This window comes from Bacteroides sp. 1001302B_160321_D4 (assembly GCF_015667765.1).
GTDB lineage: Bacteria > Bacteroidota > Bacteroidia > Bacteroidales > Bacteroidaceae > Bacteroides > Bacteroides xylanisolvens.
Genome location: NZ_JADPLO010000027.1, coordinates 1 through 57,671, shown reverse-complemented (window position 1 = coordinate 57,671; position 57,671 = coordinate 1). Strand labels below are relative to the sequence as shown.

42 protein-coding genes and 1 pseudogene (1 of these 43 running past the window's edge) are annotated in these 57,671 nt (G+C 40.6%); 33 read left to right on the top strand and 10 right to left on the bottom strand.

Annotated features, from left to right (window positions below; translation table 11 throughout):
- The 7 genes in view from KFO40_RS12195 to KFO40_RS12165 are tightly spaced (at most 27 nt apart) and all read left to right on the top strand, a layout consistent with a single transcriptional unit that may run on beyond the window.
- On the top strand, positions 1–2,657 hold the 3' portion of the coding sequence (locus KFO40_RS12195) for a TonB-dependent receptor (RefSeq protein ID WP_008021739.1). 787 nt of this gene lie to the left of the window's left edge; only the last 2,657 of its 3,444 coding nucleotides appear in the window; its start codon lies beyond the left edge, outside the window; it ends in the stop codon at positions 2,655–2,657.
- A gap of 23 nt (positions 2,658–2,680) precedes the next feature.
- Positions 2,681–4,072 carry a RagB/SusD family nutrient uptake outer membrane protein gene (locus KFO40_RS12190; RefSeq protein WP_008021741.1) on the top strand — a complete coding sequence of 464 codons (1,392 nt, stop codon included), beginning with the start codon at positions 2,681–2,683 and terminating at the stop codon, positions 4,070–4,072.
- Between the two features lie 27 nt (positions 4,073–4,099).
- Positions 4,100–6,064 (top strand): PQQ-binding-like beta-propeller repeat protein, encoded by a 1,965-nt coding sequence (locus KFO40_RS12185; protein ID WP_008021742.1) that lies wholly within the window; start codon positions 4,100–4,102, stop codon positions 6,062–6,064.
- A 6-nt stretch (positions 6,065–6,070) separates the two neighbouring features.
- Positions 6,071–6,952, top strand: coding sequence for a sugar phosphate isomerase/epimerase family protein (locus KFO40_RS12180; RefSeq protein ID WP_087321410.1), 882 nt, complete (start codon positions 6,071–6,073; stop codon positions 6,950–6,952).
- Between the two features lies 1 nt (position 6,953).
- Positions 6,954–8,012: an MBL fold metallo-hydrolase gene (locus KFO40_RS12175; protein ID WP_211146408.1), complete on the top strand. Its 1,059-nt coding sequence runs from the start codon at positions 6,954–6,956 to the stop codon at positions 8,010–8,012.
- A gap of 20 nt (positions 8,013–8,032) precedes the next feature.
- The gene (locus KFO40_RS12170; RefSeq protein ID WP_211146407.1) at positions 8,033–8,932 is read left to right on the top strand and encodes a glycerophosphodiester phosphodiesterase family protein; all 900 of its coding nucleotides are present in this window, start codon (positions 8,033–8,035) and stop codon (positions 8,930–8,932) included.
- Positions 8,933–8,944: 12 nt separating this feature from the next.
- On the top strand, positions 8,945–10,300 hold the full coding sequence (locus KFO40_RS12165; protein WP_151934914.1) for an MFS transporter: 1,356 nt from the start codon (positions 8,945–8,947) through the stop codon (positions 10,298–10,300).
- A 135-nt stretch (positions 10,301–10,435) separates the two neighbouring features.
- Here KFO40_RS12165 and KFO40_RS12160 read toward each other — a convergent pair whose 3' ends face one another.
- Positions 10,436–12,001, bottom strand: a complete 1,566-nt coding sequence (locus KFO40_RS12160; RefSeq protein WP_008021750.1) for an ATP-binding protein — start codon at positions 11,999–12,001, stop codon at positions 10,436–10,438.
- Positions 12,002–12,155: 154 nt separating this feature from the next.
- Here KFO40_RS12160 and KFO40_RS12155 point away from each other — a divergent pair, with 154 nt between their 5' ends.
- From KFO40_RS12155 to KFO40_RS12120, 8 genes are all read left to right on the top strand, one after another.
- Positions 12,156–12,809, top strand: a complete 654-nt coding sequence (locus tag KFO40_RS12155; protein WP_192920677.1) for a DUF2490 domain-containing protein — start codon at positions 12,156–12,158, stop codon at positions 12,807–12,809.
- Between the two features lie 324 nt (positions 12,810–13,133).
- The gene (locus KFO40_RS12150) at positions 13,134–15,038 is read left to right on the top strand and encodes a fimbrillin family protein (protein ID WP_128859297.1); all 1,905 of its coding nucleotides are present in this window, start codon (positions 13,134–13,136) and stop codon (positions 15,036–15,038) included.
- Between the two features lie 73 nt (positions 15,039–15,111).
- Positions 15,112–15,603, top strand: a complete 492-nt coding sequence (locus tag KFO40_RS12145; RefSeq protein WP_004310812.1) for a PaaI family thioesterase — start codon at positions 15,112–15,114, stop codon at positions 15,601–15,603.
- A gap of 245 nt (positions 15,604–15,848) precedes the next feature.
- Positions 15,849–16,700, top strand: coding sequence for an ATP phosphoribosyltransferase (gene hisG / locus KFO40_RS12140; RefSeq protein WP_004310813.1), 852 nt, complete (start codon positions 15,849–15,851; stop codon positions 16,698–16,700).
- Positions 16,701–16,729: 29 nt separating this feature from the next.
- On the top strand, positions 16,730–18,019 hold the full coding sequence (gene hisD / locus KFO40_RS12135) for a histidinol dehydrogenase (RefSeq protein WP_211146406.1): 1,290 nt from the start codon (positions 16,730–16,732) through the stop codon (positions 18,017–18,019).
- Complete coding sequence (gene hisC, locus KFO40_RS12130; RefSeq protein WP_004310815.1) at positions 17,979–19,076, top strand: histidinol-phosphate transaminase; 1,098 nt, start codon at positions 17,979–17,981, stop codon at positions 19,074–19,076. The genes hisD and hisC overlap by 41 nt, the downstream gene beginning before the upstream one ends.
- Before the next feature lie 3 nt (positions 19,077–19,079).
- The gene (hisB, locus tag KFO40_RS12125) at positions 19,080–20,204 is read left to right on the top strand and encodes a bifunctional histidinol-phosphatase/imidazoleglycerol-phosphate dehydratase HisB (protein WP_117684620.1); all 1,125 of its coding nucleotides are present in this window, start codon (positions 19,080–19,082) and stop codon (positions 20,202–20,204) included.
- Between the two features lie 26 nt (positions 20,205–20,230).
- Positions 20,231–20,794, top strand: coding sequence for a dual specificity protein phosphatase family protein (locus tag KFO40_RS12120; protein ID WP_154030144.1), 564 nt, complete (start codon positions 20,231–20,233; stop codon positions 20,792–20,794).
- 183 nt (positions 20,795–20,977) lie between these two features.
- Here KFO40_RS12120 and KFO40_RS12115 read toward each other — a convergent pair whose 3' ends face one another.
- A complete protein-coding gene (locus KFO40_RS12115; protein WP_211146405.1) occupies positions 20,978–22,903 on the bottom strand; it encodes an NAD(+) synthase in 1,926 nt (641 codons plus the stop codon).
- Between the two features lie 645 nt (positions 22,904–23,548).
- On the opposite strand from KFO40_RS12115, the gene KFO40_RS12110 reads away from it, so the two are divergent.
- The 12 genes from KFO40_RS12110 (at position 23,549) to KFO40_RS12055 (ending at position 40,222) form a co-directional block, all read left to right on the top strand.
- Positions 23,549–26,482, top strand: coding sequence for a SusC/RagA family TonB-linked outer membrane protein (locus KFO40_RS12110; protein WP_211146404.1), 2,934 nt, complete (start codon positions 23,549–23,551; stop codon positions 26,480–26,482).
- Positions 26,483–26,494: 12 nt separating this feature from the next.
- The gene (locus tag KFO40_RS12105) at positions 26,495–28,012 is read left to right on the top strand and encodes a RagB/SusD family nutrient uptake outer membrane protein (protein WP_049703094.1); all 1,518 of its coding nucleotides are present in this window, start codon (positions 26,495–26,497) and stop codon (positions 28,010–28,012) included.
- A 25-nt stretch (positions 28,013–28,037) separates the two neighbouring features.
- Positions 28,038–28,928 (top strand): DUF4984 domain-containing protein, encoded by an 891-nt coding sequence (locus KFO40_RS12100; RefSeq protein WP_015532815.1) that lies wholly within the window; start codon positions 28,038–28,040, stop codon positions 28,926–28,928.
- Positions 28,929–28,947: 19 nt separating this feature from the next.
- Positions 28,948–30,489 carry a DUF5003 domain-containing protein gene (locus tag KFO40_RS12095; protein WP_211146403.1) on the top strand — a complete coding sequence of 514 codons (1,542 nt, stop codon included), beginning with the start codon at positions 28,948–28,950 and terminating at the stop codon, positions 30,487–30,489.
- A 22-nt stretch (positions 30,490–30,511) separates the two neighbouring features.
- Positions 30,512–33,154, top strand: a complete 2,643-nt coding sequence (locus KFO40_RS12090) for a DUF4458 domain-containing protein (RefSeq protein ID WP_211146402.1) — start codon at positions 30,512–30,514, stop codon at positions 33,152–33,154.
- A 27-nt stretch (positions 33,155–33,181) separates the two neighbouring features.
- Positions 33,182–34,882: a BACON domain-containing protein gene (locus KFO40_RS12085; protein ID WP_211146401.1), complete on the top strand. Its 1,701-nt coding sequence runs from the start codon at positions 33,182–33,184 to the stop codon at positions 34,880–34,882.
- Positions 34,883–34,889: 7 nt separating this feature from the next.
- The gene (locus KFO40_RS12080) at positions 34,890–36,953 is read left to right on the top strand and encodes a S8 family peptidase (RefSeq protein ID WP_211146400.1); all 2,064 of its coding nucleotides are present in this window, start codon (positions 34,890–34,892) and stop codon (positions 36,951–36,953) included.
- Between the two features lie 5 nt (positions 36,954–36,958).
- Positions 36,959–37,723 carry a DUF1573 domain-containing protein gene (locus KFO40_RS12075; protein ID WP_248005581.1) on the top strand — a complete coding sequence of 255 codons (765 nt, stop codon included), beginning with the start codon at positions 36,959–36,961 and terminating at the stop codon, positions 37,721–37,723.
- A 21-nt stretch (positions 37,724–37,744) separates the two neighbouring features.
- Positions 37,745–38,239: a lipocalin family protein gene (locus KFO40_RS12070; RefSeq protein ID WP_248005580.1), complete on the top strand. Its 495-nt coding sequence runs from the start codon at positions 37,745–37,747 to the stop codon at positions 38,237–38,239.
- A 241-nt stretch (positions 38,240–38,480) separates the two neighbouring features.
- The gene (locus KFO40_RS12065; RefSeq protein ID WP_004315958.1) at positions 38,481–38,909 is read left to right on the top strand and encodes a Fur family transcriptional regulator; all 429 of its coding nucleotides are present in this window, start codon (positions 38,481–38,483) and stop codon (positions 38,907–38,909) included.
- Between the two features lie 22 nt (positions 38,910–38,931).
- Entirely contained in the window at positions 38,932–39,492 is a 561-nt protein-coding gene (locus tag KFO40_RS12060) for an NADH peroxidase (RefSeq protein ID WP_004297333.1), read from the top strand.
- Positions 39,493–39,586: 94 nt separating this feature from the next.
- Positions 39,587–40,222, top strand: coding sequence for a SagB/ThcOx family dehydrogenase (locus tag KFO40_RS12055; RefSeq protein ID WP_009040907.1), 636 nt, complete (start codon positions 39,587–39,589; stop codon positions 40,220–40,222).
- Positions 40,223–40,366: 144 nt separating this feature from the next.
- Here the strand turns inward: KFO40_RS12055 and KFO40_RS12050 are convergent, their stop codons facing one another.
- The 5 genes from KFO40_RS12050 to KFO40_RS12030 all read right to left on the bottom strand — a co-directional run bounded on the left by KFO40_RS12050 (position 40,367) and on the right by KFO40_RS12030 (position 46,989).
- Positions 40,367–40,831, bottom strand: coding sequence for a thioredoxin family protein (locus KFO40_RS12050; RefSeq protein ID WP_049703088.1), 465 nt, complete (start codon positions 40,829–40,831; stop codon positions 40,367–40,369).
- A gap of 17 nt (positions 40,832–40,848) precedes the next feature.
- The gene (trxA, locus tag KFO40_RS12045) at positions 40,849–41,148 is read right to left on the bottom strand and encodes a thioredoxin (RefSeq protein WP_049703087.1); all 300 of its coding nucleotides are present in this window, start codon (positions 41,146–41,148) and stop codon (positions 40,849–40,851) included.
- A gap of 243 nt (positions 41,149–41,391) precedes the next feature.
- Positions 41,392–43,551 (bottom strand): S46 family peptidase, encoded by a 2,160-nt coding sequence (locus tag KFO40_RS12040; RefSeq protein WP_049703086.1) that lies wholly within the window; start codon positions 43,549–43,551, stop codon positions 41,392–41,394.
- Positions 43,552–45,711 carry a S46 family peptidase gene (locus KFO40_RS12035; RefSeq protein WP_162487382.1) on the bottom strand — a complete coding sequence of 720 codons (2,160 nt, stop codon included), beginning with the start codon at positions 45,709–45,711 and terminating at the stop codon, positions 43,552–43,554. It lies immediately after the preceding gene.
- A gap of 33 nt (positions 45,712–45,744) precedes the next feature.
- Entirely contained in the window at positions 45,745–46,989 is a 1,245-nt protein-coding gene (locus KFO40_RS12030) for an anaerobic sulfatase-maturation protein (protein ID WP_211146399.1), read from the bottom strand.
- A 157-nt stretch (positions 46,990–47,146) separates the two neighbouring features.
- Here KFO40_RS12030 and KFO40_RS12025 point away from each other — a divergent pair, with 157 nt between their 5' ends.
- The 3 genes from KFO40_RS12025 to KFO40_RS12015 all read left to right on the top strand — a co-directional run bounded on the left by KFO40_RS12025 (position 47,147) and on the right by KFO40_RS12015 (position 50,320).
- On the top strand, positions 47,147–47,881 hold the full coding sequence (locus tag KFO40_RS12025; protein ID WP_004297344.1) for a DUF4369 domain-containing protein: 735 nt from the start codon (positions 47,147–47,149) through the stop codon (positions 47,879–47,881).
- Positions 47,882–47,923: 42 nt separating this feature from the next.
- A complete protein-coding gene (locus KFO40_RS12020) occupies positions 47,924–49,678 on the top strand; it encodes a tetratricopeptide repeat protein (protein ID WP_015532825.1) in 1,755 nt (584 codons plus the stop codon).
- 165 nt (positions 49,679–49,843) lie between these two features.
- The gene (locus tag KFO40_RS12015; RefSeq protein WP_015532826.1) at positions 49,844–50,320 is read left to right on the top strand and encodes a hypothetical protein; all 477 of its coding nucleotides are present in this window, start codon (positions 49,844–49,846) and stop codon (positions 50,318–50,320) included.
- 109 nt (positions 50,321–50,429) lie between these two features.
- On the opposite strand, the gene KFO40_RS12010 is transcribed toward KFO40_RS12015, so the two are convergent.
- Positions 50,430–51,188 (bottom strand): lysophospholipid acyltransferase family protein, encoded by a 759-nt coding sequence (locus tag KFO40_RS12010; protein WP_004315944.1) that lies wholly within the window; start codon positions 51,186–51,188, stop codon positions 50,430–50,432.
- A gap of 120 nt (positions 51,189–51,308) precedes the next feature.
- Here KFO40_RS12010 and KFO40_RS12005 point away from each other — a divergent pair, with 120 nt between their 5' ends.
- The 3 genes and pseudogenes from KFO40_RS12005 to KFO40_RS25940 form a co-directional block, all read left to right on the top strand.
- The gene (locus KFO40_RS12005) at positions 51,309–52,562 is read left to right on the top strand and encodes an exonuclease SbcCD subunit D C-terminal domain-containing protein (RefSeq protein ID WP_055235995.1); all 1,254 of its coding nucleotides are present in this window, start codon (positions 51,309–51,311) and stop codon (positions 52,560–52,562) included.
- A complete protein-coding gene (locus KFO40_RS12000) occupies positions 52,559–55,426 on the top strand; it encodes an AAA family ATPase (protein ID WP_211146398.1) in 2,868 nt (955 codons plus the stop codon). Before KFO40_RS12005 ends, KFO40_RS12000 begins: the two co-directional genes overlap by 4 nt.
- A 483-nt stretch (positions 55,427–55,909) precedes the next feature.
- A pseudogene (locus KFO40_RS25940) lies at positions 55,910–55,954 on the top strand (hypothetical protein); the annotation flags it as partial.
- A 72-nt stretch (positions 55,955–56,026) separates the two neighbouring features.
- Here KFO40_RS25940 and KFO40_RS11990 read toward each other — a convergent pair.
- The gene (locus KFO40_RS11990) at positions 56,027–56,539 is read right to left on the bottom strand and encodes an RNA polymerase sigma factor (RefSeq protein WP_211146397.1); all 513 of its coding nucleotides are present in this window, start codon (positions 56,537–56,539) and stop codon (positions 56,027–56,029) included.
- Between the two features lie 68 nt (positions 56,540–56,607).
- Positions 56,608–57,510 carry a vitamin B12 dependent-methionine synthase activation domain-containing protein gene (locus tag KFO40_RS11985; RefSeq protein ID WP_008015952.1) on the bottom strand — a complete coding sequence of 301 codons (903 nt, stop codon included), beginning with the start codon at positions 57,508–57,510 and terminating at the stop codon, positions 56,608–56,610.
- Positions 57,511–57,671 lie beyond the last annotated feature (161 nt).

Below are 57,671 nucleotides of genomic sequence, written 5' to 3'. Positions count from 1 at the left end.
GCGTAAGTATCCGTGTTCGTGGTATCAGCACAGTGAATGCAGGTAGTGATCCTCTCTATATTATCGACGGTGTACCGGTGGAACGTGGATTTGCCAATCTGAATAATAATGATGTTGAATCTGTAGAAGTTTTGAAAGATGCTTCTTCGGCAGCTATTTATGGTAGTCGTGGATCGAATGGTGTAATTATTATCACAACCAAACAGGGGCAGTCGGAGAAAATGAAAGTGCAGTATGATGGATATTATGGTATCCAGAGTGTTTCGAAGAAACTTTCAATGATGAATGCATATCAGTTTGCCGAATTTGCAAAAGATGGGCATGACAACGCCTATCTGGATGCCAATCCCGGTGGATCGCCGGACGATCCGAATGGAATGCGTCCCAACTCATGGGAACGTATCCCCACTGAACTCTTTCCTTATCTGAATGGTGACAAAGGACTGACCGATACGGACTGGCAAGACGCTATATTCCGTACTGCTGCTACTACCAGCCACAATGTATCTATTTCCGGCAGAGGAAAAACAGTCGGTTATTTTATTTCAGCCAACTATTATGATAAAGAAGGTATTATCATTAATTCCGATTTTAAGAAATATAGTATGCGTATGAATTTGGACGGGAAATATAAAAGACTGAAATTCGGTCTGAATTTTTCTCCTTCTTATTCTACTTCCAACCGGGTAGATGCTTCCGGGTCTAACGGTATTGTGCAATCAGCCTTGATGATGCCTCCGGTATGGCCGGTGTATAATGCGGATGGAAGTTATAACTATCAGGGAAACGGATATTGGAGAATTGGGAATGACTATCAGCACAATGCCGTATTAAATCCGGTAGCCATGGCAAACCTCCAATCGGATGTTGTAGACCGTATGGCTATTGTAGGAAAAGTCTTTGCGGAATTGGAGTTATATAAAGGGCTTACCTATAACATTTCTTTTGGTGGTGATTATTACGGTTCACATAACGATCAATACCGTTCATCGGAGCTTCCGTTATTAGGACAGAAATATTATGATGTGAAGTCGAATCCTACTGCATACAGTTCATCCGGTTTTTATTTCAACTGGTTGGTTGAGAATAAAATCAATTATAATACGACCATCAAGGATGCTCATTCTATCAATGTCGTTTTAGTGCAATCGGCTCAAAAAGAAACATATAAAGGTGATAATGTGACGGCTACCGATTTCCCGAATGACTACATACAAACGATTTCCGGAGGTACGGTGACGAAAGGTGCATCTGATAAAACACAGTGGACAATTGCTTCTTATCTGGCACGTGTACAGTATAGCTATAAAGGTAAGTATATGGCTTCAGCAGCCATTCGTGCAGACGGTTCTTCCCGTTTTGGAAAAAACAACCGTTGGGGATATTTCCCTTCTGCTTCTTTTGCATGGAGAATAAGTGGAGAAGACTTTTTCACGAAAGCAAAATTCCTGTCATTTGTTGATGACTTGAAACTTAGAGCCAGTTATGGAGTTACCGGTAATTTCCAGATTGGTAATTATGACCACCTGTCTCTGATGGCTTCCGATAATTATATACTCGGTACAGGCAATGGGCAGTTGGTGAATGGATATAAGCCAAGTACCATAAAAAACGAGGATTTGAGTTGGGAAAAGAATGCGATGGTGAATGTAGGTATTGATTTACAAATGTTCAAAGGATTGTTGGGGTTGACTGTGGATTATTATAATACCAACACTTCTAATATGTTGTTGAACGTACCTGTTCCTCATCTGACCGGATATAGCACTGCATTGATGAATATCGGTAAAGTGAACAACAGGGGATGGGAAATAGCATTGACCTCGCAGAAGAATATAACGAAAGATTTCGGTTATTCATTCAATGCCAATTATGCTACGAATACAAACGAAGTAAAGGCGCTCGGTCCGGGTAATGCTCCTATCATATCTACCGGTAGCGTAGATCATGCGTATTACATAACGAAAGTTGGTGAACCTATCGGCTGTTATTATCTGTTGGTGCAGGATGGTATTTTCTCCAATGAAGAAGAATTGAAGAAATATCCTCATTTCAGCAATACCAAGCCCGGAGATTTCCGGTTTGTGGATGTAGATGGAGACGGTGTGATGGACTTGGATAAAGACCGTACGATAGTAGGTAACTATATGCCTGATTTTACCTATGGATTCGGGGGAAAAGTGTGGTTTAAGGGATTTGATCTAGATTTCAATTTCCAGGGAGTGTATGGTAATGAGATTCTGAACTTGAATCGCCGTTACATTGATAATCTGGAAGGCAATACCAATGGCACTACCATCGCCTTGAATCGTTGGAAGAGTCCGGAAGATCCGGGAAACGGTCAGGTGAATCGTGCCAATCGTAAATCAAAAGGTTATAATGGACGTACGTCAACCTGGCATTTGGAAGATGGTTCTTATCTGCGGTTGCAGAATGTGACACTGGGATATACTCTGCCGAAGAATCTGACCCAGCGCTTTTTTGTAGAAAAGTTGAGAGTATACGTTTCCGGACAAAATCTCTGGACTTCAACTAATTATAGCGGATACAATCCGGAAGTGAATGCCCGGCCGTCTAATTCTCTTTCACCGGGTGAGGATTATGGTACTTATCCATTGGCTAAAACATTCTTATTCGGATTGAATATAACTCTTTAATCATCCTTTAAAATACACGTTGTATGAAAAAATATAAACTAATACTATTCTTGTCAACTGCTTTTCTATCAGTTGCCTGTACAGATAGTTTCTTCGATTTGGAACCAAGTAGCAGTGTGCCTACCGATAAGGTATATAAGACAGCAGACGATTTTAATGTAGCTGTGATGGGATGTTACTCTAAATTGCAGACACAGGTTTCCTATTTTACGGAGTGTTGCGAATATCGGAGTGATAATTTGACATTGAGTGCACCTACTGCCGGAACGCAGGACCGTTATGATATCGACCAGTTTGCAGATAAAGCTTCTAATGGAATCCTGGAAAATGCTTGGGCGAATTTTAATAATGGAGTTTATCGTTGTAATCTTATATTAGATAGGATTGATGAAGCCAACTTTGACGCTACTCTGAAAAAACAATATAAAGGAGAAGCCCTTTTTATTCGTGCACTTACCTATTTTAATATGTACCGTCTGTGGGGAGGAATACCGATGACTAATAAGGTGGTAACTGTGGCCGAAGCTCTGAAAATCGGACGTAGTTCAGACCAGCAGGTTTATGATTTCCTTGTCGGTGATTTGAATCAGGTTATTAATGAAAGTATGTTGCCGTCTTCTTATGCAAGTGCCGATATGGGACGAGTGACTTCCGGTGCTGCAATGGCACTGCTCGGCAAGATTTACCTCACTTTCCATAAATGGACGGAAGCTCGAAATGTGTTATCTCAATTGATAGGTAAGTATTCTCTGATGACTACTCCGGACCGGGTTTTTGATGTAAATAATAAAATGAATGATGAGATCATTTTTGCTGTTCGCTTTAATAAGGATGTGGAAGGAGAAGGGCATGGATACTGGTTCTCTATTATTAACCTGACCGACGATACCAATCAGACAAAGGCGCTGAAAGAATGTTATAAAGACGGGGATAAGCGGAAAGATTTGATTACTTATGTAAAGGTGGAAGATAAGGTTTGTGTCATGAATAAATTTAAAGATATCAAGAGTGCGACCTATAACACTGTTGGTAATGACCAGATTATTCTCCGTTATGCCGATGTATTGTTGATGTATGCGGAAGCTTTGAATGAAATTAGTTACAGCAATTTGCAGAATTCAGAAGCCTTGGTTGCTTTGAATGCTGTACATACCCGTGCCGGATTGTCTCCGATTTTGATTACAGAGTTACCCGACCAGGATAGTTTCCGTAGTGCGATCATGCTGGAACGTCAACAGGAATTTCCTTATGAGGGACAGCGTTGGTTCGATTTGGTACGTATGGGAGGTGCTAAGGAAGCCATGAAAGCGGAAGGACATATTATTCAGGATTACCAATTCCTGTATCCTATTCCCAAAACAGAATTGGAAAGAATAAACAACACAGAATTGTTGTGGCAGAATACGGGATATTAATAGGGTTAAACTAAAAGAATTCAGACAATGAAAAAAATAATATATAGCTTGTTGTTTATTCTCACAGTAGTTTTTACTGCTTGTGAAGAAGAGCTGCCAAAAGCGAATTTCGATTTATATGAACTGAAGTCACTTACGGCAACAGCCGGAGATATGAATGTGACTCTTGCTTGGGAGGCATACGAAAATGCCCGGCCTAATGAATATTTGATTCTTTGGACTTCCGGATCGTCAGACGCGGAAGGAGGTGAGATGACTGTGGATGCAAAAACAATGACTGCCACAATCAATAATCTGGTGAATGACGTTGCTTACACTTTTTCTGTACAGCCTCGTTATACAGGAGGATTGGCTAGTAAAACTACCGCTGCCTGTACGCCGAAGAATGCGAGATACCCGATTTCTGATCTGACGGCAGCAGCCGGCAATGAAAGAGTGCGTTTAAGATGGACAAAACCTGCCAGTGAACGTTTTACCCGTTATCAGGTTACTGTTAATCCGGGCAATCAGATTATCAATCTGGATGATACTTCATTGGAAGAATACATTGTTGACGGGTTGACTAACGATCAGGAATATACGTTCAACGTAGTTTGTGTTTACCCTACGGGCAATTCTATTCCAGTGGAAACTTCAGCTACTCCGGGATTGATCTATCCTATTCTTGCCAATACGGAACTGGTCGTGTGGGAACCTTGCGCCTTTGCTTATAACGATATGTATTTTATGGCAGGTGAAGTGAAATCGGTAAGCTGGGATTTTGGTGATGGTACGACATCAGGAGAAAACAATCCTGTACATGCATTTGCTACTACCGGAACTTATACAGTAGCTGTTACGGTGACTTATGTAAATAACACAACCGAGTCGGGTAGTCTGGCTGTTACAGTCGGCAATTATAAATGGAATTCTGTCGATTTGAACTTTGGCGGACTTACCGGATATGTAAAGACTTCCAATCCGGTGTTCTCTCCGGATGGAAAAACAATGTACATTCCCACATCTACTCCTGCAGGGCATTTATTTGCTATTGATGTAGTGAGCGGTGAATTCAAATGGGTGTTTGCTATCAGTCAGATAACGTATGGTGGAGGTGCGTTAGTGGCTCCTGATGGTACTATATATCAGTGTGTAAGAAATGCTACTATTAATAATGTATATGCTATAAATCCGAATGGAACCCAAAAGTGGGCGGTTAAATTGGATGCTGCGATAGGTGCTTTTCCTGCATTGTCTGCCGATGGTGTTCTTTACTGTCTTACTAATAAGAGTACGTTGTATGCCCTCGATGCATCCAGTGGCGTTATAAAATGGCAACAATCCCTTGACGGAGCAACAGGTAGTGCGGTAGCTATTGATAAAGCTGGAAATGTTTATGCGGGTACAAGTGCTGCTATTTATGCTTTTAAACCGAATAAGGATCAGATATGGAAATTGGAAGAAGTAAATGTGACAGAACAGGCTACGTTTGCTTTGAAAGATCAGATGCTTTATGCGACGTTGAAAGGGGGCGGACTTGTTGCTGTCGATATGACAAACGGGACAAAGAAATGGACGTATCCGACTACGAAAGGAGATGCCTATTTCCCGATTGTAGATAAAAATGGTAATATCTACTTTACAGAGAAAGGATCGCAGACAGTTCATGCAGTAAATGCCAACGGGGCTAAAATCTGGGAGAAAAAAGTAGGCAACAATTTGAATTACAGTGGAGGTGCCTTGAGCACGGATGGTATTCTTTATATAGGTACTCAATCGAATAACAAAGTGTTGGGACTTGATATCACTAATGGAAACAGCGTTTTTGAAGAAACTGTAGGACAACAAGTCATGGCAGCTGTTACTATTGGTCCGGACAAACGGCTTTATTGCGGAACGATCGGATCTGGTAATATCGGTGCTGTCAAAGCATTTGATATTAATAAGACTTTGGAGACAGACTCCTGGAGTATTCGTGGTGGTGATATTCAAGGTACAAACCGTCAAAAGTAAGTGATAATGAGAATCTCGGTTTTTATTGTATTTATGACGATGACAATGGGAGTATATGCACAGAAATATAAAGTAGGTACGACTACAGCTTTGTGGAAAGTACCTGCTTCCACAGACTTTTCTCAAGCTCGGTCTGTGGGGCTAGAGTATGTGGAAGTTGCATTTAACCAGTGTTATAGAGGCGTTCCGGCAAATGAGGTCATTCCTCGTGTTCGGGATATGAAAGCAAAAATTGATAGTGCCGGTATCAAAGTCTGGTCTATACATCTTCCTTTTTCCCGCACGCTGGATATATCGGTTCTCGATGAAAAGAAAAGGAAAGAAAATGTAGATTTTATGGTGGAGATGATTGAACAGTGTGCTCAATTTCAACCGAAATGTTTAGTTCTGCATCCAAGTTCCGAACCGATTGACGACAGTATTCGGGCACAAAGAATAGCCAATGCTTCCAGGTCTATTGCTTATCTGAAGAAGTATGCGGATCAGATAGGAGCACAGTTATGTATAGAGAATCTGCCGCGGACTTGTCTGGGAAATACTCCTGAAGAACTTTGGGAGATTATCAAAGATATTCCCGGTGTGAAGGTTTGTTTTGATACCAATCATTATACAAAAGGAACGACGGAACATTTTGTAGAAACCATTGGTGAACGTATTGGCACCATACATGCTTCGGATTTTGATTTTGTCAACGAGTGCCACTGGCTTCCTACGCAAGGCGATATTAAGTGGGGAAAGTTAATGCACGCACTCGAAGGAGTCGGTTATGAAGGAGTTTTCATGTATGAAGCGACTAAAGATCATGAAAGCCATGATACACGTCCAACACCGGAACGGGTCGTTGAAACTTTCAATAAAATAATTAATGATTATAAAACACTGAAATAAGATGGATATAATAAGAAAAATTCAATATTTACTGTTTTGCCTTTTGGCAATAGGTTTTGTTGCTTGCGATGATGATGACAACAACAGTACCGAAACAGGTTATGAAGGAATCCTTGCTCAATTGGCAGAGGAAGTGGATGCCACAGCACAACAGTTGTGGAGTTCTTCTCCTTTGATTGTCAATGCCGGACGTACTGCTACTTTGACCAAAATTCAGGGGTATGCGGATAAATGTAAAAATGATTATTTTGTCAGCTATCTGAATGGCTTCGACCAAGCAAGTACAAGTATGGAAAAGTGCGATCCTATTATCTATTTTTATCGGAGTGCATTTGACCGCGTGATGGATGGAATTAAAAACTCAAAAGTGGAAAATGGTACGGCAGAGATTTGGGCACTCTATAATATGGGGTATGTGGTTAAGACTCCGTCAGGGTGTTTTGCTATTGACATATCTCATCGTTGGGCAAAAGAACTGGCACCTTATATTGATTTTCTCTGCGTCACTCATAAGCATTCCGATCATTATAACAATGATCTTATTCAGGCTATGTTTGATTTAGGCAAACCGGTATTGTCTAACTACTTGAAGGATACGACATATCCTTATACCGCAAAAGGAGATAAAGATTATGAAATAGGAAAATTCAAAATTAAAACCTGTATCACCGATCACAACAATTCCGGGTTATCTAATTTTGTGACTGTATTTTCGATTGATTGTGGTGAAGATACCGGTAACTTCGTCTTTATGCATGTAGGAGACTCCAACTATAAACCGGAACAATATACGAATCTGGCTTCTCATGTGAATGTATTGATACCACGTTACGCTCCCAATGCACTGACTGAAAATAATATTCTGGGTTCAGGTACAGGGCAGGTAGAACCGGATTATGTCTTGTTATCGCATATTCTGGAACTTGCTCATGCCGGTGCTGACGAATCGAGATGGTCATTGGAACTGGCACTCGAACGGGCTTCGAAGATTAACTGTGAACAGACCTATGTACCAATGTGGGGAGAAAAAATGGTCTGGAAAAACAATAAACTGAATTAAAATTCTTAATGTTTGCATTTATGAAACGGATATGTAACTTCATACTTCTTCTATGTTTGGTACAACTGGCTGTTGCCCAAAATAGAATAACTGAAATCAGAGAAAACTTGTTAGGAAATCATCCTGATAAAATACTGGTTGTATCACATCGGGCCGACTGGCGTAATGCTCCGGAAAACTCATTGCAAGGTATACAGAATTGCATTGATATGGGAGTCGATATGGTAGAGATCGATTTGAAAAGAACCAAAGACGGACATTTGGTAGTGATGCATGATAAAACAATCAATCGCACCATGAACGGAAAAGGACTGGTGGAAGATTATACACTGGCAGAATTGAAAGCGATGCGCCTTAAAAATGGGGTAGCTTGTAAAACAAGACATCAAATTCCTACATTGGAGGAAGTCATGTTGCTCTGCAAAGGTAAGATAATGGTAAATATTGATAAGGGCTATGATTATTTTCAGGAGGCTTATGCCGTACTTGAGAAGACTGGAACAGTCGACCAGTGTGTTATCAAAGCCGGGCTTCCTTATGAACAAGTGAAAGCTGAAAACGGTGCTGTGTTGGATAAAGTAATTTTTATGCCTATTGTACAGTTGCACAAAGAAGGAGCCGAAGCTATTATTGATAGTTACCAGACCCACATGAAGCCTGCTGCTTATGAATTAGTATTCGACAATGATAGCCCGGAGGTTCTTAACCTGATAAAGAAAGTGCGTGATACAGGTTCTAACTTGTTTATCAATTCTCTTTGGCCCGAACTATGTGGCGGTCATGATGATGACCGTGCGGTGGAACTCCATCAACCGGAAGAAAGCTGGGGATGGATCATTAATCAGGGAGCGAAATTAATTCAAACCGATCGTCCTGCTCTGTTATTGGAGTATCTGCGCAAAAAGCAACTTCACGACTAACCGTATTTCTTCATGTTAAAACAGCTTATAAACTTTTACAAGGTCTCTTCACCGGGACCTTGTAACGGGGAGGCTTTGTCCTCTTCCGATGAACGTCGTCTGAAGTATCTGAAATGGTCTACCTTCCTTTCGGCAACTTTTGGCTACGGTATGTATTACGTTTGCCGCCTTAGCCTGAATGTCGTAAAGAAGCCCATCGTAGAGGAAGGAATCTTCTCTGAAACGGAACTGGGAATAATCGGCTCCGTATTATTCTTCACTTACGCCCTCGGAAAGTTCACGAATGGTTTCCTTGCCGACCGTAGCAATATCAATCGCTTTATGACTACTGGTTTACTGGTTACGGCATTAGTGAACTTATGTCTCGGCTTTACCAATTCTTTTATTCTGTTTGCTGTCCTTTGGGGAATTAGCGGCTGGTTTCAGTCTATGGGTGCCGCCTCTTGCGTGGTTGGCCTTTCCCGTTGGTTCACGGACAAAGAACGGGGTTCCTATTACGGATTTTGGTCTGCCAGCCATAACATCGGTGAGGCGTTAACCTTTTTGATTATTGCGTCTATTGTCAGTGTCTTGGGTTGGCGATACGGCTTCTTCGGAGCCGGTATTGTCGGTTTGCTTGGAGCTTTAATCGTGTGGAAGTTCTTTCATGACACTCCCGAGAGTCAGGGTTTCCCTCCAGTGAATGTTCCCAAACAGAAAAAAGAGATGAGTGCAACAGAAACGGCGGATTTCAATAAAGCACAGCGCCAGGTGTTGATGATGCCTGCCATTTGGATTCTTGCCCTTTCGAGTGCTTTTATGTATATCAGTCGTTATGCGATAAACAGCTGGGGCGTCTTTTACTTGGAAGCTCAAAAAGGGTATTCTACCCTGGATGCCAGTTTTATCATTTCTATCTGTCCGGTTTGTGGTATCATCGGTACGATGTTTTCTGGAGTGATTTCGGATAAATTGTTTGGTGGTCGTCGCAATGTTCCGGCCTTAATCTTCGGATTGATGAATGTGCTTGCGCTCTGTCTGTTCTTACTGGTTCCGGGGGTGCATTTTTGGATAGATGTATTGGCTATGATTCTTTTCGGTTTAGGAATCGGAGTACTAATTTGCTTTCTAGGTGGTTTGATGGCAGTGGATATTGCTCCCCGTAATGCGTCGGGTGCTGCATTGGGAGTAGTAGGTATTGCTAGTTATATCGGAGCCGGATTGCAGGATGTGATGAGTGGTGTTTTGATAGAAGGTCAAAAAACTGTTCAGAATGGAGTTGATGTTTATGATTTCACTTATATCAATTGGTTTTGGATAGGGGCGGCTCTGCTGTCGGTACTTTTTGCGTTATTGGTTTGGAATGCAAAATCAAAAGTAGTGGGTTAATTCTAAAGATGTATTAGGTTAGATTGAGAAAGCTTGTTTGTAAAAGAAGATAACAAGTGTTTATATTCAAAAGTCTTGGATTTATTTTCGGGAAGTTCGTTTTTACGATTCTTCCCGAAAATCTTTTTATCATATTTACTTTGTCTCTGCCAGCCAACGATTGATATTGCGAGTTTCCGCACTGAATTCCACACCAATCTTTACTACTTCCCGATGATCTTTTTGATAAGGAATCAAATATCCTTTTTCATCAATCTGCTTCATCGCTTCTTCTGCGGTTCCATTTAATTTGAACTCAAATACATAGACGTATTTGGGTGTTTTGACTACAGCGTCGGCACGTCCGCGGGCACTGCGTACTTCCGCTTCCGTGAATTGGCCCATCAGTTTGAATACAAGATAGAAGATAATCTGATAGTGACGTTCGGTCTGGTTATTCAATTCATAGGGAATATCGGCAAAGAAAGCCTCCAGGCGGGTGAGAAAAGATTCATAATCACCTGTGCGTAATTCCTGAACGAATTTTCCGATATAAAATCCTTGATCGTTGTTCTTCATCGGAGAGTAAAACGGAACAAGAAAGTTAATGAATCCGTAGCGCACTTCATCATTCGGAAAATCGAGCAGATAATTCTGAAACTCTCTGTCGTAATCTTTAATAGTTAGATATCCACTTTGATAAATCAGCGGTACAGGATTATTAGCATCCATTCTGTATTCAGCAAAAGAAGAAGCAGGCGCTTCTATACCATTTAATAAAGTACGGAGATCATATTCACTTTTTTGTAGTAGTTCAACCAAGAATGTCGGTGTACCGGTTTGGAACCAATAGCTGCCCAACTCCAATTTGCTGAAAGCATTCAATACACTAAATGGGTTGAATACTCCTGCGCCATCCGGATGAAAATGATAGCCGTCATAATTGCGTTCCATTGCAGTGACCACTTCTTCTGGCGTCTGATTATTTTTGTGACCGAAAGTTTCAATTTCGGGTTCGAAAGTACTCTTTAGCTCTTCACGAGTGATGCCACAAAGTGTGGCGTAAGAGTAGTCAAGACTAATGTCATTCAACTGATTCAAGTCGCTGAATACGCTGATTTGAGAGAACTTCGTAACTCCGGTCAGGAAAACAAAACGGAGATATGCGTCAGCACTTTTCAATACTCCATAAAAGGCTTTCAATATCTGACGATACTCTTCGAACAATTTCGGACGGGTAATGGCTTGCAAAAGAGGTTTGTCATATTCGTCTACTAATACAACGACGTTTTTTCCAGTTTTCAGAAAAGCTTGCTCGATCACATAGCTAAAGCGTTCTTCGGGGCTACGATCTTTTTTCTCATCACCATAAATAGCTTCCCATTTCTCTAAATATTGGTTTAGCATTGCGATTAAATCCGCTGCCGTCTCATATTTTTTTGCATTCAGATCAAGGTGTAAAACAGGAAACTGCTCCCATTTCGTCTCTAGTTGTTCAATGGCCAAACCATTAAATAGCTCTTTTTTTCCTTGGAAATAAGCATCGAATGTCGAAATTAATAGACTTTTACCAAAGCGGCGTGGTCTGCTTAGAAAATATGGCTTTCCCAAATTGGCCATACGCCATACAAGCGCAGTTTTATCCACATAAAGATAATTCTCCTTCCGTATTCCTTCAAATGTCTGTATTCCAATAGGAAGTTTACGCATTAAGTTGTCCATATCCGATGGTTTTAGAGTTTCTTACGCAAAGATACAATATGCAAATGAGAATTTAAGTAGAATACAAACATTATCTTTTCAGAATAAATTCAGTATTATGCTTTTCCTTTGCCGGAGATAATTTATTATCTTTGTAACTTTAACCCGATAATCAATGAGTAGAATAATATTAAATACTAAGATTTGGCTGTTTGTGTTGTTGCTTGGAATGCCGTTTCCCGCATGGGCACAAAGTGATGATTTCAATACATGGACTAAATTTAAGGTAAATCATAAGATAGATTCTCGTTTCTCGGTTTCAGGCGATTTGGAATTACGTATGAAGGATGATGTAAGTCGATTAGATCGTTGGGGACTGACAGTTGGTGGAAGTTATCGCCCTTGTTCTTTTTTGAATCTGGGAGTGGGATATGAGACCCATCTTCGGAATTTGGGTGATTCAGACTGGAAGTTGAGACATCGCTATCATATATCTGCCACTGCCAACTTTCGTTATCAATGGTTGAAAGTGTCTTTGCGGGAGAGGTTTCAGCAGACTTTTGACCGTGGTGATTCTGAAACTCGTCTACGTTCTCGTTTGAAGTTATCCTATGCTCCTACAAAAGGAATCGTTTCTCCTTATTTTTCTGTTGAAATTTATCAAAGTCTGGATGATACCTCTTTTTGGAGAGCAGACCGTATGCGCTATCGTCCCGGAGTGGAGATTGCTTTAGCCAAACGTTGGTCATTGGATGCATTTTATTGTTATCAATATGCATCTTCGCAAGGCAGACACATTGCCGGAATAGAAGTGGGGTATTCTTTTTGAAATAAATGACGGATAGTAAATAATAACCAATGCTAATATAATAATGTGGAGTTCAGAATGTATTGTTTTTGCATGTGTTATGTAAATGGCTGATTACGTGCTTTTTATATAAAAGATTAATCTTTTTAAAGGAAAATATTTCTTTTCTTAACTATAATCTGTACTTTCGCTTCCACATTTCAAACTGTAATGTGGGAATTTAAGATTCTACAGTTGCAACAGACGTGTTGTATGGTTTTTCATAACCGAAAGTGAATACTTCCTCTTATGGCATTCTTTCTGCTTAATCAAGAATTTCTTTTTTTGAACTAATAGAAAAACAAAATGAAAACATGCCATAACCTATTTGTGGGAGTAGGTTTTTTTATCCTTTGTTGTACTATGTTTACTGCTTGTGTAAACCATATTTCGGAGGAAGAAGGGGAAATCATTAATAATGGAGATATTCCGTTGAAGTTTGTAGCTGATATTCATGAGATTATGAATACTCGTGTAGTAAACAATAGTTTTGGAGAAAAAGATGAAGTGGGATTATTTGCACTTGCAGGAACTACTACAATGCAAGAAGAACGTTATGCAGATAATCTTCATTTTGTGCGTTCATCTACTGGTGAGTTTGTATCTGATGAGTCGGTTTACTATCCGGATGATGGAGTAACATTGAATTTAATCAGTTATTATCCATATCAGAAGGGCGGGGTAGCAATGGGTGAAAGTTCCATGCAAGTGACCGTTGCAACAACTCAAGATAAACTGGATGATTATTCTCATTCTGATTTTCTAGTTGCTTCCAAAAAGGAAGTATTAGCTAGTAAAGATGCAGTTGCTTTGACTTACAACCACCAGTTCTTTCGCATGAAAATAGTCCTTGTCCCCGGAGAGGAAGAGAATATAGAAGAAATACTATCTGTGAAACCTACACTTTCGGTGAGTGGCTTTTATACTAAGACCATTTATGATTTTCAGAAGAAAACATTCTCTGCCTATTCTGAAGAGAAAGATATTACTCCTGCAGGAGAATGGGAAATAAAAGACGGTCGACTAGTAGGAAAAGAGCTTATTTTGATTCCCCAAGAGGCGACTGTTGGGTATCAATACATAACATTGGAAGCTGCCGGCAAACTATATACCAGTTTATTACCATCCACTTTACAATTGGAAAGTGGAAAACAGAGAGAGTTGGAAATAACGTTTGTATCGGCCGAAGATATATTAATGAGTAAAGTGAACGGAGAAATCGGGGATTGGGATGGAACAGAAGTGGATCATACCGAATCGGGTATTTTGCATAAATACATAGATGTATCGAAGCTGACTTTTGAAAAATCGAATGTGTACAAAGTGATACATTCGGGAAAACAAGTAGCCGAAATATGTAAAGAGTATCTTGTTACTCCGGATTTTTCTTCTCAAGCGATTGTTGCCTATCCGATGAAAGAAGACGGTAGCGTTAATTTATCTCAAGGGATTGTAGCACAGTTATTAGGAAAATCAGGAAAAGTGAATGGTGGAAGTGTATCATGGAATATGGAAGATCATTCATTAACCTATGTGGATGGCACTTTATTGGCTCGTAATAATGTTTATGTGCTGGCAGACGGAACAATCTCCTTATCAGTAACACTGGCAGATGATGTGTTACCTGTTTTGGCACAGGAAGATATTGTTCGTGATGTTCGTGGAGGAGTCATCCATAATTATCCGCTAGTGAAGATCGGAACTCAATACTGGATGAGGAGTAATTTGGAGACATCTTTATATGTAAACGGTGATGCGCTCCCTAAATTGAATCAGGTAACAGCAAATATAGCCGGATATTTGCAATCTACTACAGAGCATTATTTTTATACCGCTAATGTTGCGCTTTCCGGTAGGATCTTGCCAACTCACTGGAGTATACCGAATTGGGAAGACTGGAATATTTTAAAAGACTACTTGAAGGGGGAAGCTTCTTTGTTGAAGTCAGGGACCTGGTTGTCCCTGAAGACGGAAGAACAAGTGCAACCTGCAACTAATTTATCCGGTTTTAATGGTATTCCTGTAGGAATGTATGTAGGGGCTTTTCAAGCAGATTATGAGAACAAACATTTGGCATATTGGACATTGGACAATACAAATGCCACCATCGATACTAAGGTTTTCTACATGAAAAGTGATACGAATATCATAGAAGAATCTAATGCGGGTATTGATACGAAAGCTTTCGCTATTCGTTGTATTAGAAAGTAAATCAGTGAAAATTGCATCTCCTTTTCATAAATTGCTTATATTTGGGAAGTAAAACTAACTAAAAGAGAGAACTATGAAGAAGATAATAAATCCCTGGAAGGGTTTGGAAGGGTACAATTGTTTCGGTTGTGCTCCTAATAATGAAGCTGGAGTAAAAATGGAATTTTATGAGGATGGTGACGAAGTAGTGAGCATTTGGAAGCCACGTCCCGAGTATCAAGGCTGGATTGACACTTTGCATGGCGGTATTCAAGCAGTTTTGATGGATGAAATCTGTGCGTGGGTGGTGCTTCGTAAACTACAAACGACTGGAGTGACTTCGAAGATGGAAACCCGTTACCGAAAATCTGTTGATACCAAAGATTCTCATATTGTATTGCGCGCCTCTATTAAAGAAGTGAAGCGGAACATTGTCATTGTTGAAGCAAAATTATATAATGAGGATGGAGAAGTATGCACAGAATCGGTTTGTACCTACTTTACTTTCTCGAAAGAAAAGTCGAAAGACGAAATGCATTTTACGAAATGTGATGTAGAGCCGGAAGAGATATTGCCTTTAATTTGAAATAAAAACTCAAGTTTTTGTGATAAATGTTTGGTGGTTTCAAACAAATGCTTTACTTTTGTCGCAGTTAATAAAAGAAATATGAAATATACAACTACACATCATCATCATCATTTTCCTAACGAATAATCGGTGGGCGTGGATGATATTGTGTATAACTATATAAACGATAACTAAGGCTTGCCGAATACGGTAAGCCTTTTTTATTTCTCAACGCATATTATAATTAAAAATTAAATAAAGTCATGTTAAGAATCGCAGTACAAGCCAAAGGACGTCTCTTCGAAGAGACAATGGCACTTTTAGGAGAGTCGGATATTAAGTTGAGCACTACAAAACGTACCTTATTGGTGCAGTCTTCCAATTTCCCTATTGAAGTTCTATTCCTTCGTGATGATGATATCCCGCAGACAGTGGCTACCGGTGTGGCAGACTTGGGAATTGTTGGCGAAAATGAATTTATGGAAAAGGAAGAAGATGCGGAAATCATCAAACGTTTGGGATTCAGTAAGTGTCGCCTTTCATTGGCTATGCCGAAAGATATTGAATATCCCGGTTTGTCATGGTTTAACGGTAAGAAGATCGCTACTTCTTATCCGGTTATTCTTCGCAACTTCCTGAAGAAAAATGGTGTAAATGCTGAAATTCATGTAATTACCGGTTCCGTAGAAGTGTCTCCGGGAATTGGATTGGCTGATGCTATTTTCGATATTGTAAGCTCCGGTTCTACGTTAGTAAGTAACCGTTTGAAAGAAGTGGAAGTCGTAATGAAGTCGGAAGCATTGCTGATTGGCAACAAGAATATGAGCGACGAGAAAAAAGAAGTGCTCGAAGAACTGCTGTTCCGCATGAATGCAGTAAAAACAGCCGAAGATAAAAAATATGTATTGATGAATGCTCCGAAAGATAAACTGGAAGAAATCATTGCTGTATTGCCGGGTATGAAGAGCCCTACGGTGATGCCGTTAGCACAGGAAGGCTGGTGCTCTGTCCATACAGTACTTGATGAAAAACGTTTTTGGGAAATCATTGGAAAACTGAAAGGACTGGGAGCGGAAGGTATTTTAGTACTGCCGATTGAAAAGATGATTGTATAAATATATAGGCATCTAATAAAATAGTAACCATGAGATTGATTAAATATCCCTCAAAAGAACAGTGGACGGAACTTTTGAAACGTCCGGCACTGAATACGGAAAATTTGTTCGACACTGTTCGCTCTATTATAAATAAGGTAAGGGCAGAAGGTGACAAAGCCGTCTTGGAATATGAAGCTACTTTTGATAAAGTCGCCTTGTCTGCGCTTGCTGTGACTCCTGAAGAGATACAGGTTGCCGGAACATTGGTAAGCGATGAACTGAAAGCAGCCATCTCCCTGGCAAAACAAAATATTGAAACCTTTCATGCTTCCCAACGTTTTATCGGAAAGAAGGTAGAAACAATGAACGGTGTGACTTGCTGGCAAAAATCGGTAGGAATCGAAAAAGTGGGATTGTATATTCCGGGTGGAACAGCACCACTTTTCTCAACTGTATTGATGTTGGCTGTTCCGGCTAAAATTGCAGGATGCAAGGAAATCGTACTTTGCACGCCTCCCGATAAGAATGGAAATATTCATCCGGCTATTCTTTTTGCTGCGCAACTGGCAGGTGTCAGTAAAATATTCAAGGCTGGTGGTGTGCAGGCTATTGCCGCTATGGCCTATGGAACGGAGAGTGTACCTAAAGTATATAAGATATTTGGTCCAGGTAATCAATATGTGACAGCTGCCAAACAGTTGGTAAGCCTGCGTGATGTAGCTATTGATATGCCTGCCGGCCCTTCTGAAGTCGAAGTTCTGGCTGATGCATCTGCCAACCCGGTTTTTGTAGCAGCAGATCTTTTGTCACAGGCAGAACACGGAATAGATAGCCAGGCTATATTGATTACCACTTCCGAGAAGCTTCAAACAGAAGTAATGGCGGAAGTAGAACGTCAATTAGCCGAATTGCCCCGTCGTGAAATTGCTGCAAAATCATTAGAGAATAGTAAACTGATTTTAGTAAAGGATTTGGATGAAGCATTGGAACTGACTAACGCATACGCGCCGGAACACTTAATAATAGAAACGGAAAACTACATGGAAGTAGCAGAGCGTGTAACAAATGCCGGTTCTGTTTTCCTTGGATCGTTAACTCCCGAAAGTGCCGGTGACTATGCTTCCGGAACAAATCATACCTTGCCTACCAACGGTTATGCCAAAGCATATAGTGGCGTCAGTCTGGATAGTTTTATCCGCAAGATTACGTTCCAGGAAATTCTCCCGGAAGGAATAAAGGCTATTGGTCCTGCTATTGAGGAGATGGCGGCTAACGAACATTTGGACGCGCATAAGAATGCGGTCACAGTTCGTCTCAAAGCAATTCAAAATTCATAACTTAAAATTTAAAGAAGTGAAAACATTACAAGAATTAACCCGGCCGAATATCTGGAAATTAAAGCCTTACTCTTCGGCACGTGATGAATATAAAGGAGTCACCGCTTCTGTTTTCCTGGATGCAAACGAAAATCCGTACAATACGCCTCACAACCGTTATCCGGACCCTATGCAGTGTGAACTGAAAACATTGTTGTCGAAAATTAAGAAAGTATCTCCCGAACATATTTTTCTCGGAAACGGCAGTGATGAAGCCATCGACTTGGTCTTTCGTGCTTTCTGCGAACCGGGTAAAGATAATGTAGTAGCTATCGATCCTACCTATGGAATGTATCAGGTCTGTGCCGATGTAAACGATGTGGAATATCGGAAAGTATTGTTGGATGATGACTTCCAGTTCTCTGCTGACAAATTGCTGGCAGCTACCGACGAGCATACCAAACTGATTTTCCTTTGCTCTCCTAATAATCCGACAGGAAATGATTTGCTTCGTTCCGAAATAGAAAAGATTCTTTGTCAGTTTGAAGGATTGGTAATGTTGGATGAGGCTTACAATGATTTTTCTAAAGCTCCGTCTTTCCTCGAAGAGTTGGATAAATATCCCAATCTCGTCGTATTCCAGACATTCTCCAAAGCCTGGGGATGTGCTGCTATCCGTTTGGGAATGGCTTTTGCTTCCAAAGAGATTATTGATATTCTTAGTAAAATCAAATATCCCTATAATGTCAACCAGTTGACTCAACAGCAAGCCATCGCCATGTTGCATAAACATTATGAGATAGAACGTTGGGTGAAAACTCTGAAGGAAGAACGTGACTATTTGGAAGCGGAATTTGAAAAGCTTCCATGTACCATTAAACTGTTTCCGTCTGATGCGAATTTCTTTTTGGCAAAAGTGACGGATGCCGTGAAAATCTACAATTATTTGGTAGGTGAAGGAATTATTGTGCGTAATCGCCATAACATTTCGCTTTGCTGCAACTGTTTGCGTGTGACTGTCGGTACCCGTGTAGAGAATAATACACTATTAGCCACCCTTAAAAAATACCCGGGATAATTTATGAAGAAGAAAGTATTATTTATAGATAGAGATGGTACGTTGGTGATCGAACCTCCCGTAGATTACCAACTCGACTCATTGGAGAAGCTGGAATTCTATCCGAAAGTATTCTGTAATTTAGGTTTTATTCGCAGTAAACTCGATTTTGAATTTGTGATGGTCACCAATCAGGATGGATTGGGTACATCTTCTTTCCCGGAAGAAACGTTTTGGCCTGCCCATAATCTGATGCTTAAAACATTAGAAGGAGAGGGGATTACTTTTGATGAGATTCTGATAGACCGTAGTTTCCCAGAAGATAATGCGCCCACCCGTAAACCACGTACCGGAATGTTGACGAAGTACCTAAATAATCCGGAATACGATCTTGCCGGAAGTTTTGTTATAGGCGACCGTCCTACGGATGTGGAACTTGCCAAAAATATGGGTTGCCGGGCAATTTATCTGCAAAATTCACCTGAAACCCTGAAAGAAAAAGGATTGGAAGAAGTCTGCGCTCTTGCAACAACTGACTGGGATCAGATAGCCGAGTTCCTTTTTGCCGGAGAACGGAAAGCGGAAGTACGTCGTACAACAAAAGAAACAGATATTGATGTGGCTTTGAACTTGGATGGAAACGGCACTTGTGACATCTCTACCGGTCTTGGCTTTTTCGACCACATGCTCGAGCAGATTGGAAAACACTCCGGTATGGACTTGACAATCCGTGTGAAAGGAGATCTGGAGGTAGACGAGCATCATACGATCGAAGATACTGCTATTGCATTAGGAGAATGTATTTACCAGGCTTTAGGTAGTAAGCGTGGAATTGAACGTTATGGCTATGCTTTACCGATGGATGATTGTCTTTGTCAGGTTTGTCTGGACTTTGGTGGTCGTCCCTGGCTGGTTTGGGATGCCGAATTCAAGCGTGAGAAGATAGGGGAGATGCCGACGGAAATGTTCCTTCATTTCTTTAAGTCACTAAGTGATGCGGCAAAAATGAATCTGAACATCAAGGCGGAAGGACAAAATGAACATCATAAGATAGAAGGTATTTTTAAAGCCCTTGCCCGTGCCTTGAAAATGGCAATCAAAAGAGATATCTATCATTTTGAACTTCCATCCAGCAAGGGAGTACTTTGATCTTTTTATAATAACAATATAGACTTATGCAGAAAAGAATCCTGTTAAGCCTACTTTTGGGAGTAATCTTCTCTATATCTATTTTTAGTCAGAATTTGAAAGTAGAGAAGATTACTCTTCCTGATAGTGAATTAACCAATCTGTACAAGATCGATTCGGGTGTATATCGTTCAGAGCAACCTTCGCATGAAGACTTTAAAGCTTTAGAAAAGTATGGTATTGGCGAAGCTCTCAATCTCCGTAATAGACATAGCGATGATGATGAAGCCGCAGGAACGAACGTAAAGCTTCATCGGGTAAAGACCAAAGCTCATTCCATCAATGAAGAACAGTTGATTGAAGCATTGCGTATTATAAAGAATCGTAAAGCGCCGATTGTTATCCATTGCCATCACGGATCAGATCGCACAGGAGCTGTTTGCGCACTTTATCGAGTGGTATTTCAGAATGTTTCAAAAGAAGACGCGATTCATGAAATGACTGAAGGCGGTTTTGGCTTTCATCGTATTTATAAAAATATCATTCGGAGGATTAAAGAAGCGGATATAGAGCAAATAAGAAGAAAAGTTATGTGTACAGAGGGACTTTAGTATGTAATTTTGTGCAGATACATGTCTTGCTAAAATGTTGTATCGAAGCTATGATGAGGCGTTATATTTTCTCAACTATTCTCACTGCTATGAGAAAAAATACTCATTACTATGAGAAGATTTTCTCATTATAGTGAGAATTTTTTCTCATAGCAGTGAGAATAGTTTGATGTTTGTGCTTCCCTATAAATTCTCTATTTCTTTAAGCCACATAGCTGAATTGGCATCACTAGGCATCCTCCAATCCCCCCGTGGACTAATAGAAATACTTCCGACTTTAGGGCCGTCCGGTAAGCAAGAACGTTTGAACTGCTGATTGAAGAAACGACGGAAGAAAGTGGAAAGCCATTTCTTGATGGTTTCTTCATCATACATATCTTTGAATGTCGTTTTTGCCAAATAGAATATCTTGGAAGGCCGGAAGCCGAAACGTAAGAAATAATATAGGAAGAAGTCGTGCAGTTCATAAGGACCTACCAAATCTTCTGTTTTCTGTTTAATTTCTCCGTTCTCATCCGCCGGAATCAATTCCGGGCTAATAGGAGTATCTACAATATCAAGTAAAGTAGCTTTCGAGTTTTCGTCCATACCGTTTTCTGCCACCCATTGTACTAAATATTTCACAAGTGTTTTGGGAACACTCGCATTTACCCCGTACATGGACATGTGATCGCCGTTGTAAGTAGCCCATCCCAATGCAAGTTCGGATAAATCCCCTGTGCCAATAACCATTCCCCAAGTCTGATTGGCCACATCCATTAGTATTTGTGTACGTTCGCGTGCTTGCGAATTCTCGTATGTAACGTCATGTACATTCATGTCATGTTCGATGTCCTTAAAATGTTGGATGCAGGCATCTTTAATACTAATTTCACGGATGGATATACCTAATGATTTCATTAGATCAATGGCGTTATGGTAGGTGCGGTCGGTCGTACCAAAGCCCGGCATTGTGATTCCGAGAATACCTTTCCGGGACAATCCCAGTTTATCAAAAGTCTTCACGCAGACGAGCAGTGCCAGTGTTGAGTCTAGTCCGCCTGAAATACCCACTACAGCTGTTTTGGCTCCGGTGTGAACTAATCTTTGTGCTAGTCCGGCCACTTGGATAGAGAATACTTCTTCGCAATGTTCATTTAGCTCAATTCCTTGTGGTACGAAAGGATGGGCATTGAACTTCCGGGTTAAGGTCAGTTCTTTGCTGTTGACAAATTCTGTCGCGATAGAAACCGCCTTCTTGTCTCCTAAATTTGCCTGATTAGCGGCGAAGGTAGTATTTATCCTGCGTTCTGCCCGGATGCGTTCCACATCAATTTCACTGATGATCAGTTGCTCTTTCATACTGAAACGTTCGCTGCGTGCAAGCAGTGAACCGTTTTCATAAATCAGCCCATTACCGGCAAAAACCACATCGGTAGTAGATTCTCCAAAGCCACAAGACGAGAATACATATCCGGCAATACAACGTGCAGATTGTTGGCTGATGAGAGAACAAAGATAATTGTTCTTTCCAATGCCTTCATTATCAGCAGACATATTGAACAGAATTTCTGCCCCTTGCAGTGCCAGTGAGGAACTTGGAGGTATAGTAGACCAAAGGTCTTCGCATATCTCAATGCCAAAAGTCGTATCTGAAGTCTCAAAAAGCAGATTTGCACCTATGGGAACGATTTGTCCACACAGGCGTACGTTGTTTGTAGTCAACTGAAGCGCTGATGTGAACCAACGTTGTTCGTAGAATTCTTTATAATTCGGCAGATAGGTCTTGGCTGCAACTCCCAACACTTTCCCTTTCTGAATCACTACGGCTGCATTGATTACTGTCGAATTGACAACGACAGGCATGCCAACAATAGAAATGATATCTAATTGACGGGTGTTATTCAGAATTTGCATCAGCCCCATTTCTGCTTCTTCTAGCAAAAGTTGTTGTCCAAATAGGTCACCACAAGTATATCCGGTGATACTCATTTCCGGGAAAATGATGATCTGCACTCCTTTTCCTTCAGCCACTGCAATCAGACTTTCTATCTTCTCTACATTGAATTTACAGTCAGCCACTTTTACGTGTGGCACGGCTGCAGCTACTTTTACAAATCCGTAGTTCATCTTATACCTTATTTATATATAATGACTGCAAAAATAGGAAATAGTTTTGAATAATTATCTTTTCTATATTGAATCCTCTTAATAAGCTATTTTGTATGAGTTGTGATGTTGTTATTTGAGCAATTAAAGTAACTATCAAAATGAACATTTATATTCAACTATCATTGAAATATGTTGTGGATTTATTTTCATTTATGGGTTTGTGTACTTAAATATGTATCAAAAAGATATAAGTGGAAATTTGGTATAAAATATGCGACATATTGTTTCTTTTATTTAAATATAATATATATATTTGTAGCCAAAATAGAACAATATTAGAAGTGTATAACACCTAAACAGAACAAGTGATATTAGTGTTTAATTTATAACTTAAGAGAGCAGATGGTCATACATTTAATTCACACAGCAGTAACACGAAAAATCTATTTGGATATTTGGCGCAATATTAAGAATTTGCCAAGTTAGTCTATTCCTATTCTATATTTATAGATAATAATAGCCTGTCCCAAGTCGGTGCAGAAAATGCATAAACCGATTTTGGGAAAGGAGTGTATTATTCTACGCAAAGACTGCGTATTCCTTATTGTAGATAAATCTATAAAAATAAATCAATTTCATTAATTTAAAATCAAAGTATCAAAGATGAGAAAATCAATTCTCTTGTTTGTACTCTTTACTCTGACAAGTATCCCCCTGTTGCTTTTTGCACAGGGTGGATATCAGGTAACGGGACACATTATTTCGGCGGAAGACAATCAGCCGATGATTGGTGTGTCTGTTTTGGAGAAGGGTACGACGAACGGAGTAATTACCGACATGAATGGTAATTACAGTATCACAGTGACGAAATCTCCCGCCATTTTGCAGTTTTCTTACATTGGAATGAAAACGATGGAAAAGCAGGTGTCTGCTGCCACTCGCATGAATCTGAAGATGGAGAGTGATGCACAAATGGTAGAAGAAGTAGTGGTTGTTGCCTACGGTGTACGTAAGAAAGGTACGATTGCAGGTTCTGTATCTACGGTAAAAGCTGAAAAGATGGAAGATGTTCCTGCTCCGAGTTTCGATCAGGCACTGCAAGGGCAGGCACCGGGATTAATGGTGCTTTCTGAATCAGGTGAACCCAGTAAGGCAGCAACTTTTCGTATTCGCGGAACAAATTCAATTAATTCGGGGAAAGATCCTCTTTTTATATTGGATGGAGTGGCTATTTCAAGTTCAGATTTCAACACGATTAGTCCTAATGATATTGAGAGCATTTCAGTGTTGAAAGATGCTTCTTCTACTTCTATCTATGGCGCACGTGCTTCTAATGGCGTGGTAGTAATCACTTCCAAGCGTGGACGTATGGGGGAAGCTGCCAAGATTACTTTCCGTACACAACTAGGTTTTTCCCAATTAGCTTCAAAGGACTGGGATCAGATGGATACGAACGAACGTATTCAGTTTGAAAAAGAAGTGGGATTGGATAAAGGACAGGATTACGAGAAATTAAGTAAGATAAATATCAATTGGCTGGATAAGGTATACAATGACAAAGCACCCTTGCAGAATTACGAGTTATCAGTAAATGGTGGTACGGAAAAGTTAAATTATTATGTTTCGGGAAGCTATTATGATCAGGATGGTATTGCAGTAGGTTCTACATTTGAGCGTGTTAACTTCCGTGCCAATGTGGAGGCGAAAGCTAATAAATGGTTGAAAATAGGAACGAATACAATGTTTACTTATCAGGAGGTAGAACAGAGTGATGATGGTGAATATGCATTGTGGGCTCCTATTTCCGCATCTTTTTTCATGTTGCCTTACTGGAATCCTTATAAGGAGGATGGAAGTCTGGCTCTTCAGGATGACGGCAGTTGGAAAGGAACGACGGAGAATCCGTTAGCATGGATGGAAAACAATCCGTTATCAAATAAGAAGTATAAACTTTTATCTACTTTCTATGCTGAAGCTACACCTATAAAGAATCTCACAATTCGTTCACAACTAAGTACAGATTATGGTCATACTACTTCTTTTTATCGAAGTTTTCCGAGTTATAAGCCAAATAATAATTATGGAGGTGCCCAGCGTAGTTCGTATGATATGCTTAATCTGATGATTACAAATACGGCAAACTACCGTTTTATGTTGAATGATGTTCATTCATTCAACTTTATGGTTGGGCAGGAAGGAGTCGATTATCATTATGAAGGTTTTCAGGTTACGACTCGTGGACAGACAAATGATATTTTGACAAACTTGTCTTCCGGTTCTACCGCTTCATCATGGGGAGATCCCGTTACGGAATATTCTTTTCTCTCTTTTTTTGGTCGTGGTGAATATAATTATGATGATCGTTACTATGCTGACTTTTCGGTTCGTGGGGATGGATCTTCCCGTTTCGGAACAGATAAACATTGGGGAGCTTTTTGGTCAGTCGGGTTTATGTGGAATCTCCGTAAGGAGAAGTTCATGCAAAAATATAAATGGCTTACTAATGCGCAAATAGCGATTAATACCGGTACATCGGGCAACTCTTCTATTAATAACTATGAACATCTGGCTTTAGTTTCCGGTGGATATAAGTATAACAATGAATCAGGTATTGCTATTTCCCAGTTGGGAAATGAAGAATTAAGTTGGGAGTCTACATGGGCTACTAATGTGGCACTGCATTTAGGTTTTATTGATCGTATAAATTTGGATGTGGAATTTTATAATAAGAAAACTACTAATATGTTGATGGCAGTTCCCATTTCTTACACAACTAGCGGTTTTGGAACTCGTTGGGATAATGTGGGAGCTATGCGAAACCGTGGTGTAGAAATTAATGTCAGTGCAGACGTACTTCGCATCAAAGACTTTACATGGAATGTGAACGCCAATGTTTCATATAATAAAAATGAGATAACCGAGCTTTATAATGGGATAACAGAATATGTAGCCTCTGATACTGGTAGAATGGTTGCGGTAGGTCATCCGTTAGGTGAATTTTATCTGAACCGTTATGCAGGAGTCAATCCTACTAATGGAGATGCTTTATGGTATACCAAAGACGGTGAAATTACTACAGAATATAATGAAAGTGACAAAGTGATGCTGGGTAAGACACATGAAGCTCCTTGGCAAGGTGGTTTTGGTACTACACTTTCTTGGCAAGGATTTTCACTTTCCGCACAGTTCACGTGGGTGGCCGATCGCTGGATGCTAAACAATGACAGAGTTTTTCAAGAGAGCAACGGACTGTTCAGTGCCTACAATCAGTCAAAACGTATGCTTTATGATCGATGGAAAAAGCCGGGAGATGTGACTGATATCCCTCGTTATGGAGTTACTCCTCAACTAGATTCACGATTCTTGGAAGATGCTTCTTTCCTGCGTCTGAAAAATTTAATGCTTAGCTATACATTCCCACAGAAATGGTTGCAGCGGACTAATTTTTTAAGTAGTGCCCGTATTTATGCGCAGGGACAGAATTTGTTGACATTTACAAGTTTTACAGGGATGGATCCGGAGTCTACCTCCAATGTGTATAAGGCTCAATACCCTATGTCCCGTCAGTTTACATTCGGACTGGAAGTTTCATTCTAAAATTAATCAGTGATGATAAGAAAAATAAAATTATATATAGTTTTAGTTGCGGTATTGCTTTCGGCATCTTCCTGTCTTGATAAATATCCGCAAGATGCAATTCCGCAAGAAGAGGCTATTAAGACAGTGAGCGATGTACGCCAAGCTTTGGTCGGTATTTATGCACAGTTTAAAAATGCCAGCCTATATAGCGGATACTTGACTTTATTGCCTGATATTCAGACGGATCTGGTATACGCTGTTAAAGGATATACAAATATCTATGGTGATGTATGGCGTAATGAAATATTGGCTATCAATAAACAGGTGGAATATGTGTATGGTGGCTTGTATACTGTCATCGGACGTTGCAATTTTGTTCTTGATAACATTGCTGCTGTAGAGGCCAACACTTCAGATGATGAACAACTGGACAAGTTGGATACCTATAAAGGTCATATCTATTTTGCCCGTGCGCTGGCTTATTCAGAACTGTTGAAGTGTTTCTGTAAAGCTTATGAAAGTGACGAAGAAGCTGCCAATGAACTGGGAGTTGTACTGCAGTCCAGCTACGTTAATCCGGGACCTGTAAAACGTGCTTCTTTAAAAGATTCGTATCAGTTTGTATTGGATGATTTGGCTAGATCGGCCGAATATCTGGCTACGGATGATGACACTGAGGTTATTTATAATTCTGCATATTTCACGATTGGTACAGTCAATGCTTTATATGCTCGTATGTACCTGTATATGCGGAAGTGGGAGAAAGCTGTTGAATATGCTACTAAAGTAATAGATAGTAAGAAATATATATTAGCTGATGCAACCAAGCATAGTTATTCGGTTACTTATAATGATTTTGCATACATGTGGCAGTATGATAATTCTACTGAAATCATTTGGAAAGTAATGTTTGAGGTAAATTCCTATGGAGGGGCATTAGGCACTGTATTCCTCAATTATGATTATACATCTTATAAACCGGATTATGTACCAGCTAAATGGGCATTGGATGCCTATGCCAATGCTGATTTACGCTATAATGCTTATTTCGCTACGGCAACGACCGGATTCTCTCATGGGTTGACTTGGCCTCTTTTGGTTAAATACATGGGAAATCAGGATTTTATAAGCCAAAGATTGCTGTGTGTATCCATGCCGAAACCGTTCCGGTTAGCGGAACAATATCTGATTCGTGCAGAGGCTTATTGCCGGATGGGAGCATCTTATTATGGAAAAGCAGGAATTGATATTTCTACTTTACGTATGGCTCGTTATTCTTCTTATGGTGGCTCTACTACGCTTACAGAAGAAAATTGGTTTAAAACTGTCAGTGAAGAACGTATGAAAGAACTCTTTATGGAAGGTTTCCGTCTTAACGACTTGAAACGTTGGCATGAGGGATTTGAACGTAAAGAGCAAACTTCGACTATCTCTCCGGGTAATACGTTGAAGTTAGAGAAAGACGATCCTCGTTTTGTATGGCCTATTCCACAACATGAGTTGGATGCTCCTGGCGTAGATCTAGCACCTAATGAAAGCAATAAATAATGTATAAAGATAATATAGAGAAACAATGAAACGATTAATAACAGGAATAGTAACACTTACGACGTTGGCTGTCGGATTCTGGGGATGTAATGATCTTTCCCGGACGACTTACAGCGGTTCCGACTACGTGATGTTCTCCGATACATTATCTATGTATCCGGTGCAGGACAGCGAGAAATGGTTTGAGATTCCGGTAGTAGCTACGAATATATGCGATTATGACCGTTCTTTTGGTGTGGAAGTAGACGATAAGGCTAGTAATGCAATTGAAAAAAAGCAATATGTAGTTGAATCAAATACGGTAACCATTAAAGCAGGGGAGCGAGTTGCAAAGTTCCGGATGAAGGGTGTTTATGAAAATATAGGTAAAACTGACTCTTTGTCGGTTACGTTCAATTTGCTTCCGAAAGATGAAAATATATGGGATTTGTACGGTACACGTACTCGTGTTCAAATGCAAAAAGCATGTCCTTTCGAACTAAGTACTTTTGAAGGCTATTGTCTATTGACTTCTTCTTTCTTTAATGCATATATGACGGATACGGAACATCGGTTATTGCAGGCAGAAAGAGACAAGACGGAAGATAATACTATCATATTACATGATTTTTTCTACAAGAATTATGATCTTAAAATTAAGTATGATCCTTCCGATCCGTTGAAACCATTTGTAGAGTTTGATGATCAAATTATAGGTAGTACGGCAGAAGCCTTCGGAACCATTTACGGTAATGGAAAGCTGATGTGTACTCAGCCTGTTGCGTACGATTCTTATTATAATGTATGCCAGAAATTCGTATTCTTATATAGCACTATTTATGTGGTGGGTAAAGGTACAGTAGGTACTTATGTGAATATCTTGGAGTGGATTAGTGATGAAGAAGCGGAACAGTATAAGAAAGAGGAAGGACTCTAAACTATAATCGGAAATAAATATGAAAGATATAATGAAATATTATTTGCAATTGATTACGTTAGTGTTTTGTCTCTTCGTATCTGCTTGCAGTGATGATGACGAGACTACAACGCCTGTATTCCCGGATTTGCAGAAAATAGAATGTGAAATCGGAGATACCAAGACACTGACTTTTGAGGCTGCCGATAACTGGATATTGACTTCCTCATCGTTATGGTGCTATTTTGAACAGGATGGTGAGAGGACGTTCGTTTGTTCAGGCAATGCCGGAAAGCAGACAGTCACTATCCATATTAGTGATGATGCTACCGAACTGTTAAAATCTTATAAGGCAGAGCTGACTATGAAGCTGGCAGGAAGCCAGCAGGTGATAGCGGAGGTGACGCGTCCGTCTACTGGTTATGAAGTTCGGGCTTTCAATGCGGACAAGTCTGTAATGTACACAGAAGAAAATCCTTTTGTCATCAATTTTGATGGAACTGACATATTGGTGTTAGAAGCTAATGAGGATTGGGCTTTGAAAAGTAACCCCGAATGGATGGAATTCAATCGTAGAGCATCAGACAGCGAAGTTGTATCTGGCAATGCTGGAGATAATGTCAGCGTCACTCCACAGATGATAATGCAATATAAAAAGAATGAAATTACCGGCTTTCTGACAATTGAAAGTAGAAGCGGAGCTGTTGCAAAAGTCCCTGTGAAGTATGAAGGTATTCCTGCTGATAGAATTATTGGTACTCTGAAAGACAACATAGAAGTCTCGGTTGATGGAGAAAGTTATACTGCAGGCGATAATAGTTATGATAGCGAGGGAGTTCCTGTAACGGTAATGGCTAAGAATGATGAATATACCTTGGTATGTGTGGAATATGTGGCAGAACGGAATCAGATGACATGGGAGCTTGAATATTCTTATACAATAATGGATTCCTTTAATCGTTGGCTTTGGATAGATGATGATAAAGAAGGGAATATTAATATAGCAGCAAGCGCAAATAATTCGAAAGCAAGAACTGCGTATGTATTAGCATTTCCTAACGTTATATATGCTGAAATTAAGGATCATCTATCCGATCTTGTTTTACTTGAAAAGGGGATTCCAAAGGAATATGATGAAAATATAATTGCTGATATAAAACAGGAAGGAGTGGCAGGAGATCTGATATCTTTGGTTAAAGAAAGTGGTGAACCTATTTTGGATGGTACAGGCAATCCTGTGAAAGCTGTACCTTCGGATATGCCAGATGAACAATTAGAAAGTGAATATGGTACTACAAATGTATTTTTGGTTTCATCGTTGACTTTAGGTGTTAATTATGATCCATTCCATATTATTGTAAATGGCTACTCCGGTTGGAATTTGCAAGCTGAAACTAAGCATAATGGTCAGGATACCGTATGGGAAGGAATTGAAGTTGAGGGAAGGTATATGACAAGTGCATTTGTCAATGTTTCAGGTATGGACGAAAGCAAGAATGGAACAAAGCCTATGGTTATTAAATTAATGGATAATGAAACTATTTTAGGAGTATTGCTGATTCAACCCCGATATGAGGATTGATAACATGTAAAATTTAGCTTATATGAAAACTAAGATATTATTTATAAAAATGTTTGTCCTTTCTTGCATGTTGTTTACTTTAGGGTTTACAGCTGGAAGTTGCTCTGACGATGATGACGTACTTCAGGCAGGATATGGATATGCTCAGTTCAAACTTTATAAAGGTGTTTCGACAGGTACACGTGCCAGTACGAATGAGCTGGATTATTTGCGTGATGCGCAAAAAATGAAAATCGTGCTTATCAATCAGGAAGACGGTACTGAAATTGTACAGACTGTCGGTCTGGAAGCGATGGGTGACGATAGTGAATTTGGCTTGAGAAGTGACAAACTTCAATTGATGGCCGGAACTTATCAGATTATCGGTTTCTATCTGTATAAAGCAGATGGAACTACGCAGGATTTGAAACAGATTCTTTCCGGCGAACCGGATAAAAAGACAATTTTGACTGTAGTAAATGGTGGGTTAGCTGTACAAGACATACAGGTGAAAGTAGTGAATCGAGGGATAGTGAAATTTACTATAACTAAAAAATTTCTACCATCCACTCGGGCAATAGGCGAAGATTATGTTTTCTCCGATATCAAATACATCAATGTAACGGTACAGGAACAGTTTACGAAAAAAGAGACGACTCTTGAGAATATTGCCGTAAAGTATACAGAGAAGCTGGATGATAGTGGAAAGAAGATATCCGTGGCTGTCAGTGATTCATTATTCCGTCTTTCTGCCGGTAAATATAAGATTAAAAGTTATACGACTAAAAAGAAAAATAAGGGGTCTTTGGAATATGGAGAAGTAAACGGTGCTGACTTTGAAGTGCTGGATAATGTGACTACTGAAGTTAACGTTCCGATTAACTTCAGTAAAACTACCGGCAGTATTAAGGACTATCTTGTTCTGAAAGAAATGTGGGAAGCCTTGAAAGGCCCGTCTATTCCAGAAAAGAATCAGAAGGGATGGAGTTATTCGGGTACTACATATCCTTTAGGTACTAACTGGGATTTCAATAAAGATATTGATTTGTGGGGAGATCAACCTGGTGTCGATTTGGATGCCAAAGGACGTGTCACAGGTCTTTCTATCGGTGCGTTCGGTCCTGAAGGTGATATTCCTGAATCTTTAGGAGACTTAACGGAGCTTAGAACTTTATCTTTAGGTAATCATTCCGACCAAGTAGGTGATAACATCATTGAGAAGACGATGGGAACTGAATTGACTGAAGTACAGAAGAACTCTATAAGGAGTGATTATTATAATAAGTTTGTAAAGGTGGATATTGAATCGTATTTCTCCGAACCGATACAAGCTGCTTTGAAGTGGCAGAAAGAGGGGATACCCAGTCGTTTTTCTCAGCCTACTGTAAATAGCAAAGCCAATCGTCCTTCTTTGAAAGATGTCCCGGTCAATCGGTTGACAAATGGAATTCATAGAATACCCGCTTCTATTGGAAACCTGAAGAAATTGCAATATTTGTATATTGCCAACGGTAAATTCGAAGGATTTGAACCGGGGACTGACCTAAGTGGGCTGGAGAATCTGACAGACCTTGAAATTTACAATTGTCCGTCTATGACAAAACTTCCGGAAGAACTGAATAAACTGCCGAACCTTCAATCATTCAACTTGGCGAGTAATCCGAGTTTGGGAGATTTTCATGAGGATTTAGGTAAGTTTGTAGCCAGCGAAAGTATAAGTAAAACATTGCAGATCTTTTATTTGACTTATAATAAACTGACTGTTTTGCCGGATATGTCAATGGTGAAAAAACTTGGTAAACTGGATTGTGCATACAATCAGATTAAAAAGATTGAGAAAGCATTCGGTAGTGATGTTATTTTGGTACAATTGTCAATGGATCACAATCAGATAGAGGAATTGCCACGTGATGAAAGTGGACATTTCTGCGGATATGCTGATGTGGAGTCTTTCTCTTTTGCTTATAATAAATTGAAGAAATTCCCTAATATATTCAGTTCGCAATCTGTATATGTAATGTCTTCTGTTAATTTTTCATTCAATGAAATTGATGGATTTGAGGGTGAAGAGAATGGAACTTTTAATGGCGTAAATGCCAGTACGATTGCATTGGGGGGGAATAAATTGAAAAAATTCCCGAAGATACTGTTTGATACAAATTCTCAGGTGTCAGCTTTAGGACTGAACGGTAATGGAATAGAAGAGATACCGAAAGGTACATTCAATGCATCAAAATATTCGTATATGATGAAAACATTCGACTTGACTTATAATCACTTATCAAAGCTTCCGGATGATTTTAATGGGAAAAATATGCCTTTCCTTTATGGTGTGGATCTAAGTAACAACCGCTTTACGGAAGTTCCTACCGGACCGATGGACGCTGCCACATTAACTGTTTATGCTGTACGTAACCAGCGCGATGAGAATGGTAACCGCTTGTTGAGAAAATGGCCGGGCAATTTAGGCTTATGTCCGAGTTTGAGACAATTCTGTATTGGTGGAAATGATTTGCGAAAGATTTCTGATACGATATCATCGGCTATTATCGTTTTTGAGATAAAGGATAATCCAAATATCTCTCTCAATCTTTCCAATGTTTGCGATCTGATTAAAGAGGGAAGATATCTCCTCATCTACGATCCGGAACAGGATATTCGTGGATGTGATTATTTGAAAGAATAAATAGATAAATAACAAAAAAGAATCTATATGAAACCATTGTTTAAAATATATTTATGCCTCTTTGCAAGCTTGTGTTTTATTGCTGCTTGTGATGATTCGGATGAGGAAGGCATTTCTGGCTTCACCATCGATGCCCAGGAGTTCACCTTGGGTGCTACAGGTGGAATGGAGTCGGTGAAAGTGGCTTCGGGTACTAAATGGGTGGCAAAGGTCAACCAGCCTTGGGTGAAGGTGATGCCTGCTAATGGTGTCGGAAGCACTAATTGTGAGATTGTAGTGGATTCTACACTTTCTAATGATGTGAGACATGCTGTCGTGACGTTTGTACCGGAAGGACAGTCTAAGCAAGAACTGAAAATACATCAGACCGGATATGGAAAGATGATAGGTCTGGATAAATATGAAGTGGAAGTTGCCAGTATGGCTAACGAGGATAAAAGATATTTTGATATATCGGTGACTACGAATGTCAAGTTCAAGGTCGATTATCCTTTGATGGGCTCTTGGGTGACTACTTCCAAAAGACAACCTGATATATCTTTGGATTATGGAGCTCGTCCCCGTACCATTAAGATGCGATTTAAGTGGGATATGAATACAGATCCGAAAGAAAGGATCGCTTCGATTAAGTTCCTTCCAGTGAACGAGGAAGATGAACTGGAGAAAGAAGTAGCTTTGACCGTAAAACAGGAAGCTTCACCTGAAATAACAGATGATAGGCGAGGAGACTCTATTGCTATTGTCATTGCAAGTACAAAATTGCGCTCAATGATAAGTTGGGATACCAGCGAACGTCTTGATTATTGGACAGGTATAACCGTATGGGAGAGAACAGATAAAGGTGTGACACCGGAACAAATCGGTCGTGTACGTTCTGTTGAATTCAAAATGCTGAATACAAAGGAAGAATTACCTGCTGAAATCGGTAAAATCAAATATTTGGAGACATTGGTTGTCGCTAGTAATACGAATACAACGTTGCTTCCTACTACTTATAGGATTGGAAACGCATTAAAGGGTTTGCAGCATCTGAAGAATCTGACAATAAGTGCGATGGGTATTACAACTATCTCAAAATCAGAATTAGAAGGATCTTGTCAGATTTTAACTAAATTGGATTTGAGTAGTAATAACTTTACGGCTATACCGTCTGACTTACAATCCAGGAACTTCCCAGAACTTACTCATTTGAGTTTAACAGGTAATCGCCGATACAGTTCAATTACAGATTTGAACGATACACGTGAAAATCTCGGATTGAAATTCGATGCGAATAATTATAATTTTAAGAACTTGTTGAAGTGGGAAAAACTGAAATCGTTGTCATTATCTTATAATTTGATATATGGGGAGTTACCTACATTCATCGGTTATGGTGGCCGACTGGAATCGGGTGTACATGCTTATACCGATGGAGATATTCAGAGTAACGATACATTAAACAGTGCAAGCGATGAAGTGAAGGAAAAATTAAAGACTATTCCAAGGATTCTGCCTAATGCCGAGCGGTTCACTATTAATTTGAACTTCTTGACGGGAGATGATTTACCGGAATGGCTACTTTATCATCCGCGTTTCGCACGTTTCGATCCGTTCACTTTGATTTATACACAGGATTCTGGAAAGGATATGAATGGTAATGTTCCGGGATTTAAGAACGAACCTTCTAATTTGGAATGGTTTTACGAGCGTTATCCGAAAGCCAGACCTACATTAACTGAATATTGATTTGATTATGAAAAGAATATATTTAATTCTAATAGCTGCTGTAGCAATCACTTTTACATCCTGTTCCGACCGGGATATGGATACAGTGAAACCTGATACAGGGCAGGGAGCTCCAATTATTAATTTACCCGAGGGAGCAAGTCAGGGAAAGATAATGGTAAAATTCAAACCGGAAGCGGCATCCTTTTTGGATGCTGCTGTAACTCGCTCTATCGGAGGTGCGATGACCCGTTCGGGAATCTCGGATATGGATGTAATTCTGAAGCGAATCGGTACTCATAAGTTGGAACGTATTTTCCCGATAGATAATCGTACAGAAGAACGTACCCGTAAGGCAGGACTGAATCTTTGGTATGTTATCCATTTTGATGAAGATACGAATTTGGAGCAGGTGGCTAAAGATTTGTCACAGGTGGCAGATGTGGCGAAAGTCCAATTTAGCCATATTATCCAACGTTCATACGATCCTAATGTGCGGGCAACAGTTCTCACAAAACAAGCAATGAGCCATGTGATGCGTAACACTCGCGCCATAAATGTCACACCGGATGATCCCCATTTTTCTTTGCAATGGGGATGTCAGAATGACGGCTCCGTTCTTCAATCAGGAGACAAGAATGACAAGGGCGATGAGGTAGTACCTGCTGTATCCGGAGTTGATGTAAATTGTGGAGAAGCTTGGAAACTTTGTACGGGAAATCCTTCCGTTATCGTAGCTGTGCTTGACGAAGGTGTGATGTATGATCATCCTGATTTAAAGGAGAATATGTGGGTGAATGAGGCTGAAACATTTGCTTCAAAGGAAGATGCTGATGGAAATGGTTATGCCGGTGACCGTTATGGCTACAACTTCACAGATGATAAAGGTTATATCTCTTATGACGACCCGAATGATACCGGACATGGAACTCATGTGGCTGGGATTATCAGTGCAGTCAGAAATAATGGTGAAGGTATTAGTGGTATTGCAGGAGGAGATAAAGCTAGTAATATAGGTGGAGTGAAGATTATGAGTTGTCAGGTATTCTCTGGACCTAAAGGATGTGACTTGTATCAGGAAGCGAAAGCCGTGAAATATGCAGCAGATAATGGTGCCGTTATTTTGCAGTGTAGTTGGGGATACAATTCGGGACTTGCCAATCCCATTAGCGGATATAGTCCGGGTTATACTTCTGATAAAGCTTGGGTAGACAGTGCTCCGCTGGAGAAAGAGGCTTTCGACTATTTTATTCACAATGCCGGCTCGCCAAATGATGTCATAGATGGAGGTATCATCGTATTTGCTTCAGGTAATGAATATGCAGCCATGGCTGGATATCCGGGCGCTTATCCTGATTATCTTTCAGTAGCGGCCGTAGCAGCCGATGGTACTCCATCCAGTTATTCTAATTATGCGAAGGGAGTTTCTATCTGTGCTCCAGGTGGAGACAGTGATTATCACCAAAGCCCCAAAAGTAAAATATATTCGACATTGCCATCTTCTGCCAGTGAAGATGGTGGGAATTATGGATACATGGAAGGAACGTCACAGGCTTGTCCACATGTTTCGGGAGTAGCCGCACTGGGACTTTCTTATGCTGCCAAATTGCATCGTCATTTTCGTGCAGATGAATTCCGTAAAATGATATTGGAATCTGTCAAGCCGGTAGAACCATATTTCACGGAAATGAAAGTATATTGGTACACAAATGCTTCATTTGGCCAAATTGCAGCCGGACAGATGGAACCTGCTGCTTATACAGGTAATATGGGTACAGGACTGATTGATGCCTATCAGTTATTGAAAGCTGTTGAGGGCAGAGGTGTCGAGATGACTGTTCCCAATATGTATGTGTCCGTTGGTGGTACAAGTAAGATCAATTACTCCCGTTATTTTAAGAATGGAGAGAATATGACTTTCTCATGTAAAGTTGATGATAGCTCGATAGCTGTTTTTCTCACTGCGGAAGACAACATTACTTTTACCTTGAAAGGACTGAAAGTGGGTTCTACGAAAGCTACCGTTACAGCGACTGACGGTACCAAGCAGGATTTCTTTATTACTGTTCGTAAAAACGATAGTTGGTTGTAAATGTGATGATGAAACGATACTTTATCGAAGCCATCAAGTATGGACTGTTCTTTTTCTATCTTCTGTCTTCTGCGCATAGCTTTGCGCAGGAAACAGAGGGAGAGCAAGTTTTGCAGTTTGAACGTACTGCAATCAATATAGGGACTTTGTCGGAAGACGATGCTCCGGTAACGTATCATTTTAAATACTGTAACGTAAGTAAAAAAACGGTGCGTATCTCTAAGTTGACTACTTCCTGTGGCTGTACGGTAGCCAAGTGTAATAAAGACTTGGTGCAACCGGGGGAACGGGGAGAAATCAATTTGGTTTTTCATCCTAAGGATCAGGCTGGTGATTTGTATCGGGAAGCATTTGTCTATACCGATCTCTCCGGAAAGAAACCGATGACTAGGCTGGTACTTACTGGTAAGGTATCACCTACCAGCGACCAATGGAAAGGATATCCCGTAGCTATTGGGAATACATTGCGACTGAAAAGGAAAGAATGGCAGATTAGAGTGCTTTCTCGAGAAGGAATGCAAGTGGAAAGATTCATCTGTGTCAATATAGGAAAGCAACCTTTAAATTTGTCAGCCTTAATGCTGCCGGAATACATTCGTTTTCGAACAGAGCCGAAAGCAATTCTTCCGGAAACGGAAGCCGACATGATTCTTTCTATTGATAGAAGTTTGTTGCCTCAAAAGAGTGAAATTACGTTCTGTCTGGTCTTGGACGGCGTTTCAGTACGCCCTTCTGAACGGACAGTACAAGTGAAACTATTGTTACAATAATAAATAATATAAAATATGTATATGAAAAATATATTCAAAATAATGCTACTACTCACCACGATGCTGTTTGTGTCATGTGGGGATGATGATGAAGTAAAGCTTCCTGATACAAAGGATGTAAATTATGCGAATATCGCAGGAAGTTGGCGATTGAGTGAATGGAATGGAGAAAACCTCGAAGGTGATGCACGTTACTATTATATAACGTTTGACCGGAAGGAAAAAGACGGAAAACGTTCTTACACTATTTATACGAATCTCAACAGTGCCACATCCGAGCAAATTCCCGGTTCTTTTGTTTTGAGTAAAGAAGATGATTACGGAGATATCATTAGCGGTACTTACTATTATCAACTTGATACGAATGATGGATGGGAATATTCATACATTGTTTCGGGTTTGACTGATACTTCGATGATATGGACTGCCAAAGAAGATACGGGAGAAATAAAAGTTTATACTCGTTGTAATGAAGTTCCGGCAGATATCATAGCCGGAACAAGAGCTTCATTCTAGTTGTATTCTGTTTTTTACTTTATTGACATCAGATTTTCTCGAAAATTGGGGCATCTTTTTATAATAAAACCGTTTAAGCAAATCTTTGTATTTAAACGGTTTTTATTTTTGTATTTATCTTTATTGATACAAGACCGCACAAATAAAATCAAAGATTTATTTGGAAATAAAATAAAGACTTCTTATCTTTGCATTGGATTTATAATTGTAATGAATACAACTTTGAAAAGAAAGGAAGATGATGAAACCATACGATCGATTATTAGAGCATAATATCAAGCCTTCCATGCAACGCATCGCTATCATGGAATATTTGATGGAGCATCCGATTCATCCGTCGGCTGATGATATTTACACAGCATTGTCTCCTTCAATGCCGACACTTTCAAAGACAACGGTTTATAATACTTTGAAATTGTTTTCCGAACAGGGAGCGGCATTAATGCTTACGATTGACGAAAAGAATACAAACTTTGATGCGGATACTTCTGTACATTCCCATTTTCTTTGCAAACGTTGCGGACATATTTATGACTTGAAATGTCCGGAAGCGATTAAACAAGTGGAAAATCTGGAAATGGATGGTCATCAGGTATCAGAAGTTCATTATTATTATAAAGGTATTTGCAAGAATTGCTTAAGTAAAGATAAAGAAACACGTATTGACTAATTAATTTAAAATTGAGAAGAAAATGAAGAAATTTAGATGTACTGTATGCGGTTACGTTCATGAAGGTGACGCAGCTCCTGAGAAATGTCCATTGTGTAAAGCTCCTGCCAGCAAGTTCGTAGAAGTTGTTGAAGTAGAAGGTGGCGCATTGTCTTTTGCTGACGAACACGTTATCGGTGTTGCAAAAGGTTGTGACGAAGAAATGATTAAGGATCTGAACAATCACTTCATGGGAGAATGTACTGAAGTTGGTATGTATTTGGCCATGAGCCGTCAGGCAGACCGCGAAGGTTATCCTGAAGTAGCTGAAGCTTTCAAACGTTACGCTTGGGAAGAAGCTGAACATGCTGCTAAGTTTGCAGAACTGTTGGGTGACTGCGTATGGGATACTAAAACTAACCTGCAGAAACGTAAAGACGCTGAACAAGGTGCATGTGAAGACAAAAAACGCATTGCAACTCGTGCTAAAGCTCTGAACCTGGATGCTATCCATGACACTGTACACGAAATGTGCAAAGACGAAGCTCGTCACGGTAAAGGTTTTGAAGGATTATACAACCGTTATTTCGGTGATAAGAAATAATTAAGCCTAATAAACTCTTAAAAGGTCTGTATTCCACAACGAATACAGACCTTTTTTATTTATATTTGTCTATCAATTTTTAAATACCACAGTTATGAGAAAAGTACAACTATTATTAGTTTGTTTAATGCTTTCAGCGGCTGCCTTTGCTGCTGATAAGGTGATTAAATTGCCGAAGCCTAATTTAAACCGCACTGGTGCGGTGATGAAGGCATTGTCTGAACGACATTCAACTCGCGAATATGCTTCGAAAGCATTGAGCCTGGCTGATCTGTCTGATTTGTTGTGGGCTGCTAATGGAATAAACCGTAAGGAATCCGGAATGAGAACTGCTCCGTCAGCGTTGAATAAACAGGATGTGGATGTATATGTAGTGTTGCCTGAAGGAAGTTATCTGTATGATGCTAAAAATCATCAGTTGACACTGATAGCTGCGGGAGATTATCGTGGTGCAGTGGCAGGTGGTCAGGCGTTTGTGAAAACAGCTCCGGTATCATTGGTTTTAATCAGCGATCTTTCTCGGTTTGGTGATGCCAAAAGTCCACGCAGCCAGTTGATGGGGGCTATGGATGCCGGTATTGTTTCCCAAAATATTTCAATCTTCTGTTCTGCTGCTAACTTGGCAACAGTACCACGTGCTTCGATGGACAATGAGCAGCTAAAGAAAGTTTTGAAATTGAAAGATAGTCAGATGCCAATGATGAATCATCCTGTAGGACACTTCAAATAAGGATTCGCAGGAAGACTTATAAGCCGTATAAAGAAGATTTATAAGCCTATAAAAAAGAGTGACGCTATCTCTATCGGATACCGTCACTCTTTGCTTGTTATAGCGTCACTATCCTGACCGGATACCGTCACTATATTTTCTTCATTATTTCAAGAGAAATTCATCAATCGCTTTCTTGTAAGTTGCTTTATCAGCAGCTCCACGGAAAAGTTGTGGATCCCCTTTCATCGGAATGAACACAAACAATGGAATACTTGTAGCATTAAACAAAGCTGCCAGTTCTTTTTGTTTATCCACATTAACTTTGTAGATGACAATTTTCCCTGCATATTCCTTTGCCAGTTCTTTCATGATAGGAGCTGTCTGACGGCAAGGTCCGCACCAGTCTGCATATAAATCGATGATGGCGGGCTTGTCGCCTTTGTATTTCCACTCCTTTGATTTCTCATAATCGAAGACGTCTTTCAGAAACATATCTTTGTCCATTACGACGACTTCACCGTTACCTGTTACCTCTTTTTTACCTTGATTGGATTCCCTGCTGTCATTGAAAGCGTATACAATCACGCTTACCATGACAAGGGCTACCATTACTAATACTTTCTTCATTCGTTATCTTTATCTTTTTAACTATAATGCTTTTCAATAACCCCTTGCAGCTCGCTGCTATGGATTACGCCGGAATGTCTCCAGACAGCCTCTCCGTTTTTAAATAATATAAAGGTCGGGACAGCTTGTATGCGATATTTAGTAGCCAGTTCTTCATGCTGGTCAACATCTATCTTTGCAATACGTGCTTTATCTCCTACAATTAATTTTAGTTCTTCTAAAACTGGTTTCATAGCTTTACAGGGTCCGCACCATTCTGCAAAGAAATCAACTAAAACCGGTACCGGTGACTGTATTAAATCTTCAAACTTTTCCATAATCTTTCCTTTCTTAGAGTTAAATGACAGTCATTGAAGACTGCAAATATAAATCCTATTTTATTATAATAACGAAAAAAGGTCGTTTTTGTTCATGCAATAGTAATCGTAAGATTTGTGAAATAGTAATTAGGAGGAGTTTATCTGAATGAGGATAAGTTGAAAAGAAAAATGGATAATGAACGACGATGTAAATCCATCAGGCTTCATTATCCATTTTTTCTTTATAAATGATTCTTCTGTTTATTCCACAATAGTCAATTCATCAATAATATGAGATGCTCCCGCATATTTGTCGATAATAAATAAGGTATAACGGATGTCAACGCAGGCAGCTCGTTGTGAGGAAGGACGGAAAGCGATGTCTCCTGTCAAACCTTCAAAATTGCGGTCGAAAGCAGTTCCTATCAATTGGCCTTTGCTGTTAAATACCGGGCTACCGGAATTTCCTCCTGTATTGTCGGTGTTTACAATAAAGCAGACGGGCATTTCACCGTTTTTACCATAGCGTCCATAATCCTGGGATTTATACAGCTCTTTCAATTTTTGAGGCACTACAAATTCCCAGTTACCCTGATCTTCTTTCTCCATTACACCTTTGAGGGTGGTATGAGCATCATACACAACACCATCAGCCGGTTCATAAGAAAGTACCTGGCCGTAGGTCAAACGTAAAGTTGAATTGGCGTCCGGATAAATAGGTGTACCTTTTTCCTGTCTCATATCCATCATGCCTTTCACCCATACTTTATGAGCAGCGTCATAGTTCTGATTGGCTTCTTTCATGGCAATGGCTGTTTTCAAGATCCCGTCGGTAATAGAATATTTGAATAATACCATCCAGTCATATCCTATTTTATACAAACTTGGTTTCTTGATAAACTTTTCAAAGTTTTTAGGATTGCCAAAAATAGAATGTTCAAAGCAAGCATCGACGAAGGCATCGATACTTCCCTTGAAGCGGGAATTGATGATTTCGAAGATATTGATTCGTTGTTCCTCCGGAATATAGTTGGCGTAAGTTTTCAGCATCTCTTTGGCAACCATCCGTTCTACTTCGGGGAAGGGGACAGAAGCAAAATACTTATCAGCTTCTTGCTTTAATTTTAGCTTCGCCTCTTTTATTTGCTCCTTATCTTTTGATTTCAGAGCGGCAACCAATTCCATCGTGGAAGGGATGCGCATAAAATCAAGGGCGGTGACCAATGCTTCATTGATAGCCTGCTGATGATAGATCGCGTCACGGCGATGAGCCACAATAGAACGAATCTCATCAAAAGCTTTCTGATATGAATCATCTCCTTTTTCACGGCCACGGGCTAATAATTCCTCTTGTTGCGCACGCTTGGTATCCAGTACGTTGAGACGTACCAGTCCTTCATTCATACCGATGGCATTCTTCCAGTAGTTGGCTGATGAAGCATATTTGCTCGCATAATGAATACGTACGGCAGGATCTTTCAGCATTTGTTCCATGAGTACTTTCTGACGGGCTCCACGTACATGCTGGCGCATAAAGTTGGTCGTTTGCATCCGTTCTTCCACTTCGTCGGAAATCATATATCGCCAGTTACGTCCCGGAAATCCCATCACAAAGGTGAAATCTCCTTCCTGAACTCCGGCAATGCTGATTTTCAGGTGTTTCTTTACCTGCAAAGGAACGTTATCTTTTGAGTATTCTGCCGGTTTTCCGTTCTTGTCCGCATAAATACGGAAAAGGGAAAAGTCGCCTGTGTGACGAGGCCACATCCAGTTGTCGGTATCTGCGCCGAATTTGCCGATGGAAGAAGGAGGAGCGCCCACCATACGAATATCACTGTACACCGTTTTGATGAACATATAATATTTGTTTCCTCCGTAAAAAGCCTTGAGCTCCAGTTTTGTTGCAGGAGTTATTTCTATGTTCTCTGCTTTGGCGAAACGTTCTGCCACGGTGCCCAGATAACTTGGTGACAGGTAGTTGACACCTTCCGGGTCCGGATCTTTTTTCAGTTGCTCGTTGACGTAATCGGTCACATCCAGAATCCGGTCGATAAATGTGACGGTCAATCCCGGAGTAGGAAGTTCCGCGTCACGGTTCATAGCCCAGAAACCATCTGTCAGGTAGTCATGTTCCACATTACTGTGTTGCTGGATAGCTCCATAACCACAGTGGTGATTCGTCAGTACCAGTCCTTCGGAAGAGATAATTTCTCCCGTGCATCCTCCTCCAAAGTGTACCACAGCATCTTTCAGAGAAAGACCGTTCGCGTCATATACTTCTTCGATCGGAATTTCAAGACCGAGTTCGCGCATGGCAACTGCGTTCTGGGTTTTCAGATCGGTTAGCATCCACATGCCTTCGTCGGCGTGGATGCTAAGAGTTGCCAGTGAAAATAGGACAAATAGGATTTGTTTTCTCATTTATTCTACGATTGTCATTTCATTAATCAGGTGTCCGCAGTTGCCTAACTTCTCCAGAATGAACAGGACATAACGGATATCCAGGTTAATGCAGCGTTGTAGGTTGTTGTCGAAGTTGATGTCACCGCTCAATGATTCCCAGTTACCATCAAAAGCACAACCGATCAGTTCTCCGTTTTCATTCAATACCGGGCTGCCGGAGTTACCGCCGGTAATGTCATTGGTAGACAGGAAGCAGACAGGCATATCACCGTTCGGTAAAGCATAACGGCCATAATCTTTCTTCTCAATCAGCTCTTTCAGTTTGGCGGGGACAACGAACTCACGGTCTTCCGGATTTTCTTTCTCAAGAATTCCTTTAGTGGTGGTGTAATAGTTGTAGTGTACGCCGTCTTTCGGATCGTATGGTTTCACGTTACCATAAGTCAGACGAATGGTAAAGTTTGCGTCCGGGTAAGAAGGTACAGGCAATTTCATTTCGCCCAGACCACGAATATAAGTTTTGTGCAGCAAAGCCAGTTCCTGATCCATGTCCTTGAGCTGGGAAACCAGTTTATCCATCAAGTCATATTTAGACTGGCAGTATTGCAATGCAAGATCGTTGTCGATTGCTTTCACTGACGGCTTCTTTGTAAACTTCTCAAAGTTTGCGCGGTTGGCAAAAATAGAGTTGTCGTACATATCATCAACAAATTTGTTGTAATCGCCCTTATATTTCTGCTCAATTACTTTGTAGATAGACGGACGCTGGTTAGCCGGAACCATTTCCGCATATAACGGGAACAATGCTTTAGCAACTTTGCGGTCTACTTCATGGTCATAATCTTTGTTATGGATACTTTCGTAAGTGCTTTCCAGCGCTTTCATACGTGCTTCGATCACAGAGTCGTTCTTTTCAAGCAATGCTTCACGTGTTTTAGATAACATGACATTACCAAATTCGATAGCTCCGAAGAAAGTCTCTCTCAAACAAGTATATTGATAATTGAGAGGAGTTGTTTTAGCTACCAGGTCGTCGATGTTCTTCACAACTGCCGCATATTCGGCATTGTTTTGTGCCTTTGCAAATTCTGCGAATTTAGCTTCCTGTGCAGCTTTCGTTCCCAACACATCATTATCGATGATGGCTTTATTCATACCGATGGAGTTTTTCCAATAATTGCTGGAACCCGCATACTTGTTAGCATACTGAATACGGATTTTGTCACTGGCATTCATCACTTCCTTCAAGACAGCCAAACGTGCGCCACGAATACGGATACGCGGGTCGTTCTCCGATTCCATACGTTCTTTCACCTCTGATACAGTCAGGTAACGGCTCGTGCTTCCGGGGAATCCCATAATCATTGCGTAATCTCCTTCTTTCAACCCTTTGATAGAGATAGACAAATGTTTCTTTGTTTTCAGGGGAACATTGTTTTCACTGTATTCTGCCGGTTCACCGTTCGCATCAGCATAGATACGGAACATGGAGAAGTCGCCGGTATGGCGCGGCCACATCCAGTTGTCTGTCTCGCCACCGAACTTACCGATAGAAGAGGGGGGAGCAGCTACCATACGTACATCCGGATATATTTTCTTATAGAAAAGATAGAATTTATTTCCGGCATAGAACGGAAGGGCCTGCGGAACAATTCCTTTTTTGTCTGCCAGGTCACTTTTAAAAAAAAGATCATGAGCCAGTTTTTGAAGGAATATATTGCTGAATGATTCGGATTCTGTGATTTCCTTTGCCGCAATCTTGGCATTGACAATATCCGTAACATCCTCGATACGTTCGATAAATGTAAATTTCAGTCCCGGAGTAGGAAGCTCTTTATCTCTGGAAGTAGCCCAGAAACCATCTGTCAGATAATCGTGTTCAACACTACTATGTTGCTGGATGGAAGCGTAGCCACAGTGGTGATTGGTCAGAATCAAACCTTCGGGCGAGATAATTTCTCCGGTACATCCACCTCCGAATATACCTACGGCATCTTTGAGAGAAACGCCGTTTGGATTATATAAGTCCTGGGCTTCCAGTTTTAATCCCTGTTTTTTCATCATGTCTATGGAGTGTTGCTGTTGCATCAGTTGCAATAGCCACATACCCTCATCCGCTCTAACGGAAAATACAAAAAGCGCAGCCAGCGCTAATAGATAAAATCTTAGTTTGTTCATTATTTAATGATAAAATTTAGAATGTATGATTTGTTAGTATTCAATTTTTAAATCTCCGTTTTTCAGTGCTTCCATGATATTAGCAGGCGGACGTTGATTCATTAGTTCGTTTTTCATAAAGTCCATGTAAGGAGCTACGTGTTTAAAGAACTGATAATAACCTTTGCATAAGTAGTTCAATCCCGGTTCACCTTCTGCCGTTTGGCTAAAACGATTTTTCGGGCATTCCCCGTTGCAGGCAAACAGGAACTCACATTCCTTGCATTGAGTAGGGAGAGACTGGTATTTCATGTTTCCGAAGTTGTGTTGACGCTCACTATGCATCATTTCTACCAGTGTCTTACTGTAAATGTTACCTAATTTATATTCGGGGAATACAAAGTGGTCGCAAGAATAAATGTCTCCGTTGAATTCCATTACACCGGCATGTCCGCAAGTCTTTGCCATCGTGCATATACCGGGTTGCTCACCCATCCAGTTGGCCAGGGTAGAATCGAATATCTGCACATAGTATTTGCCTACATCTTCTTTCACCCATTCGTCAAAGAGAGTACAGAGGAAGTTCCCCCATTGTTCTGGAGTGATTGAAAAGTCAGCCAGTGTTCCGGCTTTATTTTCGGCAAGAGAAGCGAGATGACGTCCGTCTTCATGTGAAAGAATACGTTCAACGATGGGAGCGAACTGGATATATTGGCAACCGATCTCTTTGAAGAAACGATAAAACTCCAACGGATATTCGGCATTGAAGTCATTAATAACTGCCATTGCATTCCATTCTACCCCGTGTTTCTTCAGAAGATTGATGCCTTGCATCACTTTCACAAAAGAAGGTTTTCCCAATTTGTTTTTGCGATACTCGTCATGAAACTCCTGGGGACCGTCGATGGAGACACCTACCAGCCAATTGTTTTCACGGAAGAATTCGCACCATTCGTCAGTAAGCATGGTTCCGTTGGTCTGGATGCAATTGTCGATCGTACGTCCGCGGGCGTATTTCTTTTGTAGTTCCATTGCCTTTTTATAGAAGGAGAGCGGTCGCATCAGCGTTTCTCCTCCGTGCCAGGTGAAAAGTACCTGCGGCATGGTTTGTGAGTTAATGTACTCGTCGATAAACTTTTCCAGAAGTTCATCGCTCATTACGTGTTTCGGATTGTCTTTGTATAGGTTGGCCTTTTCCAAATAATAGCAATAATCGCATGCTAGATTACATACGGCACCTACAGGCTTTACCATTACATAAAGCGGTTTTGCAAAAGGGGCAAATGTTGATGTTTTCATGACTGCAAAATTAGATAAACTAAATGAAAAAAATAGCCTTACACCTATGTTTATAAGGATTATTAAAGAAAAGACTCTTACAAGATTTAAATATTGATAAAATGTTTCTTTGAATTCTGAATCAGTTGTACCTTTGTGCACAGAATTTAATGAATAGATGAACGTGAATAAAATTTTGCCTTTTTTGCTTTTGCTTCCGTTTCTGGCTTCCTGTACCAGTAAGTACAAGATTGAAGGAACATCTTCAGTGAATAGTCTGGATGGAAAGATGCTGTATCTTAAATCTCTGCGTGATGGCGAGTGGGTGAAGCTGGATTCTGCTGAAGTGGTGCATGGTCTGTTTTCAATGAAAGGGAAAATAGATTCCGTACAGATGGTGACGCTTTATATGGATGAAGAAAGCATTATGCCGATCGTTCTAGAAAGTGGAAAAATAACAGTTACTATCAGCAATACGGACTTGAAGGCAGTGGGAACTTCTTTAAATAATGCGTTGTACGAGTTTATCAGCAAAAGAAACCAATTAGAAGAAAGTATCAGCGAACTGGAGCAGAAAGAAACCCGTATGGTATTGGATGGAGGGGATTTGGATGAAATTCACAGTCAGCTGGTGGTGGAAGGTGATTCACTGATGCAAGCGATGAATCAGTATGTGAAAACGTTCATTTCCGACAATTACGAAAATGTATTGGGACCCAGTGTATTTATGATGCTTTGCAGCTCTTTGCCCTATCCTATTATGACTCCGCAGATAGATGATATTATAAAGGATGCTCCTTACTCTTTTAAAGATAATAAGCTGGTAAGAGAATTCCTGTCTAAAGCAAGAGAAAACATGAAGTTGATAGAAGAACATCAACGATTGGAACAAAATGCTTCAACAAATAAGTAATACTTGAGTTTTTTGTGTATTTTTGCATAAAACTCAAGTAAAATGAAAACGACTACTGTTTCGGTATACGCCGCTTTCTTTTTTATTTTAGTCTTATCGGTTTCTTGTCGTAGAGATTCGGAGGCCCCCGATGTGGCGTTCCAGAAGATCGAAATGTGTATGGAATCTCTCCCTGATACGGCTCTGTATCTATTAAAATCAGTTCCTCATCCTGAAAAATTGCGTGGAAAGTCGCAGGCGGATTATGCGCTTTTATTAACGCAGGCAATGGATCAGAACTATGTGAAGTTTACTTCTGATTCGTTGATTGCATTGGCACTGAATTACTATACTGTAGAGCGTGGTGACACTGCCATGCGTGCTAAAGCACAGTATTATTATGGTAGAGTGCTGCGTGAATTGGGTAAAGATGAAGAGGCTTTGTCGTTCTTGTCTTCAGCAAAGGAAATGTTCGGGAAGATTCAATGTTGCAAGATGTTTGCCATGGCTACTGATGAAATAGGGATGGTGAACCGGAAAAAGAAATTGTATCAGGAGTCATTGAAGAATTTTCAGGAGTCATACGCTATCTATGAAGAGTTAAAAGATTCTGTGGGCATTGTCAGAGCCGGGCAGAATATAGGCCGGGCTTATTTGTTTCAGAATAACTGGGATAGTTGCTATTTCTATTATAATAATGCTTTAGAATTAGCCAGGAAAAAACAGTATCCGTCTGAAGTTTCCATTTTACATGAGTTGGGTATCCTGTATCGTTCTATGGGAGAGCTGAAAAAGTCAGAACGCTATTTCCTTGCTGCTTATGAAAAAGAAACGGATGAAGAAAGGAAATATGTAGAGTGTATGTCTTTGGGATATTTGTATATACAAATGGGGGATGTGGAGAATGCTAGGAAATACTTTAAGATGAGTATAAATTCCTCTAAAGAGTATACCCGTATTGACGCATACAACAATTTATACTTTTTGGAAAAGGATATTGATAATTTTGAAGAAGCAATTACTTATCATGAAAAAGCGGATTCCATTGTCAGCGTATTGGATGAGGTCGATTCTTTGGAGTTGATAACAGAACTGCAAAAGCAGTATGAGAACGAAAAACTCCGGAGCGATAATTTACAAATGAAAATGCACCGTACAGTTTTTCTGTTTTGCGGTACGATTGTTTTTCTGATTGTAGCCTTCTATATGTGTTATTACTATTACAAAAGTAAGAACCATAAAAAGAAGATTGCCGAGATTGAATCCCAGATTAGAGATAATGAAGAGGAGATAAAGCGATATCAGCAGGAGATGGAAGAAATCCAGGAGTTGAAAGACCAAGTGCTGGAAGAGAACCGCATACTCGAAGAAAATCGAATGAAGGTAGGCGAGTTGAATGGAAAGATTGTGCTTTTGAGTATGCAGAATAAAACCTTATCGGGGTTGTTGAAAGAACTAGGAGGAGAGTTAACAGTCGGACCGTCTTCTGAACAGTATATATCTGCTTTTCGATTATTGCTTGCTATCAAAGAGGGAACATTAAGAGGTAAGTTGTCTGATGGAGAACGCTATAAATTGTTTAGTCTGTTTGATTTACTCTATGCTAATTACGTTACCCGATTGCTTGACAAAGCTCCTTTATTGACAAAACGTGATCTTGAAATCTGTTGCTTCCTTAAATTTGGGCTGACTAATGAAGAGTTGGCTCGTATTTTCCAGACCTCTTCCGACTCGGTAACCAAGGCGAAGGGGAGACTAAAAGGCCGGTTAGGCATTTCTTCACAAGAAGATTTAAATGCATTTTTAAGGGACTTTTGATAAATAAAAAATGAATTGTCCGGGTCAGTGACAGAATTAAAATATGTATTTTGTTGAATTTTAGATCTTTACGATGAATCAGACACACTGATTTTGTCCGGGTGACTTTTTTTGTGTTTTCAGATGCATGCCGTACTTTTGACCTAACAAAAACCAAATAGCTATATGAAAAATCCTAATGAATTATCTGCTACCTCTTCATGGAGAGGTAACGAATTGCAGTTGATAGAACAGAAAGCCAACATTGTTGTCGGAGTAGCTAATTCTCGTACGCGGTTAAGGATAGGAGTTCTATTAAGTAAATATTCAGAGTATCAGGTGGATTATATATCCTCCGAGAGTGAAACAGGTAAACTGATTGAAGAAGCCGATCTAATAATTGGTGCGGGGATTACTGCCTATGAAGGGGTGTTACGCCGGAAACCGGTGATTGTAGTGGGGGATTATGGCCTTGGAGGCTTGGTCACTCCGGATACATTCCGCAAGCATTATAACAATCGGTTTAGAGGAAAGATTAATGGTGCAAGAGGTGAATCTTTCTCATTGGAGAATTTAGAAAAAGAAATTCATAAAGGTTTTAATTTGACTTTTCAAGAATTGCAAATGATGTCAAACCAAACCATAACTTTGCAAAACATCTAAATATCTGAATTCCTTAATTTCTTAATTTGATAGTTTGATGCATAAAACTGGTTAGGAGTGTGGGGGTGCGTGAGCATCCCCATATTCATTTTTAGGTATAATACACAAATTACCGGTCTTGATCTTCGTTTTTCACCATTCCCTTATGTTGCTCCGGGAGGGCACTTTCAACAGCAGCGTATGCCTCTGCCATGGTTGCCTTGATATTTTCCATGCCTTTTCCTTTGGGAGGAATAGGGTCGTGAATAGTCAGAATCATGCGATGGCGATGTATCCATTTGCCTGTGCGTGGAAGGATTTCAAATGAGCCATCGATAGTGACAGGTACCACTGCCAACTGTAAATCATCTGCCAATTGGAAAGCCCCTTTTTTAAAATATCCCATGTGTCCGGTAAAAGTGCGTGCACCTTCGGGAAAGACCACCAGAGAAACTCCGTCTTTCAACGAGTCTTTTGCCTGCCGGATGGTTTCCAAAACCTTCTTCGGGCCGGAACGGTCTACAAAGATATGTCCTGCGCTTTCACAGGCTTTTCCGACGAATGGCAATTTACGCAGACTTTTTTTCATCATCCATTTAAAGTTTCTTCCAATGAAGCCGTAGATGAGGAAAATATCAAATGAACCCTGATGGTTAGGTACAAAAATATAGGAAGTTTTGTCATGCAGCTTTTCGCGCCCCTCAATCTTCACGGGAATCAACAGGAACAGACAAATTAATTGTGACCATATCTTTCCCGGATAATATCCCCAGAAGTGGGCTCCTCCCAAGAGGGAACCTACAATAGTGACGATTGCCGTAAGGATGGTCAGCACTAATAAAATAGGCAAAGCGATGCAAATCTGATAAATATAATACAGTATCTTCATAGGGTTGGATTTTTATCCTGCAAATATACATGATTATTGGTAAAAAAGAGAGGCAGATGCGAGATAATCTTTCCGATTGTGTTATTTTTGCCTCTTGTTAGTAGAGATAGTTATAAAATTATGATACGTATATTACATACTGCCGACTGGCATTTGGGACAAACCTTTTTTGGATATGATCGCACGGGAGAACATGAGGTATTCCTGAATTGGCTGGCAGAAGAAATTCGTCAGAAAGAGATTGATGCATTGATTATAGCCGGAGATGTTTTTGATGTTTCCAACCCTTCCGCTGCATCCCAAAGCATGTATTATCAGTTTATTTATCGGGTGACAGTGGAGAATCCGAATCTGCAAATTGTCATTGTGGCCGGCAATCATGATTCGGCAGCACGTCTGGAAGCTCCTTTGCCTCTGTTGCAGGCTATGCGGACAGAAGTCAGAGGGGTAGTGCGTAAACTTGAAGGTGGAGAAATTGATTATGACCATTTGATCGTGGAACTGAAGAACCGGAAAGGGGAAGTGGAACTGCTTTGTATGGCTGTCCCTTTTTTGCGCCAAGGGGATTATCCGGTCGTGCAGACGGAAGGCAACCCGTACGCGGAGGGAGTTCGCGAACTATATTCGCAACTTCTGCAAAGGCTATGGAAGCAAAGGACAGCGAATCAGTCGATTCTTGCCATCGGTCATTTGCAGGCTACAGGATCGGAGATTGCAGAAAAAGATTATAGTGAACGTACTGTGATTGGTGGTCTGGAGTGTGTATCGCCGGAAGCTTTTTCCGAACAGATAGCGTATACGGCATTGGGGCATATACATAAAGCGCAACGAGTGTCGGGAAGGGAGAATGTGAGATATGCAGGAAGTCCCATTCCGATGTCTTTTGCAGAGAAACATTATCATCATGGAGTCGTGATGGTGACCTTTGACGGAGGTTGTGCAGTAGACATTGAACGGTTGGAATGCCCGAAATTAATCCCTTTGGTAAGTGTGCCGAATGGAGATCCTGCCTTGCCGGAAGTGGTGTTGGAAGCCTTGAAAGAATTGCCGGACACGGAAGAAACAGCTCCTTATTTAGAAGTGAAGGTATTGCTGGAGGAACCGGAACCCATGCTTCGGCAGGAGATTGAGGAGGCATTAGCAGATAAAAATTATCGATTGGCACGCATTGTGTCTACCTATCGCACCGATGTAGAAAATACGGAGAAAGAAAACGAGAACTGGAAGAGAGGATTGCAGGAGATGTCTCCCTTGCAGATTGCGCAGTCTGCCTTTGAAAAGATTTATCAGGTGGAAATGCCTGCCGAACTGACAGGTTTGTTTCAGGAAGCCTATTTGGCTGCTACTCATAAAGAAGAGGAGGAAGAAGAATGAAAATACTGGCTATACGATTGAAGAATCTGACCTCGATAGAAGGGATGGTAGAAGTGGATTTTACAGCAGAACCATTACATTCTGCAGGTATATTTGCCATATCAGGACCTACGGGTGCCGGTAAGTCTACTTTACTAGATGCTTTATGTCTGGCACTGTATGATAAGGCTCCCCGTTTCGCAACTTCGGTGGAAAGTGTAAATTTAGCAGATGTAGGAGACAATCAGATAAATCAGTCCGATGTAAGAAATTTATTGCGTCGGGGAACAAGCGACGGTTATGCGGAAGTCGATTTCTTAGGCATTGACGGACGACGTTACCGTTCTCGTTGGTCGGTACGGCGGACAAGAAATAAGATAAGCGGTTCTTTGCAGCCACAAACGCTGGAGGTGAAAGAGCTGGATACGGAGAAAGAATTCCAGGGTACCAAAAAAGAGTTGTTGATTCAGTTGGTGGAGTTGGTGGGGTTGACGTATGAGCAGTTTACCCGTACCGTATTATTGGCGCAGAATGATTTTGCGACATTCCTGAAATCGAAAGGAGCGGCCAAAGCGGAGTTGCTTGAGAAGTTGACGGGAACCGGTGTTTATTCTCGGATTTCTCAAGAAGTCTATGCCCGGAATAAGGCGGCACAGGAAGAAGTCACTTTGATTCAGAATCGAATGAATGTGATCGAATTGATGCCGGAAGAAGAATTACTTGCTTTACAAAAAGAGAAAGAGCTGTTGGCCGAAAAGCGTGTGACAGGAATCAAACTGTTGGCAGAGCAGAATGAACAACTGAATGTGGTTCGTTCATTAAAAATGCAGGAAGATCTTTGGAAGAAGAAGCAACAGGAAGAACAGGAGGAACAGGCAAGATTGAAAATGTTACAGGGCGCATTGGCTTCACAAGAAGAAGGATTGGTGCATTTCAAGGCACAATGGGAAGCCATACAGCCGGACTTGAAGAAAGCCCGTCAGTTGGATGTACAGATACAGTCACAGCAGGACAGTTACACACAATCGAAACAGATGTTACAGTCCGCTAATAAACAGGTGTCGGAGCAGGAACAAAAAATGCGGATGGCTACGGAGCAGTTGCAGGTTTCTTATTCTTCTCTGAACCGTTTGCTGAATCATGTAGGAATAGAAGAAGCGTTGCAGCTAGAACAGGTGGAAGAAATTCTACGGCAGGAAGCAGACAAACTGACAGCCGGGATAAACACGAATGAAGAGCGGTTGTTGCGATTAAACTCTTTCGGATATCCGTTATTGACCGAAGAACAGATGAAGTTGCAAAAAGAGCTGACACGCCAACAGAATATCCGGCAATTGACGGAAACGCAGACGAAAACCAAGGCGGAAGTAGAACGGTTGGAGAAAGAAACAACTGATTGCCTGAAACAATTAACGGAACAAGAAACCGCATTGAAAGTGACTCAACGCCTTTACGAAAATGCACGTATGGCAGTGGGAAAAGACGTGAAAGCATTGCGTCAGCAATTGCAGGAGGGGGAAGCTTGTCCGGTTTGCGGTAGTACGGTGCATCCTTACCATCAGGAACAGGAGGTAGTAGATACTCTTTTCCGGAGTATAGAACAGGAGTATAATGCAGCAGTAGCAAACTGTCAACAGATCAATAACCGGAGCATTGTTTTGCAACGTGATTGGACGCATCAGAAGATGGTGGATGGACAGATTGGAGAACAGTTGGCGGCATTGTATAAAGCTGGGATCGATGCTGGTAACGAAGAGCAGATACAACATCGTTTGACGGAACTGGCAGAACGTATTTTAGAATATCGTAATCTTTATGCAGAATGGCAACGCAGCGATGAAGAAATTAAAAAGATGCGTGCGTATTGTGAAGCTCTTCGTGAGAATGTATCTCTTTGTCGCCTGGCGATGCAGAAAGTATCGTCTGCTAAAGAACAGTTGGTGTTATTGCAGAATGCTGCTTCAGCCGAACAAAAGAGATTTGAAGTTATAGAGAAAGCGTTGAATGTGCTCTGTCAGGAACGTTCGCAACTGTTGAAAGGAAAAAGTGCGGATGAAGCGGAAGCAGCCGTGGCAAAAAGAGAAAAAGAGCTGAATTTGGCTTTGGAGAAAGCACGCAAAGAGGTAGAGGCTGTGCACAATCGCCTTTCTGGTCTGCAAGGAGAGATGAAGCAAATTACGCTGGCTATTGGAGAATTGCAGGAACAGTATAAAAAGATTGGGTCTCCCGAACAACTTCCCGAAATAATAAAGAAACAACAGGAGGAAAACCTGAATACCGAACGTGCTCTTTCTACTATGGAAGCCCGTCTGCTACAACAAGCAAAGAATAAGCTAACCGTGGAACAGATAGTGAAGGAACTGGCAGAGAAACAGACGATTGCCGAACGTTGGGCGAAACTTAATAAACTGATAGGCAGTGCGGACGGAGCGAAATTTAAAGTGATAGCTCAAAGTTACACTTTGAATTTACTGTTGCTTCATGCCAATAAACATTTATCCTACCTTTCTAAACGCTATAAGTTGCAACAGGTTCCCGACACGTTGGCGCTTCAAGTGATAGATTGTGATATGTGTGATGAAATACGGACTGTGTACTCTCTTTCCGGTGGTGAATCATTCCTGATATCTTTGGCGTTGGCTTTGGGTTTGTCTTCCTTATCAAGCAATAACCTGAAAGTGGAATCTCTTTTTATTGATGAAGGATTCGGCTCTTTGGATGCGGAAAGCCTGCGTACGGCAATGGAAGCATTGGAACAATTACAGATGCAGGGACGGAAAATCGGAGTTATTTCTCACGTACAGGAGATGAGTGAACGAATTTCTGTTCAGGTGCAAGTGCATAAGAAAGTGAATGGAAAGAGTGTGCTTACCGTTGTAGGGTAAGCACATCCATTATCTCCTTTTACATTAATTCGTTCAATTCGCTTAAATTCTTCTTTATTTCGTGGATGCGATTTAAGAACTTCTTGCGGTAAATCCATAAAATCAATCCTAGTCCTCCGCCCCATAACAGGATAAAGAAGGCTATCATGCCTATTCCATATTGCCACACTTGCCAGTAGATAAATGAGAGTACAGCCAGTACCAGGAGGAAAGCAATAGCAATCAGTCGTTCTCTGATGGTCCATCGGTGTATACGGTTCACGCGGCTGATTACCTCTACCAGAGGCATCTCGTCTATTTGAGTCCGTTGGAGGTAGCGGGTGGTGACGATGTCCCAGCAAAGTGCGGGAATCCATGCGAAAATGATAATGATGTAGATCGGGTTCAATCTGTTGTGCAACAACACCTCCGCTAAAAACAAGATCAATATCGGCAAAGAAATCAGAATAAGCTTGATGTTCAGGCTGGCAATGGCATGGATACCTTTGTCTGCATGCCTTATCAGCTTTTCAAGCTCTTCTTCTTTGATGAACTCTTTATCTTTCAAGTGTTCATCCAGGGCATTCCAAGATTTTTTCAGTTCTTCCAGTTCCATATATCTTATTCCTCCTTTTTCATTCTTTTAAGTTTGTCTTTGATACGGCTTAGTTTAGTCGCTACATTGCTAACCGTTAGTCCGGTAATTTCTGCTATTTCTTCATAACTTTTGTCTTCGAGATAGAGCAGGATAATTGATTTGTCTAGTTGTCCCAGCTGGTTAATCATCTGATAAAGCTGTTTCAGCATTTCGTTGATCGGGTCGTGTGCTTCTATGGTCCAGTCAGTATCTTTGGTGAGACTGACAATTTCCGGTACATTCTTTTCTTTACGATAAAAACTGATACAAGTGTTGAGGGCAATACGATAAATCCATGTAGATACTTTACATTCTTTTCTGAATTTAGGATAGGCTTTCCAAAGATTCAGTAGCACATCCTGATAAAGGTCATTGAGCGGAGCATTGGGGTTGGCGTACAGATAGCACACTTTGTAGATCACCCGTTCATATTCGCGGATTACCGACAAGAACTCTTGCTCAATAGGAGGATTGGCTTCTGTTGTTTGTTCTCTCATGAAGTCTATGATTGCTTTTCTGGTTAGTTAGTCGTGAGAAAAGGAGAAAAATCACAGGAGAATGATGATTATTGAAGATTCGCTGCCAGAAATTTGCGCATTTCTTCGATGCTTTTTCCCCGGCGGCGGGTATAATCTTCGAGTTGGTCCTCTCCAATCTTTCCTACAGAAAAATATTCGGAAGCCGGATGCGAAAACATAAGTCCGCAAACAGAAGCGTGCGGATACATGGCCCCGTTTTCAGTCAATGAAATACCTATCTGTTTCATGTCCAGCAGTTCATCCAACAGGAAGTTGACAGACTGATCCGGTAAAGACGGGTAGCCGACGGCAGGGCGAATACCTTGATATTTCTCGACCAATAAATCCGCTATGCCCAGATTTTCTTCTTTGGCATATCCCCATGCTTCTTTTCGTACATACTCATGCATCTTTTCTGTTGCAGCTTCTGCCAGTCGGTCGGAGAGGGTTTGGACAAGCAAGTGTTTATATGGGTCCTGTTCATACAGTCCTTCCATGTCCGCATCAATAGAAGAAGCAAAAGCACCGATGGTGTCGGGGATACCGGAAGAAAGAGGACGGATAAAGTCGCTTAGACAAAGGAAAGGACTTCCATCTCTTTTGGGCGTCTGCTGACGCAGTAAAGGAAAGGTGACGAATTGGTCTTTTTCTTTCTCAATAATTAGATTATCTCCGTCAGAATTTGCTTTACAGAGCTTGAATAGGGTCTTTACCTCATAATCCCGGTCGAGCAGATCGAGCATCCGGTTGGCTTCTTTAAATAGCTGCATGGCTTCGGAGGCCTTGTTACGCTCTTCTTCCGGAAAAGTCGTCAGCCACGAAGCACGGCAGACGTCACATCCGTGAATGTTGGCAATGGCTGCAAAACGTGGCTGGAAACCCCATGCGTGGAAAAAGTAAATCCAGTTGATGTAGGGAGTAACTGTGTGTATTTTATAAGATAGAATCATAATTTATACAATTAAATGGGAATTTATCGGTTAAATGAGAATTTATCGGTTAAATGGGAATTTATCGGTTAAATGAGAATTTATCAGTTAGGCTGAAAGCCTTACAATTATATATTTATTGGGGTGCCCTGAAAGGGCTTAATTATATAGCGTAGGGCAAC

Coding starts and splice junctions, on each gene's coding strand:
- KFO40_RS12190 (WP_008021741.1), top strand. CDS start 2,681: ATGAAAAAATATAAACTAATACTATTCTTGTCAACTGCTTTTCTATCA.
- KFO40_RS12185 (WP_008021742.1), top strand. CDS start 4,100: ATGAAAAAAATAATATATAGCTTGTTGTTTATTCTCACAGTAGTTTTT.
- KFO40_RS12180 (WP_087321410.1), top strand. CDS start 6,071: ATGAGAATCTCGGTTTTTATTGTATTTATGACGATGACAATGGGAGTA.
- KFO40_RS12175 (WP_211146408.1), top strand. CDS start 6,954: ATGGATATAATAAGAAAAATTCAATATTTACTGTTTTGCCTTTTGGCA.
- KFO40_RS12170 (WP_211146407.1), top strand. CDS start 8,033: ATGAAACGGATATGTAACTTCATACTTCTTCTATGTTTGGTACAACTG.
- KFO40_RS12165 (WP_151934914.1), top strand. CDS start 8,945: ATGTTAAAACAGCTTATAAACTTTTACAAGGTCTCTTCACCGGGACCT.
- KFO40_RS12160 (WP_008021750.1), bottom strand. CDS start 12,001: ATGGACAACTTAATGCGTAAACTTCCTATTGGAATACAGACATTTGAA.
- KFO40_RS12155 (WP_192920677.1), top strand. CDS start 12,156: ATGAGTAGAATAATATTAAATACTAAGATTTGGCTGTTTGTGTTGTTG.
- KFO40_RS12150 (WP_128859297.1), top strand. CDS start 13,134: ATGAAAACATGCCATAACCTATTTGTGGGAGTAGGTTTTTTTATCCTT.
- KFO40_RS12145 (WP_004310812.1), top strand. CDS start 15,112: ATGAAGAAGATAATAAATCCCTGGAAGGGTTTGGAAGGGTACAATTGT.
- hisG (WP_004310813.1), top strand. CDS start 15,849: ATGTTAAGAATCGCAGTACAAGCCAAAGGACGTCTCTTCGAAGAGACA.
- hisD (WP_211146406.1), top strand. CDS start 16,730: ATGAGATTGATTAAATATCCCTCAAAAGAACAGTGGACGGAACTTTTG.
- hisC (WP_004310815.1), top strand. CDS start 17,979: ATGCGGTCACAGTTCGTCTCAAAGCAATTCAAAATTCATAACTTAAAA.
- hisB (WP_117684620.1), top strand. CDS start 19,080: ATGAAGAAGAAAGTATTATTTATAGATAGAGATGGTACGTTGGTGATC.
- KFO40_RS12120 (WP_154030144.1), top strand. CDS start 20,231: ATGCAGAAAAGAATCCTGTTAAGCCTACTTTTGGGAGTAATCTTCTCT.
- KFO40_RS12115 (WP_211146405.1), bottom strand. CDS start 22,903: ATGAACTACGGATTTGTAAAAGTAGCTGCAGCCGTGCCACACGTAAAA.
- KFO40_RS12110 (WP_211146404.1), top strand. CDS start 23,549: ATGAGAAAATCAATTCTCTTGTTTGTACTCTTTACTCTGACAAGTATC.
- KFO40_RS12105 (WP_049703094.1), top strand. CDS start 26,495: ATGATAAGAAAAATAAAATTATATATAGTTTTAGTTGCGGTATTGCTT.
- KFO40_RS12100 (WP_015532815.1), top strand. CDS start 28,038: ATGAAACGATTAATAACAGGAATAGTAACACTTACGACGTTGGCTGTC.
- KFO40_RS12095 (WP_211146403.1), top strand. CDS start 28,948: ATGAAAGATATAATGAAATATTATTTGCAATTGATTACGTTAGTGTTT.
- KFO40_RS12090 (WP_211146402.1), top strand. CDS start 30,512: ATGAAAACTAAGATATTATTTATAAAAATGTTTGTCCTTTCTTGCATG.
- KFO40_RS12085 (WP_211146401.1), top strand. CDS start 33,182: ATGAAACCATTGTTTAAAATATATTTATGCCTCTTTGCAAGCTTGTGT.
- KFO40_RS12080 (WP_211146400.1), top strand. CDS start 34,890: ATGAAAAGAATATATTTAATTCTAATAGCTGCTGTAGCAATCACTTTT.
- KFO40_RS12075 (WP_248005581.1), top strand. CDS start 36,959: ATGATGAAACGATACTTTATCGAAGCCATCAAGTATGGACTGTTCTTT.
- KFO40_RS12070 (WP_248005580.1), top strand. CDS start 37,745: ATGAAAAATATATTCAAAATAATGCTACTACTCACCACGATGCTGTTT.
- KFO40_RS12065 (WP_004315958.1), top strand. CDS start 38,481: ATGAAACCATACGATCGATTATTAGAGCATAATATCAAGCCTTCCATG.
- KFO40_RS12060 (WP_004297333.1), top strand. CDS start 38,932: ATGAAGAAATTTAGATGTACTGTATGCGGTTACGTTCATGAAGGTGAC.
- KFO40_RS12055 (WP_009040907.1), top strand. CDS start 39,587: ATGAGAAAAGTACAACTATTATTAGTTTGTTTAATGCTTTCAGCGGCT.
- KFO40_RS12050 (WP_049703088.1), bottom strand. CDS start 40,831: ATGAAGAAAGTATTAGTAATGGTAGCCCTTGTCATGGTAAGCGTGATT.
- trxA (WP_049703087.1), bottom strand. CDS start 41,148: ATGGAAAAGTTTGAAGATTTAATACAGTCACCGGTACCGGTTTTAGTT.
- KFO40_RS12040 (WP_049703086.1), bottom strand. CDS start 43,551: ATGAGAAAACAAATCCTATTTGTCCTATTTTCACTGGCAACTCTTAGC.
- KFO40_RS12035 (WP_162487382.1), bottom strand. CDS start 45,711: ATGAACAAACTAAGATTTTATCTATTAGCGCTGGCTGCGCTTTTTGTA.
- KFO40_RS12030 (WP_211146399.1), bottom strand. CDS start 46,989: ATGAAAACATCAACATTTGCCCCTTTTGCAAAACCGCTTTATGTAATG.
- KFO40_RS12025 (WP_004297344.1), top strand. CDS start 47,147: ATGAACGTGAATAAAATTTTGCCTTTTTTGCTTTTGCTTCCGTTTCTG.
- KFO40_RS12020 (WP_015532825.1), top strand. CDS start 47,924: ATGAAAACGACTACTGTTTCGGTATACGCCGCTTTCTTTTTTATTTTA.
- KFO40_RS12015 (WP_015532826.1), top strand. CDS start 49,844: ATGAAAAATCCTAATGAATTATCTGCTACCTCTTCATGGAGAGGTAAC.
- KFO40_RS12010 (WP_004315944.1), bottom strand. CDS start 51,188: ATGAAGATACTGTATTATATTTATCAGATTTGCATCGCTTTGCCTATT.
- KFO40_RS12005 (WP_055235995.1), top strand. CDS start 51,309: ATGATACGTATATTACATACTGCCGACTGGCATTTGGGACAAACCTTT.
- KFO40_RS12000 (WP_211146398.1), top strand. CDS start 52,559: ATGAAAATACTGGCTATACGATTGAAGAATCTGACCTCGATAGAAGGG.
- KFO40_RS11990 (WP_211146397.1), bottom strand. CDS start 56,539: ATGAGAGAACAAACAACAGAAGCCAATCCTCCTATTGAGCAAGAGTTC.
- KFO40_RS11985 (WP_008015952.1), bottom strand. CDS start 57,510: ATGATTCTATCTTATAAAATACACACAGTTACTCCCTACATCAACTGG.